Genomic DNA, 55,595 nt, shown 5'->3' with positions numbered 1-55,595 from the left:
GGGAGGCGGGAGCCGAGCGTCTGGAGCGCTCGGCCCCTTTCTTATGTGCTCTGTTTTGCGTCGCGGGGGCATGTCTGTGCTCGCCGCGGCCAGAATGCCGGCATGTTGTTTCATTGGTTACATTTGATACTTTCTGGTATCGGCCAAGATAAAGCTGATCTTACGGCAACAGTTCGCCGGTTCCGTCGCCCCTGAGTCGACTAGATCACTTGGCGATTCGGAAACTTCTCTGTAGCTGCGCTGTCGCGGAGCATTAGGCTCCGCCATCGCGAGCTTGAGGCTCGCGCAAGACAGTAAGACGAGCGCCGCTCACCGGGAGTAATAATGTCCGACCAGTACGACCGTCCTTCGACCGACCGTCGCAGCTTGATGGCCGGGGCCGCCGCTGCTGCGGCCGGCGCCCTTCTCGCGCCGGGCCTCGCCAGCGCCGCGAGCGCCGACCTCGCCGTGATCCGCAAGGCCGCCGAGGCCGACAAGGCCGACGCCATCAAACGCCTGCAGGAGTGGATCGCGCTGCCGACCGTCGCGGCCGAGGGCGTGAACGTCGTCGAAGGCCCGGCCTACATGGCCAAGATCGCCAAGGACGCCGGCTTCCAGACCGTAGAGATCATCCCGACGGACGGCGTCGCCGGCGTGTTCGCCACCCTCGACGTCGGCGCCCCGCGCTGGATCGGCGTCTACTTCATGTACGACGTGAAGCAGTACGACCCGAAGGAATGGTCGAGCCCGCCGCTCGAAGGCCGCCTGGTGGAAAAGGCCCCGTTCGGCACGGTGATGATGGGCCGCGGCGCGACCAACTCGAAGGGCGGCCAGATCGCGCTGCTCAACGCCCTGCGCGCCATGCGCGCCGCCGGCAAGAAGCCGCCGGTCAACATCGCCCTGATCTGCGAAGGCGAGGAGGAGATCGCCTCTCCGCACTTCCGCCAGATCGCCACCCACCCGAAGGTGCTGCCCGTCCTGCAGAAGTGCGAGGGCATCTACGTGCCCGGTCCGTCGCAGGACCGCACCACCGGCGAGGTCTCCTTCACCCTCGGCGCCAAGGGCCCGGTCGAGCTGCAGCTTATCGTCGACGGCTCCAAGACCGGCATTGGCCCCAAGACCGACATCCACTCCTCGGAGAAGGCCCGCATCGACAGCCCGATCTGGCGTCTGGTTCAGGCCCTGGCCACGCTGACCAGCCCGGACGGCAACACCCCGACCCTCGACGGCTTCATGGACAAGGTCCGGCCGCTGTCGGCGCGGGAAAAGGAGCTGATCGGCCAACTCGCCCAGAAGACCAACGAGGCGGCGCTCAAGCAGGCCTACGGCAACAAGGCCTGGATCGACAACCTCAGCTACGAGAAGTCGATCGAACGCCTGCTCTCGCAGCCGACCATCAACCTGCAGGGGCTGGTCGGCGGCTACACCGGGCCGGGCGGCAAGAGCATCCTGCCGAGCCGGGCCGAGGCCAAGCTCGAGATCCGCATGGTCCCGAACCAGACCTACGACGACACGGTCCGCCAGCTGCGCGAGCATCTCGACAAACGCGGCTTCCAGGACGTCCAGATCAACGTCTCGGGCGGCTATGATCCCACCGAGACCGCCGAGGACGCCCGCGTCGTCCAGGCCGCGCTCGGCGCCTACAAGAAGATGGGCATCCCGGTGACGCTGTCGCCGCGCAGCGCCGGCTCCTGGCCGGGCTCGCTGTTCACCCAGCCGCCGGTCGCCAAGCCGGCGATCCACTTCGGCGTCGGCTTCGGCTCGGGCGCGCACGCGCCGGACGAGTTCATCGTCATCGACTCCGCCAATCCGAAGGTGGCCGGCTACGTCGACGCCACCATGGCCCAGGCGCAGTTCCTCTACGCCCTGGCGGAAATGAAATAGCCGATGACCGGAGGCCGCCCTCGTCGAGGGGGCGGCCGCTTCCACACACACGAGTTTTGACGACCGCCGCCGCGCCTGCCGGCCCGGCGGCACGATCTTTGGGGGAACTTCAAAAATAATGTCAGTCCAACGTTCCGGCCTCGGCCGCTCTTTCCGCGTCGCCCTGCTTGGGGCTTCGGCGACCGTCGCCGTCGCCGGTCCGGCCCTGGCGCAGTCCACCCAGCCGCCGGCGGTCGAGGAAGTCGTCGTCACCGCGCTGAAGCGCGCGACCAACCTGCAGGACACGCCGATCTCGATCTCGGCGGTGACCTCCGAGACCATCGCCAATTCCGGCGTGCAGTCGATCGCAGACCTCGGCGCCACGGTCCCCGGCCTGACCTTCGTCAACAGCGGCCCGTCGTTCAGCCGCGTCGTGATCCGCGGCATCAACGCCGCCGGCGAGCCGACCGTCGGCGTCTACTATGACGAAACCCCGGTCACCGGTTCGATCGGCGCGGGCAACAACGCCGGCGGCTCGACCCCGGAACTGCGCCTGTTCGACGTCGAGCGCGTCGAAGTGCTGCGCGGCCCGCAAGGCACCCTCTACGGCTCCGGCTCGATGGGCGGCACGCTGCGCACCATCTACAAGAAGCCGAGCTACGTGTTCGAAAGCGCCCTCGACGGCTCGCTGTCGAAGACCGAGGGCGCTGGCGACTGGAACTACGAGGCGCAAGGGATGGTCAACATCCCGCTGGCCCAGGACAAGGCGGCGCTGCGCGTCGTCGGCTTCTACCGCGAAGCGGCCGGCTACATCGACAACACCTACCTGAACCTCAGCGACATCAACGAGATGGAGACCTGGGGCGGCCGTGCGCTGCTGCGCCTCGAGCCCACCGAGAACCTGACCATCGACCTGGCCGCCTACATCAACCGCACCGAGGCCGAGGCCCCGAGCTGGTTCCCGGCGGTCGGCGAGTACAAGTCCGACGCCCGCACCCAGCTGCCGCAGACCGACGACCTGGACCTGTACAGCGCCACCGCCAACCTCGACCTCGGCCCGGTCACCGCCGTCGGTTCGGTCGCCTACATGCGCCGCGAGCTGATGAGCACCCAGGACGTGACCCAGTTCATGCAGGGCTTCCGCACCGCCGCGCGCTGCCAGGCGCTCTACAACCGCGGCGCGGCCTGCAGCACCGACCAGCTGTCGGCCTACTACGCCTATGTCGACACCCAGTACCCCTCGGTGCTGAAGCCGCAGCAGGAGATGGACACCTACACGGCCGAGCTGCGCTTCACCTCGAACTACGAGAGCGCGCTGCAATGGACCGCGGGCGGCTTCTTCTCGGACCGCAAGACCGTCGTCTGGAACCCGCAGGTCGGCGTCGATCCGCGCACCGGCGCGCTCTACGAGCCCGAGGTCGTCATGACCGGCCGGGTGATCGACGACACCCTGAAGCAGTACGCGGTGTTCGGAGAGCTGTCCTTCGACGTCAACGAGCAGCTGAACCTCACCGCCGGCGCCCGCTACTTCAAGTACACCAAGGACATCGTCGGCGAGACGCTCGTCCCGTCGCTGCTGGTGGGCGCGGTCGTCACCCCGCCGACCCACGTCCAGTCCGAGGAAACCGGCTGGGTGTTCCGCTTCAACGGCTCCTACAAGATCACCTCCGACGTCATGCTCTACGCCGAGGCCTCGCAGGGCTATCGTCCGGGCGGCGCCAACCAGGTGCTGGGCCTGCCGGGCAACCTGACCCCGTACGCCTCGGACCAGCTGTGGAACTACGAAGTCGGCGTGAAGTCGGCCTTCTGGGATCGCCGCGCGACCCTCAACGCCGACATCTTCCAGATCGACTGGAGCGACATGCAGGTTCGGATTCTGACCCCGAACGGCGCGTTCAGCTACATCGGCAACGCCGGCAAGGCCCGCATCCGCGGCCTGGAAGTCGAAGGCGCGGTCAACCCGCTCGCCGGCCTGTCGATCACCGGCAACTTCTCGGTCATGGAAGCCGAGCTCACCCAGGACCAGCCTGGCGCGGGAACCACCATCCCCAACGCCGGCCTGAAGGGCGACCGCATCCCCTATGTGCCGAAGTTCCAGGGCGCGATCTCGGCCCAGTACGTCTGGCCGGTGACCGAGGGCCTCAACGGCTTCGCCCGCGTCGACTTCAACCACATGGGCAGCTCCTACAACGAACTGCGCACGAGCTTCGTCTATGCGCGCAAGATCGACGCCTATGAGCTGATCAACACCCGCGTCGGCGTCGAATCCGACACCGGCGGCTGGGGCGCGTACCTCTTCGTGACCAACCTGCTCGACGAGGCCGCGATCTTCTCGAAGTCGGTCGGCGCCACGTCGGCGGCCCGCACCTCGGTGTTCTCGGCCCCGCCGCGGACCATCGGGATCAACCTGCGCAAGACGTTCCAGTAACGCCTCGCCAGGACAGGGACGAAGCCGGGCGTCCGCGCCCGGCTTCGGACCCCTCTGTCGAATTTCGACGGACGTGGAACCACCGCAGCGCTAGGCCGTACGAAGAGAGCACCAACAGCGTGGTCTGAGGCGGCGCGTGGACGACGACACTGCGAACGATGACGGCATCGAGGGGCGCTATCGCGCGGTCTTCGACAACATGTCCGAGGGCTTTGTCGTCTGTGAAGCCGTCCTGGGACCGGACGGCCGGCTGGCCGACTACTGGATCCGCGAGGCCAATCCGGTGTTCCGCAGCCGCGTGGCGGGCGCGGACGACGTCGTCGGGCGGCGGCAGCTGGAGGTGCGGCCGGACACCGATCCGCGCTGGATCTCCGCCTGCGGGCGGGCCTTCGCGGGCAAGCCTGTCCATTTCGAGTTCGCCGACGTCGAGGGCGGTCGCTGGTACGACGTCCACATGATGCGGCTCTCGAACACCCAGTTCGGGCAGTTCTTCATCGACGTCACGGCGCGTCATCGCGCCGCCGAGCGGCAGGCCGAGCTGTTCGCCGACCTGAACCACCGTGTGAAGAACAATCTCGCCATCGTCGCCTCGCTGCTGATGCTGCAGGGCCGCAGCGAGGGGCCCCAGGTCGCCCAGGCCCTGGCCAAGGCGGCCGATCGGATCGGTTCGATCAGCGACCTTCACACCATGCTTTACCAGCAGCAGGCGCACGACAGCGTCGAGCTGCAGCCGTATCTCGGCGCCCTCGTCGAGCGCCTGTCGGAAAGCCTGCTTGACGGCGATCGGATCACGATCGAGATCGCCTGCGATCCGGTCGAGGTCAGCGCTGAGCAGGCCGTCAGCATCGGCCTGATCGTCAACGAGCTCGTCACCAACTCGGTCAAGCACGCCTTCAAGGGCGGCCGGCGGGGCGCGGTCCAGATCAGCGGGCGGAAAGACGCCTCCGGCTATCGGCTTCGGGTGGAGGACGACGGGCCGGGCATCGACCGTCTGGCGGACGAAGGCCTGGGCATGCGCCTGATCAAGTCGCTGGCGTCCGGACTCGGCGAGCTGCGGTGGGGCGCGGACGGCGGCGGCGTCGTCGAACTCCACTGGAAGCCGCCGCAGGGTGTGTGAGGGTTTCGAACATCGCGAAGCGATCTGATCGCTTGCCTCCACTGCTTGCCGACGGCATCCCGGCGGCGTTGGAGGAGAGACGCCATGCCCGATTTCGCCGAACGTTTCGCCGAGCTCGCCCGCGTACGCTCACCCCTCTGCCTGGGGCTGGATCCTTCCGAGGACGTCTTCGCCGCTTGGGGCCTGGCGAGCGACGCCGCCGGCCTGGATCGGTTCTGCGAGACCGTGCTCGAGGCTGTCGGCGACAGCCTGCCGGTCGTCAAACCCCAGACCGCCTTCTTCGAACGTTTCGGTCCGGCCGGCATGGTCCAGCTCGCCGCGACGACACGCGAGCTGCGCGCGCGCAACGTGCTCAGCCTCATCGACGCCAAGCGCGGCGACGTCGCCGGCACCATGCAGGGCTATGCGGCCGCCATGCTGGGGCAGGACAGCGGCTTCGGCGGCGATGCGATGACGGTGACCGCCTATCTCGGCTTCGAAGCGCTCCGTCCGACCTTCGAACGCGCCGCCGCGACGGGAACGGCGGTGTTCGTCGTGGTCCATTCGTCGAACCTGGAAGGGCGAGCCTTGCAGTCGGCGCGGATGGCCGATGGCCGCTCGGTCTCGCAGGCTCTGGCCGACGCCGTGACGCACGAAAATAGGCTCACGCCCGGCGTGGCCGGCGCGGTGGTGGGAGCGACGCTGTCGCAGGAAGACGCCGGCATCCTGGACCGGCTTCCCGGCGCGCTGCTCCTCGCGCCCGGCGTCGGCGCGCAAGGCGCGACCCTGGACGCCGTCGCATCGCGGTTCGCCGGCGCGCGGGGCAGGGTGATCCCCTCGGCGTCCCGCGACATCCTCATGAAGGGGCCCAGCGTCGCTGGCCTGCGCGCTGCGATCGATCGCTATCGGGACCAGGCATGGAGCGCTCTGGCCTAGCCGCCTGGTGCCGATCTCACTTGACGATGGTGGCCATCTGTTCGCTGGCCTGCTTCAGGCAAAGGTTCGCCTGCGCGTTCTTCTGCTCGTTGCTCAGCTTGTTCAGCGCGCCGTCCACCTCCTGCCGGGTGGCCTTGGGCTGAAGCTGACTGGCGCGGCCCATATAGAAACCGAAAGCCATCGAGAGGGCGGCGATCGCGCGCGGCTCCGGGGGTTGCGAAGCCGAGGCCCCGGCGAGGCCGGCGCCGATCAGCCCGACGCAGGTCAGTTCGCTTTCGCGGCCGGGGGCCGGCGCGGAATGGGCATGTGTCGACACCAGTAAGAGCGCCGTCGCGGTCGTCCAGGCTGCGAGTTTCATCGTGTCCTCCGCAAGTGGAACGCCCCAAAAGGGATTCAGGCGTCCAGATTTGCGGGCACGTCCACGGTCAGCCCGTACGGCCGGCCGAGTTCGATGAGCTTGCCGATGTCCGGCGCCGTCGGCGAGACCTCGCGGTCGAAGTCCTCGAACATGTGCGAGGCGCCTTCGCGCGAGGTCAGCGAGATCATCTCGCCGCCGCCCTTGCCGAACCGGAACCAGTGCGTCGTGCCTGCCGGCAGATGGACAAAGGTGCCGGCGTGGGCGACCAGCTCCTGCGCGCCGATGCCGAAGGCGATCTCGCCGGCGACGACATAGAACGCCTCGTCCCAGGGATGGCTGTGCGGCGGCGGACCGCTGCCCTCGGGACCGATCTGGTGAAACACTTCGTAGCTGCCGGTGCGCTCGCCGCCGGCGAGCACGGTGATCTGCTCGCCCACGACGTTGAACGGACGCACTCCGTCGGTCAGCTTGACGACGATTGGCTCGGCCATGTCGGCGCGCTCCTCATGTGCGCGCTTACGATAACATCGTTATTTGTTCGCCGCCATGACGTCGGCGACGCGCGGAGCTATGCAGGCGCCATGTCGCATCCGCTTAATCGCCCCGTCTGGTCGGCCCTGACCGGCCGCCAGTTCCATCTCGCGCACCAGCACGGCGCCGCTGTCCGCTTCGGTCCCGAGTTCGGGCTGTTTGCCGCGCTGCCGGACGACTCCCCGCAGAGCCTCACCGACCTCGCGGCCCTGGTCGCAGCGCACGGCGACGTGGCGGTGGTGGAGGAGGGGCCGGCGCAGCTGGTTCCGGGCCTGGCCGTCCGCAGCCAGGCGGTCTGCTGGCAGATGGTCGCCGAGACGCCCAATCCGGTCGGCGAGCCGGCCTTTCCGATCGAGGTGCTGACCGCAGCCGACGCCCCGCAGATGCTGGCCCTGGCCACGGCGACCGCGCCGGGCCCGTTCTACGCGCGCACCCATGAACTCGGCCGCTTTGTCGGGGTGAAGGAGAACGGCCGGCTGGTGGCCATGGCCGGCGAGCGGATGCAGCCGGCCGGCTATACCGAGGTCAGCGGCGTCTGCACCGATCCGGCCTATCGCGGCCGCGGGTTCGCCGCCGGCCTGATGCTCGAGGTCGCCGCCCGCATCCGCGCGCGAGGCGAGATCCCGTTCCTGCACTCCTACGCTCACAACACCGGCGCCATCGCGCTCTATCAGGCGCTAGGCTTCGATTTCCGCTGCGAACTGGTGATGACCACCCTGACGCGCGGCTAGCGCAGCGGGCGGCCGCGGGGTTAGGCTCTCCCCAAGCCGAAGGGAGAGAGACATGGCCTTGGAACTGCGCGCTCGCCGCAACCCCGTCGCCCTTGCCGATTCTGCGCCGCGCCGCGTCCGCTCACATCCGGTCTACCTCGCCCCGCGCGCCACCCCGGCCGGCGCCGTCGGCTTCGGCGCGATGGGCAGCGTGGCGCTCGGCGCGATCGCCTTCGGGGCCTTCGCGGTCGGGGCGCTGGCCATCGGCAAGCTCGCCGTGGGGCGGGTCTCGGTCGGCCGGGCCAAGATCAAGCGGCTGGAAATCGACGAACTGACCGTGCGGCGTCTCACCATCCTCGACGACGGGGAGCCCCCTCGCTAGGTTCCGGGCAAACGCCGCCGTGAAGGCGGCTTCTCGGAGCTAAATCATTCACATGCGTAGGTTCGTTGCGCCGCTGATCGCGGCCCTTTGCCTGCCCGCGGCTGCGATGGCCGCCGCACCGGTCGCCAACGACGGCTTGGCCCGCATCGAGATGCAGGTCGAGACCGACTTCCTCAGCGCCGAAGAGCGCCAGGTGGTCAACCTGCTGATCCAGGCCGCCGACGAGATGACCGCCATCTATAAGCGCCAGGCCGCAGGGGAGGGCCCTGGCCACGGCTTCTATCCCGCGGGGCTGACCAAGGCCGAGCTCGACGCCTACATCGCCGCCCATCCAGCCGAGAAGGCCGCCCTGATGGACGGCTACACCGTGGTCAAGCGCCAGGGCGGCAAGCTGATCACCGTGCCCTACAACGTCGAGTACAAGGCCGAGCTCGACCGCGCCGCCGCCTTGCTGGACAAGGCTGCGGCGATCACCACCAACCCCAGCCTCAAGACCTTTCTGACGCTGCGCGCCAAAGCCTTCCGCACCAACGACTACTTCCAGTCGGAAATGGCCTGGATGGATCTGAGCGGCACGCCGATCGAGGTCGCGATCGGGCCCTACGAGACCTATACCGACGAGCTCTACGGCCAGAAGACCGCCTTCGAAGCCTTTGTAACTCTGAAGGATCCGGCGGAAAGCAGCGCCCTGGACAAGTACAAGGGCTATCTGCGGGCCATGGAGGAAAACCTCCCGGTCGACGCCAAGTACAAGAACTTCGCCCGTGGCGGCGAGTCGCCCATCGCGGTGGCCGAACAGGTGCGCGGCGGCGGCGACAACACCATCGGCCCGCAGACCATCGCCTTCAACCTGCCCAACGACGAGCGCGTACGCGAGGCCAAGGGCGCCAAGAAGGTCGTGCTCTCCAACGTGCTCGGCGCCAAGTACGATCGCATCCTCAAGCCGATGGGCGACAGGGTGCTGGTCCCCGAGCAGGCGGCCCTGGTCAGCAAGAAGTACATGACGCTCGAGACCCTGTTCCACGAGCTCTCGCACAGCCTCGGCCCGGGCTCGATCGTCGTCGACGGTCGCCCGACCACCGTCTCGGCCGAGCTCAAGGAGATCGCTGGCACCGCCGAAGAGGCCAAGGCCGACGTCATGGGCGCCTACAACATCCTCTTTATGATGGAGAAGGGCGAACTGCCGAAAGCCGAGCGTTCGCAACTGTTTGCGAGCTACACCGCAGGCGTCTTCCGCGCCGTCCGCTTCGGCGCCGGCGAAGCTCACGGCCGCGGCGCGGCGCTGCAGTACGGCTATCTGAAGTCCAAGGGCGCCCTGGTCTGGGATCCGGCCGCAAAGCGCTTCAAGGTCAATGACGACGCCATGCAGGCCGGGCTGACCAGCCTGCTCGCCGAGCTGATCAAGCTGCAGGGCGACGGCGACTACGCCGGCATGAACGCCTTCTTCGACAAGTACGCCAAGCTGGATCCTGAGGCCGAGACCGTGATCGCCACCCTGAAGGATATCCCGGTGGACATCGCGCCGGTCTACCCGGACAAGATCTGAGCATGAACAGCGAGATCGCCGCCGACCTTCAGTCCCTGATGGCATTCGAGCTTGTCCGCCTGGGCAAGACCGTGATCACCGTCGGCGGGCTGGTGGCGGCGATCCTGATCGTGGCGGTGTCGCTGGCCGCGGCGCGGCTGGCGGCCGGCGCCATCCGCCGCATCCGCGGCCGGGTCGACACCGACGCCGCCCCCTCGATCTACATCTTCGAGAAGCTCAGCACCTACGGCCTGGTGATCTTCGGCATTATCGCCGCCTTCTCGACGCTGGGCCTCGACCTGTCGTCCTTCACCCTGTTCGCCGGGGCGCTGGGCGTCGGCCTCGGCTTCGGCATGCAGGGCATCGTCAAGGAGTTCATCTCCGGCCTGGTGCTGCTGTTCGACAAGCTGATCCGCATCGGCGACTACATCGAGCTGCAGACCGGCGAGCGCGGCGTCGTCGCCGAGATCGGCCCCCGCGCCACCCGCATCCGCAACAATGACGACCTCGACGTCCTGATCCCCAATTCGCGGCTCATCGAGCAGCCGGTCACCAACTGGACCCACCAGAACGGCGCCCGGCGGATGCACATTCCGTTCCGCGTCGCCTACGGCGTGGACAAGGAGGCGGTGCGCGAGGCGGTGCTGCGTGCGGCCCACGCCGTGCCCTTCACCTTGAAGGACACCTCGGTCCGCAAGACCCAGGTCTGGCTGGTCGGCTTCGGCGAGAGCGGCCTGTCCTTCGAGCTCGTGGTCTGGCCGGCGCTGGAGGCGGTCAAGCGGCCCAACGCCACCCACGCGGCCTACACCTGGGCGATCGAGGACGCCCTGCGCAATGGCGGCTTCGAGATCCCGCTAGCCCAGCGCGAACTGCGCGTCCGCTCGGTGTTCGGCGAGGAGGGCGAGGACGCCCTTCAGACCCTCGGCCTGGCCAGCCACGCCGGCGTGGTCCGCCCGGACCTGGCGCGGGCCAGCACCAATGACGCGGCCGAAGATCTGGCCCGCGGCGCCGAGCTGGACGCCGCGGCCGAGGTCGGCCGGCCGAAGGCGCGCTGACGATGACGCCGCTCGCCACCATCGGCTACGAGGCGAGCACCCAGGACGCAGTCATCGCGCGCCTGAAGGCCGCCGGGGTCGAGCTACTGGTCGACGTCCGGGCCATCGCCGCCTCGCGCCGCGCCGGGTTCTCCAAGACGCTGCTCGCCGCCAGCCTGGCCGACGCCGGCATCGGCTATGTCCACCTGCGTCAGCTCGGCACGCCCAAGCCGGGCCGAGAGGCTGCGCGCAAGGGCCGCATCGCCGAGATGACCGCCATCTTCGAGGACCATCTGGCCGAACCCGCCGCCCAGCTGGAACTGGCCGCCGCCAAGGAATTGGCGGGCGAGCGCAAGATTGCGCTGCTCTGCTTCGAGGCAGATCATCGCGGCTGCCATCGCAAGATCCTGGCCGATCGCATCTGCGAAGACCTTGGCTGCGCGGTCGAGCACCTTTAGAGCACGCCCATGAGCAACAACCGCATCGTCCTCGCCAGCGACCACGCCGCCATTGCGCTCCGCCAGGCGATCGCCGCCCACGTCTCGGCCCTCGGCTGGGAGGTGCTCGATCTCGGCCCGATGACCCCCGAGAGCGTGCCCTATCCGCAGCAGGGCGAGGCCGCCGCCCGCCAGGTGGCGTCGGGCGACTGCCGCTTCGGGATCATCGTCTGCGGCACCGGCCAAGGCATCATGATGGCCGCCAACAAGGTCAAGGGCGTGCGCTGCGGCGTCTGTTCCGACACCTTCTCGGCCCGCATGATCCGCCAGCACAACGACGCCAACATGCTCTCGATGGGCGCCCGCGTGATCGGCGAGGGCCTGGCCCTCGACCTCGTCGACGCCTTCCTGACCGCCGAGTTCGAAGGCGGCCGCCACGCCCCGCGCGTGGAGATGATCAAGGCGCTGGAGGGCTAGCCCCCGAAGGCGCGCCGCAGCTTGTCCAGCGCCGGGGTGATGGTGTCCCAGTAGGGGCGGGCGCATTCGCCGTGCCAGGGGCCGCTGAGGCCGCGGGCCCCGTCGGGGTCTTCCTTGAAATGCATGCGGGTGGTGGGCTCGCCGGCCTTGATCGGCAGCTTGCACTTCGGGCACCAGGGACCGCGCGGATCGCCGCCGGGGACGTCGTCGTAAGCCATGTGGGTAATCCCCCGAGGAACTTGAGGCTACAGCTTAGCCTTCAGCCCCCGGGGAACCGACGCGGCACGTGGCCGCGCTAACCTACCGCTTACGGACGAACACGGTGCCGGCCGAGTAGCCGGCGCCGAACGAGCAGATCAGCCCCGTCTCGCCGCTCTGGAAGTCGTCGCTGGCCTTGTGGAAGGCGATGATCGAGCCGGCCGACGAGGTGTTGGCGTACTCGTCCAGGATGATCACGTTCTCGCCGGGCGCCGGTTCGCGGCCCAGCACGCGTTTGCCGATCAGCTCGTTCATGTTGATGTTGGCCTGGTGCAGCCACATCCGCTTGAGGCCGGTCGGGTCGATGCCCAGGTCGCCGGCGTGGGCGACGATCATCTCCGAGACCATCGGCACCACCTCGCGGAACACCTTGCGGCCTTCCTGCACGAACAGCTTGTCGGCCTGGCCGGCGCCCTCGGGGGCGGCGCGGTTCAGGAAGCCGAAGTTGTTGCGGATGTTGTTCGAGAACTGGGTCTTCAGCCGGGTGCCCAGGATGTCCCAGCCGCCGGCCGCGTCCTCGGCGCGCTCGACGATCACCGCGGTGGCGACGTCGCCGAAGATGAAGTGGCTGTCGCGGTCGCGGAAGTTCAGGTGGCCCGAGCAGACCTCCGGATTGACCATCAGCACCGCCCGCGCCGAGCCCGAGCCCACGAAGTCCGCCGCGGTCTTGATCCCGAAGGTCGCCGACGAGCAGGCGACGTTCATGTCGAAGGCGAAGCCCTCGATGCCCAGCGCCTGCTGCACCTCGATGGCCATGGCCGGATAGGCCCGCTGCATGTTCGAGGCCGCGCAGATCACCGCGCCGATCTGGCTGACGTCCTTGCCCCAGCGCTCGATCGCCTGCTTGGCCGCCTCGACCGCGATCTCGGCCAGGACCGATAGCTGGTCGTTCGGGCGCTCCGGGATGATGGGGCGCATCAGGTCCGGGTCGACGAGGCCGCTCTTGTCGACCACGAAACGCGACTTGATGCCCGAGGCCTTCTCGATGAACTCGGCCGACGACGGGGTCAGGGCCGCGACTTCGCCGGCGGCGATCGCCTCGGCGTTGGCGGCGTTGAACCGCTCGACATAGGTGTTGAAAGTCTCGACCAGCTCGGCGTTCGAGAGGCTGTGCGGCGGGGTGTAAAGGCCCGTGGCCGCGATCACGGCTTGATGCAAAACGCTGTCTCCGACGACCGCTCCTCTCGTTGCACGGGGAGCTTCGGCGCACAGTGATAGCACGTTCGCTTACGGCGTCAGCGGTCGATGTGGCCGCAAGGCAACAGACATAATTCGTCTTCTGATTGTCCCGGCAGGGGCCATTTCTCGCCCTGTTTGAGCGCGACCAACGTCGCGTGGCTGGAGATCGCCACGACCTAGACCCTGTCCCGGTTGGCCTGTCAGGCCGGCCGGGATCAACAGGGTCGCCACCTAGAGTTCAGAGCCCTTCCTCCCGTTCGCGACGATCCATCGTGAGCGGAAAGGGCTCTAGTACGGAGTACAAGAACATGAACAAGAACATCTCTCTCATCGCCGCCGTCGCCGCTGTCGCCATGGTTCCGGTCGCCGCCAACGCCCAGGCCGTCACCGGCTACGGCTCGGTCGGCTACAGCCACCACGATCTGGAAGGCGCCGACGTCGGCGCGATCCAGGGCCGTCTCGGCGCCCGCTTCAATCAATATCTCGGCGTCGAGGGCGAACTCGGCTTCGGCGTGAAGAAGGACGACGTCTCGATCGGCGGCGTCAACGGCAAGGCCCAGCTGAAGAACCAGGCCGCCATCTACGGCGTCGGCTTCCTGCCGGTGGCCCCGAACGCCGACCTCTACGCCCGCGTCGGCTACGGCAAGAGCGAAGGCAAGGTCTCGGTCCCCGGCGCGATCGCCAAGGCCGATGGCAACAGCTGGAACTACGGCGTCGGCGGCCAGTACTTCCTCGACGACAAGAACGGCGTGCGGGCCGACTACACCCGCCACGACTTCGAGGACGACGCCGGCAAGGCCGACGTCTGGTCGGTCGGCTACGTGCGCAAGTTCTAAGCCGAGCGCCTAGCCCAAATGGAAAGGGCCGCCTCCTTGCGGGGGCGGCCCTTTTTCATGGGTTGTGCGTTGGCCGCCTGTTAGGCGGCGGCGCTATGCAGGAAACGGCCGGCCAGGTCGCCGTTGCGCAGGAAGATCTGCACCTCGGCCGCGCTTCCCGAGCGCGCATAACGGTCGGCCAGCGCGCGGGCGGCGGCTTCGGCACGGCCCCCGGCTTCAAAGATAAGTTCGTTGTCGAAGGCTTCTGAACGGACAGCCCAACCGTCGCCGGCGGGCGCAACCAAAATCTGAAGAGCCATGTGAGCTCCTTTTTACTCTACTAACTTTCGGGGTTCGCAAACGCCCCGTTCTGGAGCTTCACGATGGAGCATGCGGACGGCCATCGCATGGCGCCCGCTGGGCGAGGTCAGGCCGGCATTCGGCCCTGTTTAAGATGACATCGACACATGTGCGTCGCTCGCTGGCTCACTTCCGATAGCTGCACAGATAGGACTCCCGCGTCGTTTCGCCACCCCAGAAAGCGCGAAACTTGCGTGAAGTTTCCCTGACAGCTGCGGAGAATTGCGGGTGAGGGGCTAAGCGCCCGGTCCCGACCAGATCGGCCCGGCCAGGATCGCGCCGCTGGTGAAGTCCTGCAGATAGACCTCCAGCCCGCCCTTGGCCTCTTCCTCCTCGCGATGGGCCTTGGGCGCCAGCCGCGCCGCGCGCCAGCGCAGCACGTCGAACTGCAGCCGCGCGACCTTGACGTCGCCGTCGCGCGCTTCCGAGGCGATCGCCCAGGCTAGGTCGCCCAGCATCTCGGCCTGCATCCGCCGCGCCTGCCGGTACATGGCGGCGAAGTCGTCATGAGCGCGCAGCCATTCGTAGACGGTGCCGGTGACCGGCATGTCGGTCTCGCCGCAGATCTCCAGCAGGCTGCGGCCGCTGGCCAGCCGCCGGCAGATCTCCTCGCCGACCTCGGTCCGGTAGGCGTCGGGCCGCGCCCAGGGCCGGGCGCGCTTCCAGGCGCGGTCGGCGGCGTTGGCCCGAAAAGCGTCCCGTCGCGCCGCCTGCGCCGTCGCCTGCGCCTGACGCAGCGCGGTTCCGAACTGCGGGCGCAGCGCCGCCCAGCGATGGACAGTCGCCGCGCCCGGCATGTCGCGAGGTTTGCAGATCGCCCGCAGGCTCTCGCCGGCCGCCACGCGGGTGCAAATCTGCGCCGCGATCTCCTCGCAGAACGGCGTCGCCGCGCGGTTGCCCGGGCGGTCGGTCTCTATGGTTTCACGCATCCATCCAGCTTATCGCACATATAGAACATAGCAAGAACAAATGGCGGTTCGCCACGCGCCCTGAGACATATGCGCCACAAGCGCAAAAACTTGCCGGCCGCGGCCTTGCGCCCCCTCGCGCAGGCGCGGGCGCAGGCCCATATCGGGCTCCTCCCATGGAAGCGTTCATTCAGAGTCTCGCAGATTTCATCGCCCGGCATGCGGCCTGGGCTGGCCTTGTGCTGGGCCTCGTCACGCTCCTGGAATCGCTGGCCCTGATCGGCGCCTTCATCCCCGCCACCGCCTTGATGGTGATGGCCGGCGGGCTCATCGCCGCGGGTGTGCTCGATCCGGTCGAGGTCGTGCTCTGGTGCGTCGCCGGCGCGATCATCGGCGACGCGGTCTCGTTCGAGCTCGGCCGCCGGCTGGGTCCGCGCGCCCTGCGCCATCCGATGTTCAAGGGCCATCGCCGCAAGGTCGCCCGCACGCGCCTGTTCAACCGTCAGTACGGCGCGGCCTCGATCTTCATCGGCCGCTTCTTCGGCCCGCTGCGCGCCTTCGTGCCGCTGGTCGCCGGCCTGCTGCAGATGCGCCGCCGCACGTTCCAGGTGGCCAACGCGCTGTCGGCCGTGGTCTGGGTGCTGGCCATCCTCGCGCCCGGCTACTTCGCCGCCAAGGGCCTGGCCGAGCTCGAGGCGTTGGGCGAGGCGCATCTGACCACCATCGCCGCCATCACCCTGGGCGGGCTGGTGATCATCGGCTTGGTCGCCCGCGAGATCCTGCGCCGCCGCGCCGCGGCCGGGGCGCCGCCGGTGTTTGCAAAGCCTCGCGCCTAGATAGCTGTCACTTGACGGTCACGTTCGGCGGGCGGACCCTGCCTGCGGGGAGGACCGTAAGTGTCGCAAGCATTCTTCGTGCAGTTCGCTGCATCGGCGGGCGCGATCGCCGTGCTGGTGGGCTTGGCCGCCTGGGCCAAGATCGCCAAGCCGCTCACGCCGCTGACCGACGCCAAGGCTCTGGACCTGCTGGCGCAGGAGTTTCCAGGCCGCCGGATCGACCGCATCTGGGTGGCGGTGGACGGCCGCGGGGCCCTGGCCAAGTCCGGCGCCGCGGCCCTGGTGCTGTGCGAGGTCGGCGACGGCTATGTCGCGCGCCACATCCCCTGGACTCAGGCGGTCGCCTCGTCCTTCCGTGACGGGGTGGTGCGGCTCGACCTCTCCGACGTCGCCGCCCCGGTCGCTCGGCTGGCGCTTCCGAACTGGCCGCCGGCCCCGGGTCCTGGCGAGGACCGCGCCGCCGCATGAGCTTCGATCCCGTCACCCTCGCCACGCCGTTCTTCATCCTGGCGATCATCCTGGAGGTGGCGCTGGCGCGGCTGGGCCGCACCCGCACCAACTACGAAGCCAAGGATACCGCCGCCTCGCTGGTCATGGGCCTGGGCAGCACCGTGGCTGGGCTGCTGGTCGGCGGCGTCGTCGCCGCGGCCACGCTCTACGTCTACCAGCACCGGCTGTTCGACATTCCGGTGACCGCGGTCTGGGCCTGGATCGCGATCTTCCTGCTCGAGGACCTGACCTACTACTGGTTCCACCGGCTCAGCCACGAGCGCCGGTTCTGGTGGGCCGCGCACGTCAACCACCACTCCTCGCAGCACTACAATCTCTCGACCGCCCTGCGGCAGACCTGGACCGGCGGCGTGGCCGGTACCTGGGCGCTGTGGCTGCCGCTGGCCTTCCTCGGCTTTCCGCCGGCGATGATCGCCATCCAGAAGGGGATCAGCCTCGTCTACCAGTTCTGGATCCACACAGAGGCGATCGGCCGGATGCCGCGCTGGTTCGAGGCGGTGTTCAACACGCCCTCGCACCACCGCGTCCACCACGCCCGCAACCCGCGCTACCTCGACCGCAACTACGCCGGCATCCTGATCGTCTGGGACAAGCTGTTCGGCACCTTCCAGCCGGAGTTGGACGAGGAGCCGTGCCGCTATGGCATCGTCAAGAACCTGGGCGACTTCAACATCCTGCGGGTGGCGTTTCACGAATGGGCGGGAATGCTGGGCGACGTCGCGCGCCATCCGCGCCACACGCTTGGCTACCTTTTCGGGCCTCCGGGCTGGAGCCACGACGCCAGCCGCGACACCAGCGCCACCCTGCGCGCCCAGTGGCAGGCTGAGCAGGCGCAGGACCCGCCGCCGGTGTCCAAGGTCGCCTGAGCACCCTGGCAGAACCGTCAGGTTGTTCGCCCGTTTAGCTCCTCGCTAGGCTGCGGACGGGCAGACGCGAGGCGAGATGAGCTTGGAGACTTCGACACGGGCGGCGCCCGGCGCCGGCTTGGCGGGCGCGCTCGACCGGCGGATCTTCGGGCCGTCGCGGGTGGACTATTCGCAGCCGAAGGGCGATCCGGGCCTCTATGGCCCCGACTCGGTCGCCTGGCGGGTGCACGCCAATCCCATCGCCCTGGCGATCGGCGGCGTCGCGGCGGTGATCCTCGAACTGGCCGAACCGCGGGTACGCACCGGCGTCTGGGAGCATTCGATCTTCGCCCGCGATCCGCTGACCCGCATGCGCCGCACCGGCGAGGCGACGATGATCACCACCTACGCCCCGACCGCAGAGGCGCAGGCGCGGATCGCCATGGTCACCCGGATGCATGAGCGCGTCCGCGGCCGGACGCCGGAGGGGCAGGCCTATCACGCCCTCGATCCGGAGCTAGCCGATTGGGTCCACCTGACCGCGGCCTTCGGCTTCCTTAACGCCTACAGGCGCTACGTCGACCCGGGCCTCAGCGGGGCGGATCAGGATCGCTACTATGTCGAGGGCGGCGCGGTCGGCCGGGCGTTCGGCGCCGATGATCCGGCAAACTCGGCTGCGGACGTCGCCGAGCGCATGCAGGCCATGCGGCCGGGCCTCGTGCATCACCCGATCATCGACGAATTCGTCGGAATCGTGCGGCGAACCTCGCCGATGGGGCTGGTCGGACGGGCGTTGCAGCCGCTGGTGGTCGAAGCCAGCATCGACCTGCTGCCGCCCGGCGTCGCGAGCCAGCTCGGGCTCGTCGCCAATCCGGCCCGGCTGGCGGCCGCCAAGGTCACGCTCGCCGGGCTGGGCCGCGCCGCACGGCTGGCGCCCGGACCGATCCCGCGGCAGGCCTACGCCCGCATGGGCCGGCGGCTCTAGGGGGCGGCGAGGGCGACGCCCAGCGCCGCGAACGAGGCCATGGCCGCGGCCTCCGAGCCGTCCAGGTCGATGGCGCGGCTGGCCGCGGGGATCACCACCGCCTCGAAGCCCTCGGCCAGCGCGTCCTCGGCCGAGTAGCGGACGCAGAAGTCCAGCGCCAGGCCGACGAACACGCAGCGCTTCAGGCCGCGCTGGCGCAGATAGCCAGCGAGCCCGGTGGCCGTGGCCTTGTCGTTCTCGAAGAACGCCGAATAGCTGTCGACCTCGCGGTGATAGCCCTTGCGCAGCACGAGTTGGGCGTGGCGCACATCCAGCGCCGGGTGCAGCTGCGCGCCCGGCGTGCCCTGCACGCAGTGATCGGGCCACAGGGTCTGCGGCCCATAGGCGACCTCGACCACGCTGAACGGCTCGGCCCCCGGATGGTTGGAGGCGAACGAGATCTGCTCGCGCGGGTGCCAGTCCTGGGTGATCACCACATGCTCGAAGCGCGCGGCGATCTGGTTGATCAGCGGCATGATCTCGTCGCCGCCCGCCACCGCCAGCGCCCCGCCGGGACAGAAATCGACCTGCGGATCGATGACGACCAGCACATCGTCGGGGCGGATGGCGAGGGGAGGCAGGCTCATGCCGCGATCATAGCGCGTCAGCCGCGGCCTTTCACCGCCGCGGCGACGATCGCCGCGTTCTGGGCGCGGTAGGCCTGCTGCACCAGGCCCTTCCAGGCCGCCAGGTCGACAACCACCGCATCGCCGCCGACGCCGCGTCGGCGTCGCGCACCGCGCGAATGCGCGCACTTGTGCAGCGCGGAATCGGCTGCTAACGCGAATAACTCGCATTAGCGGGGGCAGCGAAGGTCGCAAGCTCCCCATGTCGGGGGACATCGAATGCAACGGAAACTGGGGCTGCTGACGGGCGTGGCGCTGGCGGGGATCGCCGGCGTGGCTCAAGCGCAAGACACCAACGTCGACGAGCTGGTGGTGACCGGCCGCTACACGGTCGACGAGCAGATCGACACCGCCACCGGCCTGGGCCTCACCGTGCGCGAGACGCCGCAGTCGGTGACCGTGATCACCCAGCAGCGCATGCGCGACCAGAACCTGACCACCATCGCCGACGTGGTGCGTAACACCGCCGGCGTCTCGATGGTCGAGGTCGACGACGTCCGCAACGTGTTCAACGCCCGCGGCTTCGAGATCAAGAACTACCAGATCGACGGAGTGCCGCTGTCGTGGAGCCTGGCCGGCGACTCCGGCGAGACCGTCGCCGACATGTCGATCTACGAGCGGGTCGAGATCGTCCGCGGCGCCACCGGCCTGCTGACCGGCGCGGGCGATCCGTCCGCCTCCATCAACCTGGTCCGCAAGCATGCCGACGCCCGCGAGTTCGGCGGCTCGGTGTCGGCGGCGGCCGGCAGCTGGAACAAGTTCCAGGTCGAGGCCGACGTCTCGGGCGCGAGCAGCGACGGCCGGATCCGTGGCCGCGTGGTGGCCAAGTACGAGAACCGCGACACCTACTTCGACCGTCAATCGACCGAGAAGTCGGTGTTCTACGGCGTCGTCGAGGCCGACCTGACCGCCTCCACCCTGTTGCGGGCCGGGGCCAGCCGCCAGGACACCAACCCGAACGCCGCCTTCTGGGGCGCGCTGCCGACCTTCTACACCGACGGCGGCCTGACCAGCCTGCCGGTCTCGACCAACACCGCGGCGAACTGGTCCTACTGGGACACCACCAACACCAACTATTTCGCCAACCTGGCGCACAGCTTCGACAACGGCTGGAAAGTCTCGCTGAACTACAACCGGCTGATCAACGAGCAGGATTCCCAGCTGCTCTACCTGTTCGGCGCGATCGACCGCACCACTGGCGTCGGCCTGGCGACCTGGCCCTACAAGAGCAAGGGCGAGACCACGCAGGACAGCTTCGACGTCCAGCTGCACGGCGACTATGCGCTGTTCGGCCGCCAGCACGACTTCACCTTGGGCGCGCTCTACAGCAAGCAGGATTCCGACGTGGTCTACTACCAGGCCAGCGGTCCCAACGCCTTCGCGCCGGCGACCAGCATCTACACCTGGGACGGCAATTTCCCGAAGCCGACCTTCGGCCCGGCGGCGACCCAGTACACCGACAACAAGACCGAGCAGACCGGCGTCTTCGCCGCCACGCGCCTCAACATCACCGACCAGCTGAAGGTGATCGGCGGCGCGCGGTTCTCCTCGTGGGAGCGCAGCGGGATCAACGGCGGGGCGGCCGACAACTACAAGGCCGACGACGTCGTCATCCCCTATATCGGCGCGCTCTACGATCTGACCGACCAGCACCGGCTCTACGCCAGCTACACCGAGATCTTCCAGCCGCAGAACGTGCGCGACATCAACGCCAAGACGCTCGATCCGATTACCGGCAAGGCCTACGAGCTCGGCCTGAAGAGCGCGTTCTTCGACGACGGCCTGCAGACCTCGGTCGCGGTCTTCAAGATCCAGCAGGACGGGCTGGGCCAGCCGACCGGCGTCATGGTCCCGGGCTCGAGCCCGCCGGAGGAGGCCTACGCCCCGGCCGACGGCGCCGAGAGCACCGGCTTCGAGCTGGAAGCGACCGGCCGCATCAAGCCCAACTGGAACGTCAGCGCCAGCTACGCCCAGTTCGAGGTCGAGGACGCCGCCGGCGCCAAGGTCAACACCGACCAGCCGCGCAAGAGCTTCTCGCTGTTCACGACCTATGGCTTCGAGGGGGCGTTCGGCGGCGTGCTCGACGGCCTGACCGTCGGCGGCGGCGTCTCCTGGCGCGACACCATCTACTCGCTGGCCGTCAATCCGGTGACCACCGCCCCGACGCGGATCGAGCAGGAGGCCTTCGCCCTGGTCAACCTGATGGCCCGCTACGAGATCACCGAGAACACGGTGGTGCAGGTCAATGTCGATAACCTGTTCGACGAGACCTACTACAGCCAGATCAGCTACTTCAGCCAGTATCGCTACGGCGCCCCGCGCAACTTCACGGTCAGCCTGACCCAGAAGTTCTAGGGCTCAAAGGGCGCGCGGCGGGGCGTTGATCGCCTCGCCGCGCACTAGGTCTCAGGCGCCGCCGGTGGCGCCGAACTGCAGGGTGTCCATCACCTTCTCGAGGTTGAAGCTGCCCGCCCGCTGAGCCGGCGGGAACTCCTTCATCGTCTCGAGATACTCGCCGATGATGTCCTGGCACGGCACCAGGATGAACGCCCGGTCGAGGTACCAGTCCCAGTAGGTGTTCGACGTGATGTCGGCGAACTCGTAGGGATCGGTGCGCAGGTTGTAGAGCTTGGGAATGCGGCCGGTGACGAACGGCCGGCCCCAGATCTCCAGGGTGCCCTCGGCCTTCTGCTCCATGAACACCACCTTCCAGTTGTCCATGCGCAGCCCGGCGACTTCGCCTTCGTCGGTGAAGTAGATGAACCCCTTGCGCGGGCTCTTCTCGCCCTTGGTCAGGTGTCCGACCAGGCTGTCGCCGTCGAGGTGGGTCTTGAACTTCTTGCCGTTGAGCGTCGCGCCCTTCTTCAGGTCTTCCTTGATCGTGCCCGCGCCCGCCATCTCGGCGAAGGTCGGCAGCCAGTCGAGGTGCGAGACGATGTCGTTGGAGACCGAGCGCGCCGGGATCTTGCCCGGCCAGCGGACCAGCGCCGGCACGCGATAGGCGCCTTCCCAGCTGGTGTTCTTCTCCGAGCGGAACGGCGTGGTGCCGGCGTCCGGCCACGAGTTGCAGTGCGGGCCGTTGTCGGTCGAGTACATGACGAAAGTGTCGTCGGCGACGCCCAGCTCGTCGATGAGGTCGAGCAGCACGCCGATCGCCTTGTCATGGTCGATCATCACGTCGTGATACTCGCTCTGCCAGCGTCCGGCCTGGCCCTTGCTCGAGGGCTTGGGGTGGGTGCGGAAGTGCATGTGCGTGGTGTTGAACCAGACGAAGAACGGCACGCCGGCCTTCACCTGCTCGCGAATGAAGGCGACGGTGCGTTCCGTCACCTCGTCGTCGATGGTCTCCATGCGCTTCTTGGTCAGCGGCCCGGTGTCCTCGATCGACTGCCCGCCCTTGCCGTCGGCCTTGCAGTGCAGGACCCCGCGCGGCCCGAACCGCTTGCGGAAGTTGGGGAACTCCTTGGGGTCCGGATAGTCCGGGTTCTCCGGCTCTTCCTCGGCGTTCAGGTGGTAGAGGTTGCCGAAGAACTCGTCGAAGCCGTGCATGGTCGGCAGCTGCTCGTCGCGGTCGCCGAGGTGGTTCTTGCCGAACTGGCCGGTGGCGTAGCCCTGCGCCTTGAGCACCGTGGCGATGGTGGGGATCGAGTCCTTCATGCCTTCCTTGGCGCCCGGCATCCCGACCTTGGTCAGGCCGGTGCGCAGCCCGCCCTGGCCGGTGATGAAGCTGGCGCGGCCGGCGGTGCAGCTCTGCTCGGCGTAGTAGTCGGTGAACACCATGCCTTCGTCGGCGATGCGGTCGATGTTGGGCGTGCGGTAGCCCATCATGCCCTTGGTGAAGCAGCTGAGGTTCGACTGACCGATGTCGTCGCCCCACATGATCAGGATGTTCGGTGTCTTCGCCATCGCTCCGTCCTCGCCCAACGATTTGGAGCCGGAAGTCTGGCGCTCCAGCTTGCGGGCGATATCGGGCGTTACCCGAGGACTTCGCAGTTAGATTGCCGGGGCGCGCGAGGCCCGCTTGCGCTTAGGATGCCGGGCCCGGTCGGCGGGCGAGCAATGACGGAGGCGGCGATGACGCGGGTGCGGGTAGGGGCCTTTTCGATCTCCCTCGACGGGTTCGGCGCCGGCCCCGGCCAGAGCCTGCAGCACCCGCTCGGCCGCGGCGGCGAGCAGCTGCACCAGTGGGCCTTCGCCACCCGCTTCTTCCACGAGATGAGCGGCCAGCACGGCGGCTCCGACGGCGTCGACCAGGCCTACGCCCAGCGCGCCATGAGCGGCTTCGGCGCCTTCATCCTCGGCCGCAACATGTTCGGCCCCATCCGCGGCCCTTGGCCGGACGAGGCCTGGAGAGGCTGGTGGGGCGATGATCCGCCCTACCACGCCCCCACCTTCGTCCTGACCCGTCACCCGCGCGAGCCCATCGAGATGGCCGGCGGCACCACCTTCATCTTCGTCACTGAGGGGATCGAGGCGGCGCTGCACCAGGCCAAGGCCGCGGCCGGCGGCCTCGACGTCAAGATCGGCGGCGGCGTCGACACGGTCCGGCAATACCTGCGCGCCGGCGCGATCGACGAGATGCACCTGGCCCTGGCCCCGGTCCTGCTCGGCCAGGGCGAGCCGCTGCTCGCGGGCCTAGACCTACCGGCCATGGGCTTTCGGGTGAGCGAGCACGTCGCCGGCGAGGGCGCGACCCACGTCGTGCTGGCGCGCTAGGGCGCCGTCAGGCGGCCGCCGCGGCGTCTTTCTCAGCCGGCGCAGTCTCCGCCGGCGCGTCCTGCGCCTCGACCGCCGGCGGCTGGCGAATGATCCGGTAGGTCAGCCCGAACAGCAGCCACAGCGCCGGCGCGATGAGCGAGATCCCCGCATTGCTGGCGTCCAGCGCCACCCCCGACCCGTCGTCGTGCATCGCCGTCGACCAGGCCAGGCCATAGCCGCAGGCCAGCCACGACGCTGCGAACCACGCCAGAAACTGCCGCCCGCTGCTGCGTGCGACGATCTCGGGGAAGATGAAGGCGATCCCGATCCCCAGCACCGTCAGGTCGTAGTCGTAGCCGTACGGGCTGACGCAGACGCTGGCCGCGCAGGCCAGCGCCGCCAGGCGGTTGAACGCCACGCCCTTGAGGCAGGCCGCGGCCAGGATCCCCAGCGCCGCCACGGCGCTGACCATCTGCAGCGCCATCGCCGCCGCAGGCCCCGCGCCCAGGCTGTGGGCGGCCGCATAGACCGAGTTCATCCGGAACAGGGGGTAATAGCCCGCCGCCAGGAAGCGTCCGGCCTCGCCCACGGCGTTGCGGAAGTCGCCCCAGACGCCCAGGCCGTAGACCGCGGTGGCGATCGCCAGCAGCGCCGCGCCGACCGCCCCGGCGATGAACGCCACCGACCAGCGGCCGCGCAGCAGCACCAGCAGGCCGACGGCGACGGCCAGGTGCGGCTTGATGATCAGCAGCCCCAGCGGCAGCCCGGCCATCCGCCGGTTGTCGCGAAACGCCAGCAGGAACGCGCCGATCAGCCCCGCGATCAGGAACCCGTTCTGCCCGGTGCGCAGGTTGAGCAGGATCGCCGGCGCGACCGCCATCGCCACGCCCGGCAGCCAGGGCCCGGCGATGCGCCGCAGCACCCAGAGATAGAAGCCGCAGGTCGCCCCGGCGAACAGCAGGAACGCCGCGCCGATCGGCAGCCCCGCAAGCCCCTGCATGGCCAGGGTGAACGGCGGCGGATAGGTCCAGGGCATGAAGGCGAGCGTCCCGGCCTTCTCCAGCTGGGCCGCCAGCAGCGACACCGCGTGATAGGCCTCCGACACCCGGCCCTCGCGGGCCAGATGGCCGGCGATGTAGAAGGCGTCGAAATCGGTCAGCACCTTCTCGACGCCCAGCAGCTCAGGCGCCTGGAAGCGCACCGCCGACACCCCCGCCAGCAGGACGCCGACCAGCAGCAAGGCCAACAGCAGCGGCCTGCTGCGGCCGATCGCGAACACGGTCTGATTTCGGCCCAAAGCGGCGCCCCCTCGAAGATCCATCGCCACAGAGGCGCCGCGGCGGCTGCGCGCGGCGCCGCGCGAAGTCGCCTGGCCGCGAGCGTCAGGCCGCAAACTGTCGGCGGGTTTGCTGAATATTGCTTAAATGTCGGGCGCGGACCCTGGTCTGGGAGCGTCCTACGGGACGTCTAGGGCTGGGCTTGGGCGGCGGCGGTCTGGAATGGGCTCCAAGACGACGTTGAGAAGGTCCGCTAGCCGCGGCGAGAACCGAGCGCCCAATCTCTTGCATAGAGTCGGCGCTCCTGGCCGTCACCTTGGGCCTTGGCTTGAACAGTTTCGACAGCATAGCTGCCCTCCCTGCCGCCAGCTTAGCTGGATAACCCGCGCCAACAAGCGGACCTTCCCGATGTCGCCTATGGGTCGATTTCGGTCGCGGGCTTCAGTCCCGACAACGGACGTTGGCCACTGCGCCCGAGAGCAGACGTCTCAAACATCGCCTAGGGGTGGAAAGGCGACATCGCGAGGTTAAGCTCGCCACATGGAAAAATTGAATATTACGCCGGCGTTGCAGCGGATGGAGCGCTTCATCGGCTTCACGATCCCGAGAGGCGGGAGCTTTTACGTCTGCGATCACGACGAGGTCGTGCGAGTAGCCGTCGAAGGGCCGATCTCCTCTGATGTGATCGACGAACACCCCTACAAGTTCGTTGAGAATAACCCCGACTTCCTAGGTCTCGTATTTGAGGGGTTGCAAGAAAACGCCCCCCTCCTGCGCGTGGGATCGACAACCGTCTCCTACGACTTCGATCCCACAGAAGACTTCGTTACCGTGAACTACGAGGCAAAGGGACAGCGCGGGGTCATGGAGTTTCGCACCTTTTCTGGCGATTGGTTCGTAGCCTCGCTGTCTGAAGATGGCAGGTACCTTGTGCTGGCGGAGCCCTACGAGGTCGCGCTTTATCGCTTGAGCTAGCGCGATAGGCCTTCCGCCATTCCGCTACTGCTTGAAAACGTCTGCAACGGGTCGATTTCGGTCGCGGGCTTCAGTCCCGACAACGGACATTGGCCACTGCGCCCGAGAGCAGACGTCGCAATCGTCTGCGAGGGGTGGATAGCGGACGTCGGTCTCGGTCGTGCCGGAATATGTCCTCGAGGCGGTGCGTCGTCAGCCGGACAATTATAAGACGGTCGCTCAACGCCATCGGGGACGCTTTGATGCGCTCGTTCTCTATCTCGCTGACATTGTTCATCTGCGGGAATCTGCTGTCCGGCTGTCATCGGTACGAAGAGCGTGCCTTCGACTTCACAAGTCAGACGACCCCCTGGGGGTCAATCTACGTGGGCGTGTTTGGCGAAGGGCGGTGGCAGGAGAATGGAGTCCGAGTTTCTGGAACTCCCTATTCGTTCATGGTTGCTCCGCGCGTAAGAGAAGCACCCGCTGCAGACTGTGAACTGATATTGACTTCATTCACCGTGAGAAATCCACGGAACAGTCACGCTGTCATCGTCGACAAGACCTATAGACTGCGCGCCGAACCAGCGAAGCCTTCACAACCGGATTTTCAGCGCCATAGCGCGTACTTTGAGTACCTGCCGCGGGAGAAGGCCTATTTGACGCGGGGGGTCGTGGAGGGGCTCGAACTTTCATATGAGCCGCACGAGCTATCCTTCAACCTGCTAGGCGGGCCGTCCTGTCCCGAGGGCCTTCGACGTTCATTTCCTGTGACCATGAAGCTCCAAAGGGCGCCGCTTACGGGAACCGATAGCTGGCTTCATAGACTTTTGAGCGTTTGATGCCGGACGTCGCCAACGGGTCGATTTCAGTCGCAGGCTTCAGTCCCGACAACGGACATTGGGCACTGCGCCCGAGAGCAGAGGTCGCAATCGTCTGCGAGGGGTGGCTAGCGGACTTTACCCTCTTCGATGCGGGCGGCTCGGGTCCGAAGCTCAGCCGCTTCAGCCTTGGCTGCCGGTCCGTCACGACCTTCCAGCAAAACCGCGAGATCCGTCATTGCTTCCGGGTCACCGCGATCTGCAGCGAACCTCATCCACCGCACGGCGCCATCCGCGTCATACAAGCAGGCGCCGTAATGCTGTGCGAGCCGCTTTGCCGCTCCGGGCGTGACCTGCGATCCCTCAAGCATCGCCGCAGCCTCGTGTGTGAGGCAGTTCGGGTTGCCTCCTGCTTCCCGGTCGGGACTGGCCGGAGCACGACCGCAGGCGGCCAGAGCTGCGGCAAGCAACCAGATCGATCCCAAGTCAGCCCAAGTGCGCATCTGCTGACACTGAGGGGCCAGTCTTGAAAGTCCCCTAAGGGTGGTTTGCGGACCTACTTGCCATTGCGGTGATGCACGCCGAACCTACTGAGATGAGTTGGGTAGATCGCGCGGTGAGAGAGGCCGAGGGCACTTGGTTGTATGATGGTGCGGCCGAGAGGCCAGTTGCGGTTGTCTCGCTTCCATTCGACTACTGGTATGAGCTTGGGAAGGCGGACGACCAATTAGAGCCCGGGGAGGAGCCCACCCCGCTGGGGCCACGCGGAGTTCTCTACTACGCAAGCTTCACTTCGATAGATTCGGCTGGCTACCTGACCATCAACGAGGCCAAAGAGGCGGCACAAGCAAGGCTGTCAGTCCCAATTCGTTGGCGGACCTGAAGGTCCGCAATGGGCGGAAAGCGGACTCTGCTACTGGTGGAGGCCGTAGATGCAGTCCGGGCGACCATCGGTGACTCTACCGGGTGTGCAGATGCCGAAAGGCCACGATCGCTCGCCCGGTTTCAGCAGCATGCCAGTGTACATCGGTGGAGCGCTATCGCGGGACGGCTCGTAGATTTGTTGAGGCGTGACTTGGTACGCGGCGGCACTGCCTGCATGCAGCGACCGGCGCCAATCTTCCGCTTTTTCTTCAAAGTTGGGTGAGAGGGCTCGTGCCGACGCCCGCTTCGGGCAGCCCTGGGCAAGTTTGCCCCGCTCCATGGCGACAAACGACCAACCATTGAAGTAGCGACTGTAGGGATCGTTGATGGTGAAGAGCGCGATCCGTCGGCCTGATGCCTTTTCGACGCTTCCAACAGTCACGTAAAACGGGCGCGAATCCTGCCGACCCGAGCATTCCAGCGTCACGCCAGCAACAACATGCCGTTCATTCGCAGCCGAACATGCAACGCCCACTCCCAGAAGTGGGCATAGCGTCAACAGCGCAAAGGCACCTCGTAGGAATCTGCCGTACATAGTGCGAGCTTAGCCATTGCTCCAAACGCCGGAAAGCGGACTCTCCGGAGGTCGCCTATGGGTCGCTTGCGGTCATAGGCCTCGGTCCTGACAAGAGACATTGGCCGCGACGCCTCGGAGCAGACTTCTCAGATTTCGGTTGGGGGTGGAGCGGGCCCGGAACCTACCCCCACAAGCGCTCGCGCTTGCCGCGCCAGACCTGCACAACATTGAATGCGGCCCAAGCCCACGCGATCGGCCAGCGGGGCGCCGATGCTTGGTCGAAGCGGTCCTGGAGCGCGCCGTCGGCGCAGTTCAGCGCTCACCCGCCGCCGCTTGGCGCGCCCGGATCTCGCCGCGCAAGGCAAGAAACGCGTCCTTTGGCTCCCCGCTCAACAGGAACACCGGCAGCTCTCGCTTTCCCTTCGCCAGCGCCAAGCGCAGGTACGGCCGGTCGCGTCCGAAGTTGCGCAGCTCGACCAGTTCGGCGCTCTTCACCGTCGCCATCGGGATCCGACAGAAAAACGGCGACCCGAAATGCAGGGCTTCATTCTCGATCCACATGCCGCCTCTCCCCAGAAGGCCGGGAAGCACGACTGTCGCGTATCTGACGAAGTGCCAGATCAGCAACGGGGGCAGGACGACGAGGGCGATATCGGTGAACCTGCTAAGGCCTCGATCCGTCGTGTATCCCACGTAGAACAGAAGCCCGAAGACTCCGGCCAGCACGGCCATATAGATGGCGATCTCGATGGCGGCCGCCCGAGATTGGCCGATCCGTAGGCCCGAAATCTCGCCACCGCCCCCCATCACCCCGCCACCACCAACGCCTCCATGCCCCGGAAGAACGGCAGCGCCCGCCAGGTCGGCTCGTCGCCGGCCAGGCGCAGGTCGGGGAAGCGCGTGAAGAGCCGCACCAGGGCCTGCTTGGCCTCGATGCGGGCCAGCGGGGCGCCGATGCAGATGTGGCTGCCGCCGCCGAAGGCGACGTGCGGCACGTGCTTGCGGGTGATGTCGAAGCGGTCGGGGTCTTCGAACACCTCGGGGTCGCGGTTGGCGCCGTGCAGCGAGGTGATCACCGACTGGTGGACGTGCATCGGACAGCCGCCGACCTCGCGCTCCTCCGAGATCACCCGGTTGGTGATCGCCACCGGCGATTCATAGCGCAGGATCTCCTCGACCGTGGCGGCGGCCAGGCTCGGATCGGCCTTCAGCTTGGCCAGTTCGGCCGGGTGGTTCAGCAGCAGCCAGACGCCGTTGCCGATCAGGTCGGTGGTGGTCAGGTTGCCGCCGATCAGCAGGGCCGAGAGATTGACCCGGATCTCGTCGTCCGACAGCGGCGCGCCCTCGGCTTGGAGCTGGACCATGTCGCTGATCAGGTCGTCCTGCGGCGCGGCCCGCCGCTCGACCATCAGGTGCGAGAAGTAGTCGGTCAGCTTGCCCGAGCCCCACTCCATCTTCTCGGTTTCCTCCGGCGTGCGCAGCGGGTTGAGGCCGAGGATCGAGGCCTCCGACCACTCGCGGAACTCGCGGAACCGCTCGCGCTCGACGCCGAGGATGGTGGCGATGACCAGGATCGGGATCGGGATGGCGACGTCGCCGATCAGGTCGAAGGGCTCGCCGTGCGGGACCGCGTCGATCACCTCGTCGATGATCGCCTCGATCTGCGGCTTCATGGCGTTGATGCGGGCGTAGAAGGTCTTGGCCAGCGGCAGGCGCACGCGGCTGTGGTCGGGCTCGTCGAGCGAGAGGATGCTGTCCAGCCGCGGGGCGTCCGGGTCGCGGTCCATGCGACGCAGCAGGGCGCCTTCCTCCGAGCGGCTCCAGTGGCGCCACAGGCTGCGGTCGTTGACGGTGTCGCGCACGTCGCCGTAGCGGGTCAGGAACCAGGTCTTCACGCCCTCGTCGCGGTGGACGGGGCATTGCTCGCGCAGGTCCTTCAGCCGCTCGTGCGGGCTGACCCGGGCGACGGGGTCGAAGGCGGAGGTCTCAACGATGCTCCACGCACGCTGGTCGCCATGTTGATCGGTCATCGGCGTTACTCCCCATACCTTTGTTTCGAAGCATAGTGAGCCCATCGCCGCGGGCCGCAAGGGGGCGCCGCAGGGGAAACTGAACAGTGATTACATCTATTTCGCGCTAGTCGCGCAGCAGCGGCAGGGCCAGGCCCGAGACCGGCCGCGCGCTCAGCGCCTCGCGGCGGAAGCGGAACAGCTCGGCCGGGCGCCCGCCGGTCTCGCTATCGACCCGGCCCAGGCCCTCGACCAGTTCGGCCCGCTCCAGCGCGCGGCGGAAGTTCTGCTTGTGCAGCGGCACCCCGGCGATCGCCTCGACCGCGCGCTGCAGGGCCGAGAGGGTGAAGGCCTCGGGCATCAGCTCGAACACCACGGGGCGGTACTTCAGCTTGCCGCGCAGGCGCGACAGCGCGGTGGCCAGGATCCGCCGGTGGTCGGAGGCCATCGGCTCGCCGAGCGCCGCAGCCAGCGCCTCGGAGGGCGCGCCCGGCGCCTCGGCCCGGTCGCGGGCGGCCTCGGGGGCCAGGCCCGCCTCGTAGAGCAGCTCGTAGCGCTCGAGCACCCGCTCCTCGTTCCAGGGGGCGCCGTCGAGGGCGAAGGCCAGCCGGGCGCGGGCCAGCTTCTCGATGCGCCCGCCGGCCCAGCGGCGCAGCGCCGGCTCGAGCGCGTCGAGCGCTTCGGGCCGGCCCTCGCGCCAGTCCTCGTAGGGGAAGAACCGCGACCAGTCGGCCCAGGCGGTGTCCGGCCCGGTGGTGTCGACCGGGGTCGGGGTCAGCGCCAGGTAGCCGACCGACAGGACGCGGGCCGTGCCCGAGCCTTGCCCCATGTCGGCCAGCGGCGCGTCGCGGCCGCGGTCGCCGAAGGTGTAGAGCTGCTCGACATAGCCGAGGTCGAAGCGCGTCTGGGCGGTCACGAAGGCGCGCAGGGCCAGCTCGAAGGTGCGGTGGGCGTCGGGGTCGAAGGGGCCGAAGGGCAGGCTGGCCAGCTGGCCTTCGCGGCGCACGGTCAGCACCACGGCGTCGCCGTCGCGCACGGCCACGACCACGGCCGACAGTCCGATGACGACGGCGGCCGGCTCCATCAGTGGGCGGCCGCGAAGTCGAAGGGCACGCCGTAGCCGCTGTACTCGTAGTCGCCCATCGCCTCCACCGCGTCGACCATGCGGCCGCGGCGGCCAAGGATGTCGTCGGCCAGGGCGATGATCTTGCGGTTGGGGTAGGCGTGCTTGGCGGCCCTTCGCATGCGCATGGCGATCAGGCGCTCGTCGGCGCCGGGGTTGCGGTCGCAGGCCAGGATGAAGGCGCTGGCGCTGGAGCGGCTGATCCCGGCCCAGCAGTGGACGATCATCGGGGCGCGGGCGTCCCAGGCGCGGCCGAAGGCCAGCAGCCGGTGGACGAGATCGGCGCTCGGCAGGATCAGGCCGTCCATCGGCTCGGCGATGTCGTTGACCGACAGGCGCAGGTGGCGGTCGGCGGGCAGGCCGGCCGGGGTGTCGATCATGCTGGCGGCGTCCAGCAGGGTGATCATGTGCGACGGGGCGCGGGCCGCGATGATCGCGGGCACCTCGGCCAGTCCGCAGACAATCAGGGTCATGTCGCTACTCGGTGTCGAAGGCTGCATCGGCCGAGGCTGACGCGAATCCCGCCGCCTCGGACAGCACATTGTAACGCTGAATGTAACGGCTTTGCGCCTGGGCCGGGGGCAGGGGGTCGATGGTGAGGTCGTAGCCGGCCGGCGGGGCGCCGAAGAACTCCAGCGCCTCCTTGTGGCTGAAGCCGGCCAGCTGGGTGGCCTCGAAGAACGCGCAGGCGCGGTCGGCCTGCTTGATCAGCTTCTTGATCGCGACCGGGGCCTTGGCCGGGATGCCGAAGCGGACGTGGATCGCCGTCTCCAGCCGCTCCTCGAATTTCTTATAATCCACCCCCAGCGCCGCCTTGAACGGGCTGATCATGTCCCCGATCACGTACTCCGACGCATCGTGCAGCAGGGCGGCCAATCGCCAGCGCGGATCGAGGTCCGGCTGGATGTGCGCGCAGATCTCCTCGACCACCACCGAGTGCTGGGCGACCGAGAAGGCGTGCTCGCCGGTGGTCTGGCCGTTCCAGCGCGCGACCCTGGCCAGGCCGTGGGCGATGTCCTCGACCTCGATGTCCATCGGCGAGGGGTCCAGCAGGTCGAGCCGGCGCCCTGAAAGCATCCGCTGCCAGGCGCGCGGTTCCTTGCGCGATGTACGCAGCCCTTTGCCCACCGATGCGTTCCTTCCATGGTCAAGGTCGTGAACTGACCCAGGACTTGCCAAAGATCAATGCGCGGCGTGCGATGGAGGCTCCAGATGGCCGGCAAGCCGGGTCGAGAAAGGAACTGCGATGAGCTGGGCTAGGATCATGGCGCCGTTGTCAGGAGGCGAAGGCGACAAGGCCGTGATAGCCGCTGCGGCCAAACTCGCCGAGCCGTTCGGCGCCGAGCTGGCGGGCGTCTACACCCCGGCCGACGTCGCCGACGTGATGCCCTGGATGGGGGAGGGCTTTCTCGGCGGGGTCCAGACGACCGCGCTCGAATCCCTGAAGGAGGCCGCCGTCGCCGGCGAGAAGAACGCCCGCGCCGCCATGGCTGCAACGCCATACGCCAAGGGGCAGTTCATCGCCTTGCAGACGCCGGTCTGGGCCGGCCTCTCGGCCGAGAGCCGGCTGTCGGACGTGGTGGTGTTCAACAACGATTCCGCCCGCGGCCGCGGACCGCTGGCCGAGGCGTTCCAGCAGATGGTCGCCGACGAGCAGCGGCCGGTGCTCGTGGCCCGCGACGGCTTCTCGGTCGGCGGCCCGGTGGCCGTGGCCTGGGACGGCGGCAAGGAGGCCTCGCGCGCCGCGCGCCTGGCCATGCCGCTGCTGGAGAAGTCAAAGCATGTCGTGATCTTGGCGGCCCCGAAGGCGACCTCGCGCAGCTTCGATCCGGGGCGGCTGCAGGCCTATTACGCCGCCCGTGGCGTGAAGGCTGAGGTCGATATCCTGCCCGACAGCGGCGACGCCGCGCCCCTGCTGCTGTACGCCGCCAGCAAGGCCGGGGCAGGGATCCTTGTCGCCGGCGCTTTCGGACATCCGCGGCTGCAGGAGTTCATCTTCGGCGGCACCACCCGCACCCTGCTGTCGGCCGACCACCCGTCACTCTTCCTATCCCACTAGAGCTAGAGGTTCAGGACATGACCCTGTCGCGTATCGTGATGCGGCTCGCCCGCAATCCCGGCACCGAGTTCGCCGGCGGCGACGATCACCGAGGCTACGCCCTGACCGCGCCGCTGACGCCGGACGGCCTGCTCGACGCCGACGCCTACGCCAAGGCGCGTTCGGAATGCGTGGTGCGCCGCTTCGCCCCGGACGAGGACGCCGCCGACGGCCGCCTGTCGCGCCGTGGCTCGCGCTGGTTCTTCGACTACGACGACGAGGACACCTCGGACGACGAGCCGGTGCATCGCCTGGGCGAGCATCGCTTCGCGGTCGGCGAGTACGTCACCGTCACCGACGAGGACGGCCGGCCGCTGACCTACAAGGTTGTCGAGGTGCAGGCCGCGGGCTAGACGCCGCCGTTGCGGCGGACGAGCTCCTGGACGTCGTGATAGATCTTGTCGCCGGATTCGGTGTCGAGCTTGGAGCGGACCTTGGCCACGGTCAGCGGGCCGCTCTTCGGCCCGCCGGCCTCGAAGCCGACATAGCGATAGCCGGCCGGCAGATCCTTGCCCGTGTAGATGAAGGTAGCGCGCAATCCGCGCTTCTCGCGCGAGAGCGCTTCGCCCCGCATCCGGACGTCGCGATAGATGTTGACGGTGGTGTCTTCGCCGTCGGCGTCGACACGCAGCGGGCCGATGCGGACATTGGCGCTGTCGCCTGACTCGGACACGTGAACGCCCGGCAGATCGATGCGATTGCTGCCGGCGTCGTCGAGCTTGCCGGAAGACAAGGACATGCCCGCGTCTGCGGCCGCTTCGGCGTGGACACGTGCGACCTCGGCGGCCATGGCCCCGACGTTCGCCTTCATGGCTGCGGCGGTGGCGATCTGCGCGCCGGTCTCGGCCTGGGCGGCCTCGGCCTCGGGGGTCATGGGCCCGGGCGTGCTACGCAGGTCGGCTTCGATCTTGGCGAGCGTCTGTTGTGGCGTGCCGGCGATCGGGGTGAGTTCGAGACTGACCTCTGCGCCGTCGGACGAGCGGTAGGCGCACGACTTGCCGTCGGCGGCGATGCTGATCCGGGTCAGTTCGCCCTCGGTGCTCGGGCAGTCGAGCTTGGCCACCGCGCGCGGCGGTTCGCGGTTGCAGGCCGCGAGCGCCAGCGCCGATGCGACGAGGAGAAGTGCAGCCTTCATACGAAAAACGCTCCGGTCATGTCGTGGTGACGGTGACCGGAGCGCTTTGAAACGTCGAGTGAATTCGCCGTAAGCCTATTGCTGGCCCGGGCGGCTCCCAGCGCCTTCGCGGCGAGCCAGGAAGGCCAGGCGCTCGAACAGGTGGACGTCCTGCTCGTTCTTCAGCAGCGCGCCATGGAGGGGCGGGATCAGCTTGGTCGGATCCTTTTCCTTCAGCGCGTTCTCGTCGATGTCCTCGACCATCAGCAGCTTCAGCCAGTCGAGCAGTTCCGACGTCGACGGTTTCTTCTTCAGGCCCGGCACCTTGCGCATGTCGTAGAAGATGCGCAGCGCCTCGGCGACGAGCTTCTGCTTGATGCCCGGATAGTGGACCTCGACGATCTCGTTCATCGTGTCGGCGTCGGGGAAGCGGATGTAGTGGAAGAAGCAACGGCGCAGGAACGCATCCGGCAGTTCCTTCTCGTTGTTCGAGGTGATGATCACGATCGGACGGACCACGGCCTTGATCGTCTCATTGGTCTCGTAGACGTAGAATTCCATCCGATCGAGCTCCTGCAGGAGGTCGTTCGGGAATTCGATGTCGGCCTTGTCGATCTCGTCGATCAGCAGGATCGGGCGCTTGTCGGAGGTGAAGGCCTCCCAGAGCTTGCCCTTCTTGATGTAGTTGCGGACGTCCTTGACCCGCTCGTCGCCGAGCTGGCTGTCGCGCAGGCGGCTGACCGCGTCGTACTCGTAAAGGCCCTGCTGGGCCTTGGTGGTGGACTTGATGTGCCAAGTGATCAGCTCGGCGTCGAGCGCCTTGGCGATCTCGTAGGCCAGCACGGTCTTGCCGGTGCCCGGTTCGCCCTTGATCAGCAGGGGCCGTTCCAGGGCGACAGCCGCGTTGACGGCGACCTTCAGGTCCTCGGTGGCGACGTAATTGTCGGTGCCTTCAAAACGCTGGCTCATTCGCGCTCCCTGGGACGGGCGAATATGGCGCCCGCTTTCGAACAAATGTTTCAACCTGGGTCCAAACTAAAGACCCAAGCGGGACATTCAAGCTGATTGAGCGGTGTTCCGTAGCCTTTGTCGCAAAAGGTCGCGGAGTTTCCCTAGCGTCGGGTGCGGGTGACCGAAACGGGATCAGACGCGGGAAAGCTGTCCTCAAGTCCGATTTCCAACGCTCTTTCGTCGCTGGCGTCTGATCTGCCGGCCGCTGCATAGCCCATGCGGCGCAGATCCTCGTCGCTCACGGCCTTGGATTGGAAGTTCGTGAAGTCGTCCTCGCCGCCGGCGACGAGGTCGGCGTCGGCGACTTCTTCGAGACCGTCGATCGAATCGGAATCGACTTCGTCATCGTCGAACCCGTCGTCGTCTTCTTCGTCGAAATCGTCTGCGGACGCCCGATAGTCGAGTTCATCGTCCTCCTCGAGGCTCTCGTCGTCGAACTCGTCTTCGTCGAAATCGACCGCATCCATGGAGCGGCCTTCATCGTCATCGCGATCGCCATAGGCGCGAGTGGCGTCGAACAGATCGGGCATCTCTTCGAAGGTGCGCATCTCGCCGACCTGCTCGCGATCGTCGAGGTTGGCTTCGTCGAACGTTTCGGCGTTGTCCTGGTCGTCGTAGCCGTCGTCTTCTCGCAGACCCGGCATGATCGATCTCCTGACTCCAAGCGCCCCCGGCGGACGCGCGTCGTCGGATCAACCCGCCGCGACGGCTCGCGTTCCACCGTTTGCAGCCTCGGCGAGGTCGGCCGCGATCCTGGCCATGACCGAGGTCCAGGCGCCGGGGTTCTCGGGCGAGTAGGCGCGAACCTGACTGTACCAGGGGTAGTGGTCGGTCCCGAGCCGGGTCCAGGCGGACTCCACAGCTATCAGCCAGGCCGGCGCGCCGCTGGCGGCCGCCAGGTTGAAGGTGGCGTTGGAGAAGCCGACGACCAGATCGAGCGCCGCCGAAAGCGCGGCGACGTCGTCGAGGTCGTTGCGCAGGTCGATGCCGGTCGGCTGGTGCATCTCGACCCCGAACGCCTCTCGCGCATGGGCGATGGCTTGAGACTGGTCTCCGTACTGCAGGTTGACGAAGGTCACGCCCGGCGTCTGCAACACGGCCCGCCAGTCGTCGAAGGGCGCGAAGTAGAGGTGGCGGCTGGAGTCGATGACCAGGCTGGTCCAGAGCACCCCGACTTTGAGGCCTGGGAGAGTCGCCAGATTCTCGCGCCAATGCTGCGCGCGTGCGGGATCAGGCTTCATGTAGCCCGACGGGCGGGCCGGGAATTGTGAGAGCGCGGCGCGATGCGTCTTGAGCATCGCCCCCAGCGGCGCCCAGAAGTCGATCTCGTCCCAGTCCTTGATGAACGGGGCGCCCCGGAAGGCGCGGCCATCGCTCTTCAAGGTGGCGTGCGGGCCGAAGCGGACGTTTGGGTAGGTGCGTTGGAACAGGGGTAGCAACCGGTCGGTCACGGCCACCGTCAGCCGGCCCTCGGGGCCCAGTTCGGCAAGGACGTCGTCGAGCATGTTGGCGAAGAGGACCTCGTCGCCGAGTCCTTGCTCGCCGTAGAGCATCAGATGGCGGCCCGCGATGTCCGTGCCTGGCGTCCATCGAGGCCGGTCCACGACGAAGTGGATTGGCTCGGCGTAGGTCGGCTCGAGCCGCGCATCATAGTACTGCCAGCCCTCGGTCAACTCGCTGCGCGCCAGCAACATCGTCGAGAGCGCGAACCGCATCATCGAGGTGTCCTGCGGGACGTCGGACAGTTCGATGGCCCGGCGGCAGTGGCTCAGCGCTTCCTCGTGCCGGCGCTTGGTGAAGAGGATGTTGGAGAGGTTGTAGTGGGCCTTGGCGTAGTCCGGCTCAAGGCGCAGGGCCTCGCTGTAGAAGATCTCGGCCTGATCGATATCGCCCTTGTCGCCGACGATGGTGCCGAGGGTCAGCCACAGCATGGCCGATTCCGGCTCGGCCATCAGCGCCACGCGCAGGATCTCGATGGCTTCCTCGAAGCGCATCTGGCGCCGGAGCAGGGCGCCTAGGTTGTTCGACGGCTCGCGCGCGCCCAGCTTGAAGCTGAGGCAATGACGGAACAGCACCTCGGCCTGAGGCAGCATGTCCATCTTGAAGGCGAGCCGGCCCAGGTCGTGGGCGATGTCTGGATCGGCCGGCGACAGCGCCAGGGCGCGTTCATAAGCGTCGAGCGCCGGCGCCCGCTGGTTGAGCTTGTCGCGACCGATGCCGAGCAGGTGCCAGCCGAGCACCAGGTTCGGGTCGTGGACCAACGCCTCCTCGGCGGCCGTGCACGCTTCGGCGAAGCGGTCGCGGTTCGCATGCTCCAGAGCGACCCGCAACGACTTCAGGGCCTCGCGCGTGGCCGTGGCCGAGGCGATCTCTGCGCTCAGGCGGGCGAGCTTTTCCGGGGCGGCGGCGTCGCCGACGGGACCTGCATCAATGATCGCCATGGCTAAGCTCCCGCAGGGGCGACGGGGGCGGGGGCAGAGGCTTCGAAGTGATCGGCTAGAGCCGCTGCGAGATCCCCCATGAGCGAATCCCAGTCGCAGGTGGTTTCGGGCCAGAAGGTCCGCACTTGGCTGTACCAAGGATAGTTCTCGGCCCCGAGGCGCGACCACGCGTCGCTCGAGGTCAGCAGCCATGCCGGCGCGCCGCATGCCGCCGCCAGATTGAAGGAGGCGTTGGAGAAGCCGATCGTCAGGTCCAGCGCGCAGGCCAGGGCCGCGACGTCGTCCAAGTCGTTCTTCAGGTCGATGCCTGGTGGTTGCAGAATCTCGACGCCAAAGTCGTGCTTGGCGCGGGCGATGCTTTCGCTCTGGTCGCCATACTGGAGATTGACGAAGCTGACGCCCGGCGTCCTGAGCACCGGCTCCCAGGCCTCGAAGGGGGCGAAGTAGCGATAGCGCGCCGTATCGATCAGCATGCTGGTCCAGAGCAGGCCGACGCGGGGGCCGGGCGACTCGGCCAGCACCCCACGCCAATGACGCACCCGCTCCGGATCGGCCGTCATGAAGCCGGCAGGACGATCGGGAAAGGCGTCTACGCTGCGACGGAACTGCCGGGTCGCTTCGCCCAGCGGCGCCCAGAGATCGATCTCGGCCCAGTCCTCAACGAACTGGGCGCTGCGGATGTTGCTTCCGAGGTGCTTGACCGTGACGTGTGAGCCAATGCTGGCGCGCGGATAGGATCGCTTGAACAGCGGCGCGAGGCGATCCGTGATCGCCAGGCTCAGCCGCCCGCCTGGTCCGAGGGCGGCCAGGACATCGTCGAGGGGGTTGGCGAGCAGTATCTCGTCGCCAAGGCCTTGTTCGCCGAACAGCAACAGATGGCGCCCGGCGATATCAACGCCGGGCTCCCATCGCGGCCGGGTCGTGAGGAAGCGGATCGAGTCGCGATAGGTTGGCTCAAGCCGCGCGGTGTAGGTGTCCCAGCCCTCGGCCAGTTCGCCCATCGCCAGCAGCATGGTCCCAAGCGCAAAGCGCATGCCGGTGATGTCTTCCGCCGATTGCGAATCGGCGATCGCCCGGCGGCATTCGGCGATCGCTTCATCGCGCTGTCCCAGGGCGAAGAGCGTGTTGGCGAGGTTGTAGCGGGTACGGCCGTCATCCGGATTGAGGCGCACCGCCTCAGCGTAGAACACGTTGGCCTGCTCCATCTCGCCGCGCTCTTCAAGGACCACCCCAAGGGCGTTCCAGAGCATGACCCGGTCGGGATGGGCTTGGATGGCGGGCTTCAGGACCTCGATCGCCTCGTCGTAGCGCAGTTGCTCGCGCAGGACATTGGCGAGGTTGTTGCTGCTCTCCGCCGAGAAGGGCCGGAACGACAGGTAGTGTCGGAACAACGCCTCGGCCTGGGGATACATCTCCATCTTGGAGGCGAGGCGGCCTAAGTCGTTTGTGATCGGCGGATTGGTCGGGTCCAGCGCCAGGCCGCGTTCGTAGGCCTGGAGGGCCGCGGGCCAGTCGCCCAGGTGCTCGTAGGAAATTGCGAGCAGGTGCCAAGCGTGAACGAGATTCGGATTGCGATCGACGGCCTTCTGCGCGGCGACGCGGGCCCGGGCGTAGTCCTTCGCGGCGATGAGCCCGAGGGCCTGCTTTAGATGCGTCAAAGCAGCGTGAGCGGCCTTGAGCGTACCGAGTTCGTTTTGCAGCCGGCCGACCGCCTCGCTCGATGCTGAGTCGCCAGCCAATCCGCCGTACGGTTTTGAAGCAGGGCGAGGCGTGGCGCCTGGGTCCGAAGTCACACTCATTACGCCGTCCCAGCATCCCGCATGCCGCGATCTTGAAAAATCATGCTTAACGGTCTGCTAATGTCCTGGGGCGAAAGGGGCGTCGCAAGGTCCGGTTAACCCCTCGCATCTAGCCTTGCCCAATCGGACTGCTGAGTGCAGGCGGGTTGGGCGACGTGCCTCTATTGGAGACTGAGGAATGCCGCTTAAGCTGTCCCTGAAGCCCGGCGAGAAATTCGTTCTCAACGGCGCGGTGGTGCAGAACGGCGATCGCCGTACGACCCTGGTCCTGCAGAACAAGGCGTCGGTCCTTCGCGAGAAGGACATCATGCAGCCCGAGGACGCCGCCACGCCGGCCCGTCGCATCTACTTCCCGATGATGATGATGTACCTCGATGACGGTGCAGCGAACCGCTACTACGACGAGTTCGCCCAACGCCTAACCGAGTTCATGGGGGTCATCCGCAATCCGGAAGTGCTGGCGGAATGCGTCGCCATCTCAAAACACGCCATGGCGCGCGAGTACTACAAGGCGCTCATGCTGTGCCGGAAGTTGATCGAGTACGAAGACGAGAGGTTGGGGAATGTCGCTTCGAGCTTACCAGCAGGCGGCGAGCCGGGCTGAGGCCCCTAAGGACGCCGAGTACCGGCTGTTCGGCCAGGTGACGCGGGCGCTGATCGTGGCGTCCGAGGCCCCGGTCACGGACTTCGCGGCGCGGATCGACGCCATCGACTGGAATCGTCGGCTCTGGTCGACGCTGGCGCGCGACTGCTCCGAGCCTGACAACAAGCTGCCGCCGCAGATCCGCGCGGGCATCATTTCGCTCAGTCTGTTCGTCGGGCGTCACTCCAGCGAGGTGATGCGCGGTGAGGACAACTTCGACACGCTCATCGAAATCAACAAGATGATGATGCAGGCGCTGTCCCAGCGCGCCGACGCGCCAGCCGCGGCCTGACCCCAGCCAGCAGGTTAACCTTTGACGTGTTTCCAGCGCCGGCCCTCGTGGCCGGCGCTTTGCGTTTGGCGCCCCTCGGTCTCGATGGGCGGTATCTGCCGATCGGCAAATATTGCCGGCTTGACCGGGCAATAATTGCCGGCCCGGCGCTGTTTGGAGCCCTCAGGGTGTGGTTTACCCCGGGTAAATGCAAAAAGTGCCATATTATCAATAGGTTGTGGTGGGACTGCTGTGGCCCCGCACTTGCTTCGTGTGGGGCGGGCAAAATGCCTCCGGCAGTCAAAACGACGCCGGTCTCCGAGAAAAGGAACCACGCGTATGGCCATGAATTCGGTTAATACCAACCAGGGCGCGATGATCGCCCTGCAGAACCTCAACACCACCAACAAAGAGCTCGGCGTCGTCCAAAACCGGATCAACACCGGTCAGAAGATTTCGTCGGCCAAGGACAACGGCGCCATCTGGGCCATCGCCCAGAACCAGCGCGCCGAATCTGCCTCGCTCAACTCCGTCGTCTCGTCGCTGCAACGCGGCCAGTCGGTGGCCGACGTCGCCATGTCGGCCGGCACCGCCATCTCGGACATTCTCGTCCAGATGAAGGAAAAGGTCCTGGCGGCGACTGAAGCGGGTCTGTCGACCGCCTCCAAGCAGGCGCTGAGCGACGAGTACACGGCGCTGCGCGATCAGATCGACACGATCGCGAACAACGCCACCTTCGACGGCGTCAACCTGATCTCGAGGACTTCGCTCAACAGCTCGAGCATCAAGTCGATCGCCAACGCCGACGCCACCGCGACCATCGACATCGCCCACGTGGACCTGTCGAAGTCGAACGCCAAGATCGCCGCGACGCTGTCCTCGCTGACCGGCACCGTGGGTTCGGCGGACGTGAAGGAAGTCGAAGACGCCATCCAGGACGTCTCGTCGGCCCTCTCGAAGCTCGGCACGGGCGCCAAGGCGCTCGACACCCACATGACCAACGTCATGAAGCTCCAGGACACCCTGGACGCCGGTGTCGGCAACCTGGTCGACGCCGACCTGGCGAAGGAAAGCGCGCGGCTGCAAGCGCTGCAGACCAAGCAACAGCTTGGCGTGCAGGCCCTCAGCATCGCCAACCAGTCGTCGAGCACTCTGCTCGGCCTGTTCCGATAAGGCCAAAGGGGCGTGGCTTCGGCCGCGCCCTGCGTCGGCGGCGGGGAGGGCGACCTCTCCGCCATCAGCGCTCAGATGGGGTCGTCGGACGGCGCAAGCCTCGGGCGAATGGAACCATGGAGAGCAAGCTCTCAGTCGTGGCGGCGCTTCCGGATATCGAGCCCGCCCAGATCACCGCCAAGCCGGCTGTCGCGCCGGCGCCCGTTGCGCCGCCGTCGGCGGAGCCGGATCTGCGGTTGGTGATCGAAGAAGGCCAGGCGGGCAGCTTCGTCTACAAGACCATCGATCGCCGCACCGGCGAGGTGGTGCTGCAACTGCCGCGTGAAGAGGTGCTGCGTATGCGTGACGCCGAGGCCTATGTGGCCGGAACGGTGATCGCGACTCAGGCCTGAGTTTCGCCAAGTCCGCGTCGCGGGCTCTGAGGCGCCCCATCCACAGGGCGCAACCGCAGCCCGGGCAAGGGGTCTGCGGCTATTGGCGCATCGCCGTTAATCTTTCGGAAACCATACGCTTCCTAGCGTTAACCATAGTTTCGGCGTGCGAGTCGCGCGTCATTCATGGGTTCTCTGAAGGAGATTGGCGCCATGGCGATGAGCGTGAATACGAACAAGTCGGCGCTGATCGCGCTCCAGAACCTCAACACCACCAACGAAAAGTTGGAGCAGGTTCAGAACAAGATCAACACCGGCCTGCGGGTCTCGAGCGCCAAGGACAACGCGGCGGTCTACGCGATCGCGCAGAAGCAGCGGGCCGACTTCAGCTCGCTAGGCGCGGTGAAGATGAGCCTCGACCGCGCCACCTCCATCACCGACGTCGCGCTGAGCGCCGGCCAGCAGATCAGCGACATCCTCGTCCAGATGCGAGAAAAGGTCGTCGGCGCGGCCGAAGACTCGGCCTCGCCGTCGACCCGCAAGGCGTTCGACGACGAGTACCAGACGCTGCTGCAGGCGATCAGCCAGTTCTCGTCGTCGGCCGAGTTCGACGGCGTTTCGGTGCTCAACGGCTCACTCACCGCCAACCTCAACTTCCTGGCGAACTCGGACGGCGACAGCTACATCGCCCTGACGCCGCAAGATTTCACGATCTCCGGCTCGATCATCAATCTGGACGGAACGGCGCTGACCGGCACGACCAGTTCCACCAAGTCGGTGCTCGCCTCGCTCGACCTGGCGATCGGCAAGGTCACGGCGGCGCTGGCCGAGATGGGCGCCCAGGCCAAGCAGATCGAAAAGCACGTCACCTTCGTCTCGAAGCTGCAGGACGTGCTGGAGACCGGGATCGGCAATCTGGTCGACGCCGACATCGCCAAGGAAAGCGCGCGCCTGCAGGCCTTGCAGGTCCAGCAGCAGCTCGGCGCGCAGGCGCTCTCGATCGCCAACTCGCAGCCGCAGGTCATCCTGCAGCTGTTCAAGGGCTGACGCCCCTCTGAGGAGAGCGTACCCGGCCCCGGAGCCTCTAGGTTCCGGGGCCTTTTATTTGTCCTGGCGACCGCCGCCTTAACACCTCGTCAGCCCTTGTGGCGCAATCTGCGGTTGGGAAATTGCGTGAGTCGGTGGCCTAGGTGATCAGCCTCGATACCAATCTGCTGCTGGGATACTACCAGGCCAAGAACGGCCTGAGCGCCGCTGCGGGTGGAACCTCGACCGCTGTCGCCTCGTCGGTGAAGAAGGCGCCGACCCCGCCCTGGAGCACTTTGTCTGCGGCCCCGAAGGCCGACGAGATGCTCAAGAGCGTTATGATGGGCCGCAAGTTCATCGACGAGTATCAGACCCAACTCGACGTGAAGGGGGCCAGCGAGGATTACCGCCAGCTCTTCGCGATCCACCAGGGCCTGTCGACGCTCGAGGCGCTCGCGAAGAAGGCTGACAGCAAGGACACCAGCGCCGCCGAGCTGAAGCGGATTCAGGCCGCCTTCACGCGCGGCATGTCCGAAGTGTCCGGCTACATCGACGACGCGAATTTCGAGAAGCTGCGCCTGACCTACGGCGACGTCGCCGACAAGGCCAAGACGGCGGTCGGCGTGCCGAAGACCGTGCCGAAGTACATGACCTCGCCCTTGCACCAGGGGACGGCGACCGAAGCGGTTGACGCGTTCCAGGGCGACATGAAGTTCAGCGTCAAGATCCGGCTGCCGAACAAGGTCGAGACGACGATCGATTTCGACCTCGCCGAGATGGGTTCCACGACCCGCTCGATGAACGAGGTGGTCAAGTACATCAACACCAAGCTCAGCTCCGCCGGCTTCAGTACGCGCTTTGCGGTCGAGAAGATCGCCGGCGCCGAGAAGACCACAGAGGTTAATGGCCGGACGATCAAGCTGGGCACCGAACCCGACAAGTTCGCCTTGAAGATCCAGGGCGACACCACTGAAATCCTGACGTTTTCGGCGCCGGCATCCTCGCCGGCGGTCTACATCACCCAGACGGCCGGCGACCCGAACCCCGCCAAGACGACGAAGGTCGAGAACGGCAAGGTCGTGACGGTCACGCCCGATCCAAAACTGACCGAAGAACTGATCAAGTTCGAGACGGGGACGACCTCGGACGCGGTGCGCCGCCCCGGCGATGTGAACTGGGTCGAGGGCCGCGTCTTCAACGTCGCGCTGCCGGAGGGCGTGGAAAAGGTCCACAAGACCGTCACTGGACCGGACGGCTCGCTCTATCTGCTGGCGGACGTCAACGACACCGTCGACGGTCAGACGATCAAGGGCGCCGGCGACGTCGCGCTGATGAAATTCGATTCGGCCGGCAAGCTCGTCTACACGCGCACGCTCGGCGCATCGGCGGATGCGACGGGCCTGGGGCTCGCGGTCGGTCCGGACGGCCAGATCGCGGTGTCCGGCTCGGTCACCGGCGGCTTCGCCGCCAGCGGCGTGCCGATCGGCACCGGGACGCTTGAAACTGTTCCTAAGGTCGTGAAGGCCGACAACGGCGTCGACGAGACCAAGCCCGACAGCTTCGTGGCCGTGTTCAGCGCGGCCGGCGACGAGATGTGGTCGCAGCGGATGGGCGCGCGCGATGACGACGAGGCGACGAGCGTCGCCTTCGGCGCTGATGGTTCGCTCTACGTGCTCGGCCGCACCAAGGGCGCGATGCCGGGGCAGACGTCGAGCGGCAACTGGGACAACTATCTGCGCGCCTTCGACGCCGAGGGCCGGCTGAAGTCGACGACCCAGTTCGGCACTTCTGGAGAGGACAAGCCTGCCGGCCTGGTCGTCGACGGGACCAACGTCGTCGTCGCCTCGATCGAGGGCGGCGAAGTGAAGCTGCGCCGCTACGACATGACCGATCCGAAGGTCCCGACGCTGTCGGCGACGCGCAGTCTCGGCACGCTCGGCGGCGGTTCGATCGCAGGCGTCACCATGGACGGCGGCAATATCGTGATCGCCGGCTCGACCGGAGCGACCCTCGGCGTCGCGAACACGACGCGGCCTTCGTCGGGCAGCGTAGACGCGTTTGCGGCGCGGATTTCGATGGACCTGTCAGGGGGCGCTGACGCCATCGCCTACTACGGCGGCAGCGGCGACGACCGCGCGACGGCCATGACCGTCGCCGACGGCAAGGTCTGGCTCACCGGCACGACCAAGACCGACCTGCCGGGCATGGACAACGCCGTCGGCAAGGTCGACGGCTTCGCGGTCGGGCTCGATATCGGCACCGGCGTTGTCGCCTGGTCGCAGCGCTTCACGGGGTCCGAGAAGATGACGACCCCGACGTCGATCGCCGTCGACCCGGCGGGCGCCAGCGCTCTAGACCGGCTGGGACTGCCCAGCGGCAAGGTCGCGTATTCGGATTCCCAACTGGTCACGTCTGCGACGTCGGCCCGGCCGGGCGACACGTTCCAGATCCGCCGACGCATCGGCGGTCCGGCTGTGACGATCACCATCGAGGCGAACGATACGCTCGAGACCTTGGCCAAGAAGATCCAGCGGGCCACCTCGTTCGGGGTGAAGGCCGAAGTCGTCTCCGACGGCGACGTGCGCAAGCTGCAGATCCGCCCGCAGAACAGCCGGTCCAGCGTGGAGATCCTGGGCGGGAAGGGCGGGCTCGACGCGCTTGAGGCGCTGGGCCTGCACGAGGGCTTCGTCCGCAGCACGGTGATGAAGGACGACAAGGCGGCGCCGGGCGACGGCGGTTCGGCCATGTACGGCCTGAAGATGGCGCGCGACCTGTCGCTGTCGACCAAGGAAGACATCAAGGCGGCCATCGACAAGCTGACCATGGCGATGTCGGTGCTGCGCGGAGCCTATCGCGACCTGGAACAAGGCATGAAGCCGGCCAGCGAGACGAAGAAGGCGACCGGCGAGGTGCCCGCCTATCTGAAGAACCAGCTGGCCAACTATCAGGCAGGCCTGAACCGTCTGACCGGCGGCTGACCAGACGCGCGCTTGAAACCGTCACACGCACGGTCTAGCGAGGGCGCATGGAATTCCTGAAAGATCGGCGCACGCTTCTGGCCCTCGTCGGCGGCGCGCTCGCCTTGTTGGCCGGCGTGATCATCGCGAGCGTCATGGTCAACAAGGGCAAGGGCGAGAAGCCCGCGCCGCCGCCTGCCTCGCAGGGCGGGCTGGTCGTCGAGACGGGCGCGCCGGACGACGGTCGTCTGGATCCTGCCAAGCCGCTGCGTTGCTTCGTGGCCGGGCAGTATGTCGGCGAAATGACCCTCGCCGAATGCGCCAAGCGCAACGGCGTGGCGACCGGCGCGCTCGACGTCGGTGTCGATGAGGCCGGCAATCTGGCCGCCGCCGATCAGGCCGGCACGATGCTGACGCCGTTGCCGCCACAGCCCGAGGCCGTAACCCCGCTCAATCCCGCGCCGACCGCCCCGACCCAGGCGCCGGCCGCATCCAGCGCGCCCGCTGGCAGCTGCTGGCGCTACGTCGACGGCGGCTGGCGCAAGCTGCCCAACGAGCTGACCCTCAACGCCTGCGTTCAGACGCTGTTCGCCGGCCGCTGCGAGCGGCCGGGCGGAGCGACCTATGGCCGCTGGATGCAGCAGACGCTGCGTCTGGTGCCGGGCAAGGTCGAAGTGTCGGGCGACAATCGTAGCTTCCGTCCGCTGGCCGAACAGGCGCAGAACTGCTCGATCTCTTCCATCGGCTAGGGATTCGCCCTGCCGCCGCCGTAATCGCGACCATAGGCTGATCCCATGCTGCTCCGCTTCGCCCTCGTCGCTGGCCTTTCCATCGTCGCGCTGGCCGCTTGCTCCAAGCGCACCTTGCCGCCCGGCGGAGAGGGGATCTGCTGGAACGTCACCCGCACGGCGGACGGCGAACTGAAGTATCATAAGCTGAAGACGGACGTTCCGACGCTCGAACACTGCGCCGCCGAGCTCGAGAGCATGCGGGTTCGCTTCCTGCGCATGGGCGGCTCGGTCCGTGAGATCACCGGCGCCTACAAGGGCAGCTTCATCTTCATCGACCGTCGCGGGATCTTCACCGCCCCTTCGCTGGAAGAGCACCCCTATCTGGCCCTGGTGCGCACCGGGGACGGACGCCTGGCGATCCCCGGCGCGATGCCGCAGCAGCCCGAGCAGTAGGCCGACGCCCGCGACCAAATCGCTGTGGACTAAGCGTTAACGTCGTGAACAGATAGCGAACATCGGCGTTGATCCATGCGAGCGGGTCGTCTAGCGTCGCGCGCTTGGGCGAAAGCCCGCAAGCACGGAAAGCAAGGGACAAGCTCATGGCGGGCAGCGTCAACAAGGTCATTCTGGTCGGCAATCTCGGCGCCGACCCTGAGATTCGTAGCCTGAACTCGGGCGATCGGGTCGCCAACCTGCGCATCGCGACCTCGGAAACGTGGCGCGATCGGAGCTCGGGCGAGCGCAAGGAAAAGACCGAGTGGCACCGCGTGGTGATCTTCAACGACAACCTCGTGAAGGTCGCCGAGCAGTACCTGCGCAAGGGCTCGAAGGTTTACATCGAGGGCGCGATCCAGACCCGCAAGTGGACCGACCAATCGGGCCAGGAAAAGTACTCGACGGAGATCGTCCTGCAGAAGTTCCGCGGTGAACTGACCATGCTCGACGGCCGCAACGACAACGCGGGCGGCGGCGGCGGCGATTACGGCGGCGACTATGGCGGGGGCAGCGGCGGTGGCGGCGGCTATGGCGGTGGCGGCGGCGGCTTCGGCGGCGGTTCGCGCAACCAGAGCTCGGGTCCGCGGGAAGACTTCTCGGCCGACCTCGACGACGAAATCCCGTTCTAGGCGCTGGGCCGTCAGAACAAGGGCCGGCCGTAGCGCCGGCCCTTTTTGATTCCGGCTGTGATTGGCCTTTGCGGGGCGGCCAAGCTAGACCTGCGCTCGTCCAATATTCGCGCGTCTACGGTTCTCGGGGGCTTTCCATGAAGATGCTGACTTGCGTCGCTTCGGCGGCGGTTCTCGCCCTGGCGGCTGCGCCGGCCATGGCCGCTACGCTCGACGTGCCGGCGGCCAAGGCGCAGGTGACGCAATCCCTGGATCGCGACTACGCCCAGCTCGACGCGATCTACAAGGATCTCCACGCTCACCCGGAGCTTGGCTTCCGGGAGACGCGCACCGCCGCAAAGCTGGCGGCCGAGATGCGCGCTCTCGACCTGGAGGTCACTGAAGGCGTCGGCGGCACCGGCGTCGTCGCCATCCTCAAGAACGGCCCCGGTCCGACGGTTCTGGTCCGCACTGAACTCGACGCCCTGCCGATGGAGGAGAAGAGCGGGCTGCCCTACGCCAGCCGCGCGCAGGCGACGTGGAACGGCAAGGAGACCTTCGTCGCCCATTCCTGCGGCCACGACGTGCACATGGCCGCCTGGATCGGTACGGCGCGCGCTCTGATCGCCGCCAAGGCGCGTTGGAGCGGCACGGTGATGTTCGTCGCCCAACCGTCGGAGGAGACCGTCAACGGCGCCAAGGCGATGCTGGACGACGGCTTCATCAAGCGCTTCGGCAAGGCCGACTACGGTTTTGCGCTACACGTCGGCCCGGGGCTCGCCGGGCAGGTCTACTACAAGCCCGGCGCGGTCAGCTCGACCTCCGACAGCCTGGACGTGGTGTTCGCCGGACGCGGCGGGCACGGCTCGATGCCGGCGGCCACGATCGATCCGGTGATGATGGGCGCGCGGTTCGTGGTCGACGTGCAGAGCGTGATCAGCCGCGAGAAGGATCCGGCGGCGTTCGGCGTCGTGACCATCGGCTCGTTCCAGTCCGGCAGCGCCGGCAACATCATTCCCGACAGCGCGCAGCTGCGTGGCACCATCCGCACCCAGGACGGCGCAGTGCGCGACAAGATTCTTGCCGGTGTCGAGCGGACCGCCAAGGCCGTGGCCGACATGGCCGGCGCGCCGGCTCCGACTGTGAAGATCGTCCCGGGGGGCAAGGCGGTGATCAACGACGCTGCGCTGACCGAACGGACGGCCAAGGTCTTCCAGGCGGCCTTTGGCGCCAACGCCGTGGTCCAGCCGCAGGCGGGGTCCGCCAGCGAGGACTATTCGGAGTTCATCATCGCCGGTACGCCGTCGGTCTATTTCGGCATCGGCGGCTACGACGCCAAGACGCTCGCCGACGCTCAGAAGAGCGGGGCCGCCCTGCCGGTCAACCACTCGCCGTTCTTCGCGCCGGCCGCTGAGGCGTCGATCCGCACCGGGGTCATGGCGATGAGCCTGGCGGTGATGAACGTCACGGCGAAGTAGGGGGCCTTCAGGCGACGCGGCCGCCGCTGCGCGCCCAGCCGTCGAGATGGGCGCTGAGCACCGATAGCGGCATGGCGCCATAGAGCAGGCCCGCGTCGTGGAAGGCGCGGATGTCGAAGGCGTCGCCCAGGCGCGCCTTGGCCGCGTAGCGCGCCTGTACCCAGACCTGGTGGCCGAGCATGTAGCTCGACGCCTGACCGGGCTGGACGCAGTAGCGCTCGATCTCGCGGGTTATGCTGGTCTCCTTGTCGCCGAGCGTATCGACCATGTAGGCGATCGCCTGTTCGCGGCTCCAGCGCTTGTGGTGCAGGCCGGAGTCGACCACGAGACGCGCCGCTCGGAACAGCAGCGAGGCGAGGTAGCCGAGCCGGCCCAGCGGATTGTCCTGGAAGGCGCCCATTTCGTCGGAGAGCTGCTCGGCATAGAGCGCCCAGCCTTCGGAGTAGCCTGAGAACAGCGGCATGCGCCGCATCAGCGGCAGGCCCTTGGCCTCCATGGCGAGCGCGATCTGCAAATGGTGGCCTGGCAGCACCTCGTGGTGGACGAGGGTCGGCAGGTCCAGGCGCGGCTGCTCGGCGGTATCGCGCAGGTTGATGTAGAAGATGCCGGGACGCGAGCCGTCGACCGAGCCTGGCTGGTACGAACCGCCAGGCGCTCCGGCCTCGATCGTCGTCGGGACGCGGGCGATCTCGACGGGCGCCCGGGGCAGGGCGCCGAAGTATGCCGGCAGCCGCTTGCGCATCGCCTCGGCCATCCCGTTCATGTCGGACAGCAGCTGGGCGCGGCCGGTGTCAGTGTTCGGATAGATCTGGTCGGGGCGGCGGCGCAGAGCGGAGATTCGCTGGCCGACCGAGCCCTGGCTTAGACCCTGTGCCTTGAGAATCTCGTCCGCCCTCGCGGTCAACTCGGCGACGCGTTCAAGTCCGAGGCGGTGGATCTCGTCGCCGCTCATGTCGGTCGTCGTGAACGACCGGACGGCGAAGCGATAATAGGCCTCGCCCTGAGGCAGCCGCCAGCAGCCAGCGTCGTGCGAAGCCGTGGGCAACGCCTGCTGCAACAGGTCCTGCTGTCGGCGCAGCGCCGGGTAGACGGACGTCTCGACGATCTTGGCCGCGCGTGTTTGCCAGTCTCCGTCCAGGCGTTTCTCGGTCGTGCGGCGGGTGAGGTTGGTCACGAGTTCCGACGCCGCGGCGGCTGGGGCCAGCATGGCCGCGAGCTGACCGGACGTGGAGCGCAGGATGAAGTCTGGCGGTGTCGCGCCCAGGGCGAAATCGGCGCGGACGCGCTCGGTTTCCTGATCGAGAGAAGGGCCGAAGGCGGCCAGCCGGTCGAGATAGGCCTCCCCGTCGTCCTTGGTGGCGATCGTGTGCTGCGTCCCGAGGAAGCCCGGAATGCTGCGGTAGTTCCCGCTGAGCTGTGAGACGATGTAGGGGATCGCGCCGCCGACGCCGGGGTCGCCATAGGGGAAGCCGTAGCCCTGCAACGTGACGTCGGCGAGGTAGGCGGCGGTCTGGTAGTTGAGCAGGTCGCCGCCTCGCAGCGTCGCGGGATCGAACGGCCGCAGGTCGGCCGTCATCTGCTCGAACAAGGCCTTCATCTTCGCCGGGCCGGCGTTGGAGCGATCGTCGAGCCGGTGCTTGGCGGCGGCGTTCGACCCGGTGTCGAGGCCGGTCAGCGTCATCAATTGCGGCGAGGCGGCGAGCGCGGCCTGCATCGCCTGGTCCATCAACGCCGTGAGCCGGCGGCCGTCGGCGCTCTGCGCGGCGACGGGCGAGGCGGCCAGGGAGGCGGCCCCAGCGAGCAGGAGGTCTCGACGGCTCAGCATGAGGCGGTTCCAGGGGAAAAGGGGACGTTCGCCGCCGCGGTACGGCCCGCGGCGGCGCAGTCAGGGTGCGGCGGGCGCTTAGCCGCCGGCGATGACGCCGCAGGCGATGCGTGCGCCGGCGCCGCCGATCGGCTGGGTGGCGTGGTCGTCGGCGTTGGCGTGGACAACGATGGCCGAGCCATCCTTGTCCGTCAGGTCCTGTCGGCCATCGACGCCGCCCAGCGACACGAAGGTGGTGAAGATCTCGGCGTTCGCCGTGCCGTCGGCGGCGACGAAGACGTTCGGCAGATCGCCGGCTTCGTTGGCGTCGGGGTTCAGCAGACCGTGCACCATGGTCGGGCCGCCGTGCACGTGGCCGCCGGCCGACGTGAAGTCAGACTTCGAGCAGTCGCCCTTCTCATGGAAGTGGAGTCCGTGCCAGCCCGGAGCGACCCCCTTCAGCTCGACGCGCATCAGCACGCCCTTCGGAGCATTGGTCAGGGTGGCCGAGCCCACCGCGGCGCCTGCCGAATTCTTCAGTTCGATCCGTTGGTTGGCCGGCGCATCTGCGGCGATCGCCGTCCCGGCGAAAAGGGTGGCGGCGAGGGCTGCGAGGGCATATTTCATGAGATCTAGCACCTGGGTTCGAAACTGTACGGACATTTGGCCTTACGGCCTCCGGGATGGTAACAACAGAACCTAGCTTTGTGTCCGATTCTAAACGGCTAAATCCTCTCCTTGACCGACGAAACCCATACCCCGCCGGACGGTGATCGGCGTGGGGGCATCGCCCCTATCGCGATCGAAGACGAGCTGAAGCGCTCCTATCTCGACTACGCGATGAGCGTCATCGTGTCCCGCGCCCTGCCGGACGCGCGCGACGGCCTCAAGCCTGTCCACCGCCGCATCCTGTTCTCGATGAACGAGCAGGGCCACACGCCCGACCGTTCCTACGTGAAATCGGCCCGCGTGGTCGGGGACGTGATGGGTAAGTATCACCCGCACGGCGACGCCTCGATCTACTTCACCATGGTCCGGATGGCGCAGCCGTTCTCCATGGGCCTGCTGCTGATCGACGGCCAGGGCAACTTCGGTTCGGTCGACAACGACCCGCCGGCGGCGATGCGCTACACCGAGAGCCGCATGAGCAAGGCGGCGATGTCGGTCGTCGCCGACCTCGACAAGGACACTGTCGACTTCAAAGAGAACTACGACGGCACCGAGCAGGAGCCGGTCGTCCTGCCGTCGCGGATTCCGAACCTGCTGGTCAACGGCGCCGGCGGCATCGCCGTCGGCATGGCGACCAACATCCCGCCGCACAACCTGGGCGAAGTCGTCCAAGCCTGCCTGTCCTATGTCGATGATCCCGAGGTCAGCCTCGAGACCCTGCTCGACATCGTGCCAGGGCCGGACTTCCCGACCGGCGGCGAGATCATCGGCCGTTCGGGCGCCCGCAACGCCCTGATGACCGGCCGCGGCTCGGTCATCATGCGCGGCAAGGCGGACATCCAGGAGATCCGCAAGGACCGCGAAGCCATCGTCATCACCGAGATCCCGTATCAGGTGAACAAGGCCGCGATGGTCGAGCGCATCGCCGAGCTGGTGCGCGAGAAGAAGATCGAGGGCATCGCCGACCTGCGCGACGAGAGCGACCGCGACGGCATGCGCGTCGTCATCGAGATGAAGCGCGAGGCCTCGCCCGACGTCGTCCTGAACCAGCTCTACCGCTACACGCCGCTGCAGTCGTCGTTCGCGGTCAACATGCTGGCCCTGGATCGCGGCCGTCCGCGCGAGATGAACTTGCGCGACTTGGTCGTGGCCTTCGTCGACTTCCGCGAGGAAGTGGTCGTCCGGCGCGTCAAGTTCGAGCTGGGCAAGGCGCGCGACCGCGGCCACGTCTTGGTCGGTCTGGCCATCGCGGTCGCCAACATCGACGAGTTCATCCACATCATCCGCTCGTCCAAGGACCCGGCCGAGGCGCGCGAGCGCCTGGTGGCCCGCGACTGGCCGACCGGCGACATGATGCCCTTGGTCGAGCTGATCGCCGACCCGCGCACCGTGGTGATCGAAGGCGACAAGATCCACCTCACCGAGGAACAGGCGCGCGCCATCCTGGCGCTGACCCTGTCGCGCCTGACCGGCCTCGGCCGCGACGAGATCTTCGGCGAGGCCCGCGAGCTGGCCGACACCATCCAGGGCCACCTGACCATCCTGTCGGATCGCGCCAACGTCATGGCGATCGTCCGCGAGGAACTGGTCGCGGTCCGCGACGCCTTCGCCGTGCCGCGCCGCACCGAGATCGTCGACGGTGACGCCGACGTCGAGGACGAGGACCTGATCGCCCGCGAGGACATGGTCATCACCGTGACCCACGGCGGCTATGTGAAGCGTACGCCGCTGGCGACCTATCGCACCCAGCATCGGGGCGGGAAGGGCCGCGCCGGCATGGCGACCAAGGACGAGGATGCGGTCACCCGCGTGTTCTCGGCCAACACCCACACGCCGATGCTGTTCTTCTCGTCGGGCGGCAAGGTCTACCAGCTCAAGGTCTGGCGTCTGCCGGTCGGCAATCCGAACGCGCGCGGCAAGGCCTTCGTGAACCTGCTGCCGATCGAGACGGGCGAAAGCATTACTTCGATCCTGCCGCTGCCCGAGGACGAGGCCGCCTGGGATCAGTACGACGTGATGTTCGCCACCCGCTCGGGCAACGTCCGCCGCAACAAGCTCAGCGACTTCCAGGGCATCAAGCGCAACGGCAAGATCGCGATGAAGCTCGACGACGGCGATGCGATCATCGGCGTTGGTCTCTGCAACGCGCAGCAGAACGACATCCTGCTGACCACGGCGCTCGGCCGCTGCATCCGCTTCGCGACCGAGGAGGTGCGGGTGTTCGCCGGCCGGGATTCGACCGGCGTGCGCGGCATTCGCCTGGCCGACAGCGACAGCGTCATCTCGATGGCGATCCTGCGTTCCGTCGAGGCGAGCCCGGCGGAGCGCGCCGCTTACGTGAAGCAGGCCAACGCGCTTCGTCGAGCGACCGGCGAGGACGTCGAGGACGCTGCTCCGGCCGACGACGAAGAGGCGGAGGGCGGCGACGTCGACCTGAGCCAGGATCGGTTCGTCGAACTTGGCGCGGCCGAGGAAGTGATTCTCACGGTCTCGACCGAAGGCTTCGGCAAGCGCAGCTCGGCCTATGAGTTCCGCCGCACGGGTCGGGGCGGGCAGGGGCTGCTGGCCCAGGACCTGACCAAGAAGGGCGGCCGCCTGGCGGCGTCGTTCCCGGTCGAGGAGGATGACGAGATCCTGCTTGTCACCGATCAGGGCCAGTTGATCCGCACGCCGGTGAAGCAGGTCCGCATGGTCGGCCGCAACACGTCGGGTGTCACCATCTTCCGCACCAGCAAGGACGAGCACGTGGTGTCCGTCGAGCGGCTGGCCGACCAGGGCGGCGGTGATGCGGAAGCTGAGGATTCAGACATCGAAGGTGACGTGGCGGAATAGCGCCGCCGCGTATCCTCGTTACCCGCAACCGTCGGTTCAGCTGACGGTTGCGGGTGAGATTTGGGCTTGCTTTCGCGGCCCGTGCCGGTGAAATCCTGCTGCACCGCAACAGGGGGGAGACGTCGAATGACGCGTGTGGGGCTCTATCCGGGGACCTTCGACCCGATCCACAACGGCCATACCGACATCATCGGCCGGGCCGTGAAACTGGTCGACAAGCTGGTCATCGGCGTGGCGATCAACGCCGGCAAAGGCCCCTTGTTCGAGCTTGAGGAACGCGTCGCGATCCTGCGCGAGGCCACTCAGCACCTCAATGACCGGGCGGAGATCGTCGTCCAGCCGTTCGAAGGCCTGCTGATGCACTACGCCCGCGAAATCGGCGCCCAGGTGATCGTCCGCGGTCTGCGCGCTGTCGCCGACTTCGAATACGAATTCCAGATGACGGCGATGAACCAGCAACTCGATCGCGAGGTCGAGACGGTGTTCCTGATGGCCGACCCGCGTCACCAGGCCATTTCCTCGAAGCTGGTCAAAGAAATCGCCATTCTCGGCGGCGACATCAGCAAGTTCGTCAGTCCGACCATCAAGGACGCGCTGATGGCCAAGGTCGGCCGCCGCTGACGTCGGCGGACGG

The 55,595-nt window shown here is 67.4% G+C and carries 54 protein-coding genes; 32 read left to right on the top strand and 22 right to left on the bottom strand.

All coding sequences use genetic code 11. The features are described 5' to 3' along the window. Window positions 1-324: 324 nt before the first annotated feature. The 4 genes from AC1Q87_RS05175 (at window position 325) to pyrF (ending at window position 6,302) form a co-directional block, all read left to right on the top strand. Window positions 325-1,863 carry a M20/M25/M40 family metallo-hydrolase gene (locus AC1Q87_RS05175; protein WP_492607899.1) on the top strand — a complete coding sequence of 513 codons (1,539 nt, stop codon included), beginning with the start codon at window positions 325-327 and terminating at the stop codon, window positions 1,861-1,863. A gap of 118 nt (window positions 1,864-1,981) precedes the next feature. Next, on the top strand, window positions 1,982-4,270 hold the full coding sequence (locus AC1Q87_RS05170) for a TonB-dependent receptor (protein ID WP_492607898.1): 2,289 nt from the start codon (window positions 1,982-1,984) through the stop codon (window positions 4,268-4,270). Window positions 4,271-4,406: 136 nt separating this feature from the next. Then, the gene (locus AC1Q87_RS05165) at window positions 4,407-5,387 is read left to right on the top strand and encodes a sensor histidine kinase (RefSeq protein WP_492607897.1); all 981 of its coding nucleotides are present in this window, start codon (window positions 4,407-4,409) and stop codon (window positions 5,385-5,387) included. A gap of 84 nt (window positions 5,388-5,471) precedes the next feature. Next, window positions 5,472-6,302, top strand: a complete 831-nt coding sequence (gene pyrF / locus AC1Q87_RS05160; RefSeq protein ID WP_492607896.1) for an orotidine-5'-phosphate decarboxylase — start codon at window positions 5,472-5,474, stop codon at window positions 6,300-6,302. 16 nt (window positions 6,303-6,318) lie between these two features. Here the strand turns inward: pyrF and AC1Q87_RS05155 are convergent, their stop codons facing one another. Both AC1Q87_RS05155 and AC1Q87_RS05150 read right to left on the bottom strand, forming a co-directional pair. Continuing rightward, the gene (locus AC1Q87_RS05155; RefSeq protein WP_492607895.1) at window positions 6,319-6,660 is read right to left on the bottom strand and encodes a hypothetical protein; all 342 of its coding nucleotides are present in this window, start codon (window positions 6,658-6,660) and stop codon (window positions 6,319-6,321) included. 35 nt (window positions 6,661-6,695) lie between these two features. Next, a complete protein-coding gene (locus tag AC1Q87_RS05150; protein WP_492607894.1) occupies window positions 6,696-7,151 on the bottom strand; it encodes a cupin domain-containing protein in 456 nt (151 codons plus the stop codon). A 90-nt stretch (window positions 7,152-7,241) separates the two neighbouring features. Between AC1Q87_RS05150 and AC1Q87_RS05145 the strand changes: the two genes are divergently transcribed. The 6 genes from AC1Q87_RS05145 to rpiB are packed head-to-tail and all read left to right on the top strand — an operon-like array spanning window position 7,242 to window position 11,756. After that, entirely contained in the window at window positions 7,242-7,922 is a 681-nt protein-coding gene (locus AC1Q87_RS05145) for a GNAT family N-acetyltransferase (protein ID WP_492607893.1), read from the top strand. A gap of 52 nt (window positions 7,923-7,974) precedes the next feature. After that, a complete protein-coding gene (locus tag AC1Q87_RS05140) occupies window positions 7,975-8,283 on the top strand; it encodes a hypothetical protein (RefSeq protein WP_492607892.1) in 309 nt (102 codons plus the stop codon). A gap of 52 nt (window positions 8,284-8,335) precedes the next feature. Further along, the gene (locus tag AC1Q87_RS05135; protein WP_492607891.1) at window positions 8,336-9,829 is read left to right on the top strand and encodes a DUF8614 domain-containing protein; all 1,494 of its coding nucleotides are present in this window, start codon (window positions 8,336-8,338) and stop codon (window positions 9,827-9,829) included. A 2-nt stretch (window positions 9,830-9,831) separates the two neighbouring features. Continuing rightward, complete coding sequence (locus AC1Q87_RS05130; RefSeq protein ID WP_492607890.1) at window positions 9,832-10,863, top strand: mechanosensitive ion channel family protein; 1,032 nt, start codon at window positions 9,832-9,834, stop codon at window positions 10,861-10,863. Between the two features lie 2 nt (window positions 10,864-10,865). Next, the gene (locus AC1Q87_RS05125) at window positions 10,866-11,300 is read left to right on the top strand and encodes a DUF488 domain-containing protein (protein ID WP_492607889.1); all 435 of its coding nucleotides are present in this window, start codon (window positions 10,866-10,868) and stop codon (window positions 11,298-11,300) included. A gap of 9 nt (window positions 11,301-11,309) precedes the next feature. After that, window positions 11,310-11,756, top strand: coding sequence for a ribose 5-phosphate isomerase B (gene rpiB / locus AC1Q87_RS05120; protein ID WP_492607888.1), 447 nt, complete (start codon window positions 11,310-11,312; stop codon window positions 11,754-11,756). Here the strand turns inward: rpiB and AC1Q87_RS05115 are convergent. Both AC1Q87_RS05115 and AC1Q87_RS05110 read right to left on the bottom strand, forming a co-directional pair. Next, window positions 11,753-11,974, bottom strand: coding sequence for a hypothetical protein (locus AC1Q87_RS05115; protein ID WP_492607887.1), 222 nt, complete (start codon window positions 11,972-11,974; stop codon window positions 11,753-11,755). The genes rpiB and AC1Q87_RS05115 overlap by 4 nt on opposite strands. An 82-nt stretch (window positions 11,975-12,056) precedes the next feature. Next, window positions 12,057-13,172: a beta-ketoacyl-ACP synthase III gene (locus tag AC1Q87_RS05110; RefSeq protein ID WP_492607886.1), complete on the bottom strand. Its 1,116-nt coding sequence runs from the start codon at window positions 13,170-13,172 to the stop codon at window positions 12,057-12,059. Between the two features lie 329 nt (window positions 13,173-13,501). Between AC1Q87_RS05110 and AC1Q87_RS05105 the strand changes: the two genes are divergently transcribed. After that, a complete protein-coding gene (locus tag AC1Q87_RS05105; RefSeq protein ID WP_492607885.1) occupies window positions 13,502-14,029 on the top strand; it encodes a porin family protein in 528 nt (175 codons plus the stop codon). Between the two features lie 80 nt (window positions 14,030-14,109). Here AC1Q87_RS05105 and AC1Q87_RS05100 read toward each other — a convergent pair whose 3' ends face one another. Then, complete coding sequence (locus tag AC1Q87_RS05100; protein WP_492607884.1) at window positions 14,110-14,328, bottom strand: hypothetical protein; 219 nt, start codon at window positions 14,326-14,328, stop codon at window positions 14,110-14,112. Between the two features lie 276 nt (window positions 14,329-14,604). After that, entirely contained in the window at window positions 14,605-15,297 is a 693-nt protein-coding gene (locus AC1Q87_RS05095) for a terminase small subunit-like protein (RefSeq protein WP_492607883.1), read from the bottom strand. A 155-nt stretch (window positions 15,298-15,452) separates the two neighbouring features. On the opposite strand from AC1Q87_RS05095, the gene AC1Q87_RS05090 reads away from it, so the two are divergent. The 4 genes from AC1Q87_RS05090 to AC1Q87_RS05075 all read left to right on the top strand — a co-directional run bounded on the left by AC1Q87_RS05090 (window position 15,453) and on the right by AC1Q87_RS05075 (window position 18,452). Then, a complete protein-coding gene (locus AC1Q87_RS05090) occupies window positions 15,453-16,112 on the top strand; it encodes a DedA family protein (RefSeq protein WP_492607882.1) in 660 nt (219 codons plus the stop codon). 60 nt (window positions 16,113-16,172) lie between these two features. Beyond that, entirely contained in the window at window positions 16,173-16,580 is a 408-nt protein-coding gene (locus AC1Q87_RS05085) for a hypothetical protein (protein ID WP_492607881.1), read from the top strand. Further along, window positions 16,577-17,488, top strand: coding sequence for a sterol desaturase family protein (locus tag AC1Q87_RS05080; protein ID WP_492607880.1), 912 nt, complete (start codon window positions 16,577-16,579; stop codon window positions 17,486-17,488). Before AC1Q87_RS05085 ends, AC1Q87_RS05080 begins: the two co-directional genes overlap by 4 nt. A gap of 76 nt (window positions 17,489-17,564) precedes the next feature. After that, window positions 17,565-18,452, top strand: a complete 888-nt coding sequence (locus AC1Q87_RS05075) for an oxygenase MpaB family protein (protein WP_492607879.1) — start codon at window positions 17,565-17,567, stop codon at window positions 18,450-18,452. Here the strand turns inward: AC1Q87_RS05075 and pncA are convergent. Next, window positions 18,449-19,078 carry a bifunctional nicotinamidase/pyrazinamidase gene (pncA, locus tag AC1Q87_RS05070; protein ID WP_492607878.1) on the bottom strand — a complete coding sequence of 210 codons (630 nt, stop codon included), beginning with the start codon at window positions 19,076-19,078 and terminating at the stop codon, window positions 18,449-18,451. The genes AC1Q87_RS05075 and pncA overlap by 4 nt on opposite strands. Before the next feature lie 258 nt (window positions 19,079-19,336). Here pncA and AC1Q87_RS05065 point away from each other — a divergent pair, with 258 nt between their 5' ends. Then, window positions 19,337-21,472: a TonB-dependent siderophore receptor gene (locus AC1Q87_RS05065; protein WP_492607877.1), complete on the top strand. Its 2,136-nt coding sequence runs from the start codon at window positions 19,337-19,339 to the stop codon at window positions 21,470-21,472. Between the two features lie 51 nt (window positions 21,473-21,523). Here AC1Q87_RS05065 and AC1Q87_RS05060 read toward each other — a convergent pair whose 3' ends face one another. Next, window positions 21,524-23,023: an arylsulfatase gene (locus tag AC1Q87_RS05060; RefSeq protein WP_492607876.1), complete on the bottom strand. Its 1,500-nt coding sequence runs from the start codon at window positions 23,021-23,023 to the stop codon at window positions 21,524-21,526. A gap of 168 nt (window positions 23,024-23,191) precedes the next feature. Here AC1Q87_RS05060 and AC1Q87_RS05055 point away from each other — a divergent pair, with 168 nt between their 5' ends. Further along, on the top strand, window positions 23,192-23,833 hold the full coding sequence (locus tag AC1Q87_RS05055) for a dihydrofolate reductase family protein (protein WP_492607875.1): 642 nt from the start codon (window positions 23,192-23,194) through the stop codon (window positions 23,831-23,833). Window positions 23,834-23,840: 7 nt separating this feature from the next. On the opposite strand, the gene AC1Q87_RS05050 is transcribed toward AC1Q87_RS05055, so the two are convergent. Further along, window positions 23,841-25,112, bottom strand: coding sequence for a glycosyltransferase family 87 protein (locus AC1Q87_RS05050; protein WP_492607874.1), 1,272 nt, complete (start codon window positions 25,110-25,112; stop codon window positions 23,841-23,843). A gap of 520 nt (window positions 25,113-25,632) precedes the next feature. On the opposite strand from AC1Q87_RS05050, the gene AC1Q87_RS05045 reads away from it, so the two are divergent. After that, complete coding sequence (locus AC1Q87_RS05045) at window positions 25,633-26,067, top strand: hypothetical protein (RefSeq protein ID WP_492607873.1); 435 nt, start codon at window positions 25,633-25,635, stop codon at window positions 26,065-26,067. A gap of 1,713 nt (window positions 26,068-27,780) precedes the next feature. Here the strand turns inward: AC1Q87_RS05045 and AC1Q87_RS05040 are convergent. The 6 genes from AC1Q87_RS05040 to AC1Q87_RS05015 form a co-directional block, all read right to left on the bottom strand. Beyond that, window positions 27,781-28,218, bottom strand: coding sequence for a hypothetical protein (locus tag AC1Q87_RS05040; protein ID WP_492607872.1), 438 nt, complete (start codon window positions 28,216-28,218; stop codon window positions 27,781-27,783). Between the two features lie 402 nt (window positions 28,219-28,620). Then, window positions 28,621-29,040, bottom strand: coding sequence for a hypothetical protein (locus AC1Q87_RS05035; protein ID WP_492607871.1), 420 nt, complete (start codon window positions 29,038-29,040; stop codon window positions 28,621-28,623). Window positions 29,041-29,114: 74 nt separating this feature from the next. Further along, window positions 29,115-30,338, bottom strand: a complete 1,224-nt coding sequence (locus AC1Q87_RS05030) for a cytochrome P450 (protein ID WP_492607870.1) — start codon at window positions 30,336-30,338, stop codon at window positions 29,115-29,117. Between the two features lie 106 nt (window positions 30,339-30,444). Next, entirely contained in the window at window positions 30,445-31,401 is a 957-nt protein-coding gene (locus AC1Q87_RS05025; protein WP_492607869.1) for an NUDIX hydrolase, read from the bottom strand. Further along, entirely contained in the window at window positions 31,401-31,913 is a 513-nt protein-coding gene (locus tag AC1Q87_RS05020; protein ID WP_492607868.1) for a tyrosine phosphatase family protein, read from the bottom strand. The genes AC1Q87_RS05025 and AC1Q87_RS05020 overlap by 1 nt, the downstream gene beginning before the upstream one ends. Window positions 31,914-31,917: 4 nt before the next feature. Further along, window positions 31,918-32,568 (bottom strand): YfbR-like 5'-deoxynucleotidase, encoded by a 651-nt coding sequence (locus AC1Q87_RS05015; protein WP_492607867.1) that lies wholly within the window; start codon window positions 32,566-32,568, stop codon window positions 31,918-31,920. Between the two features lie 118 nt (window positions 32,569-32,686). On the opposite strand from AC1Q87_RS05015, the gene AC1Q87_RS05010 reads away from it, so the two are divergent. Further along, window positions 32,687-33,499 (top strand): universal stress protein, encoded by an 813-nt coding sequence (locus tag AC1Q87_RS05010; RefSeq protein WP_492607866.1) that lies wholly within the window; start codon window positions 32,687-32,689, stop codon window positions 33,497-33,499. 17 nt (window positions 33,500-33,516) lie between these two features. Further along, complete coding sequence (locus tag AC1Q87_RS05005; RefSeq protein ID WP_492607865.1) at window positions 33,517-33,891, top strand: hypothetical protein; 375 nt, start codon at window positions 33,517-33,519, stop codon at window positions 33,889-33,891. Here the strand turns inward: AC1Q87_RS05005 and AC1Q87_RS05000 are convergent. The 5 genes from AC1Q87_RS05000 to AC1Q87_RS04980 all read right to left on the bottom strand — a co-directional run bounded on the left by AC1Q87_RS05000 (window position 33,888) and on the right by AC1Q87_RS04980 (window position 39,903). Beyond that, entirely contained in the window at window positions 33,888-34,673 is a 786-nt protein-coding gene (locus tag AC1Q87_RS05000; protein ID WP_492607864.1) for a hypothetical protein, read from the bottom strand. The genes AC1Q87_RS05005 and AC1Q87_RS05000 overlap by 4 nt on opposite strands. A 75-nt stretch (window positions 34,674-34,748) precedes the next feature. Then, window positions 34,749-35,621: an AAA family ATPase gene (locus AC1Q87_RS04995; protein ID WP_183769737.1), complete on the bottom strand. Its 873-nt coding sequence runs from the start codon at window positions 35,619-35,621 to the stop codon at window positions 34,749-34,751. Window positions 35,622-35,764: 143 nt separating this feature from the next. After that, a complete protein-coding gene (locus AC1Q87_RS04990; RefSeq protein ID WP_492607863.1) occupies window positions 35,765-36,307 on the bottom strand; it encodes a hypothetical protein in 543 nt (180 codons plus the stop codon). A gap of 48 nt (window positions 36,308-36,355) precedes the next feature. Next, window positions 36,356-38,104, bottom strand: a complete 1,749-nt coding sequence (locus AC1Q87_RS04985; protein ID WP_492607862.1) for a tetratricopeptide repeat protein — start codon at window positions 38,102-38,104, stop codon at window positions 36,356-36,358. A 2-nt stretch (window positions 38,105-38,106) separates the two neighbouring features. Further along, the gene (locus AC1Q87_RS04980) at window positions 38,107-39,903 is read right to left on the bottom strand and encodes a tetratricopeptide repeat protein (RefSeq protein WP_492607861.1); all 1,797 of its coding nucleotides are present in this window, start codon (window positions 39,901-39,903) and stop codon (window positions 38,107-38,109) included. Between the two features lie 178 nt (window positions 39,904-40,081). On the opposite strand from AC1Q87_RS04980, the gene flbT reads away from it, so the two are divergent. From flbT to AC1Q87_RS04930, 10 genes are all read left to right on the top strand, one after another. Continuing rightward, entirely contained in the window at window positions 40,082-40,507 is a 426-nt protein-coding gene (flbT, locus tag AC1Q87_RS04975) for a flagellar biosynthesis repressor FlbT (protein ID WP_492607860.1), read from the top strand. Beyond that, window positions 40,467-40,838, top strand: coding sequence for a flagellar biosynthesis regulator FlaF (gene flaF / locus AC1Q87_RS04970; RefSeq protein ID WP_492607859.1), 372 nt, complete (start codon window positions 40,467-40,469; stop codon window positions 40,836-40,838). Before flbT ends, flaF begins: the two co-directional genes overlap by 41 nt. Before the next feature lie 324 nt (window positions 40,839-41,162). Continuing rightward, complete coding sequence (locus AC1Q87_RS04965) at window positions 41,163-41,990, top strand: flagellin (RefSeq protein ID WP_492607858.1); 828 nt, start codon at window positions 41,163-41,165, stop codon at window positions 41,988-41,990. A 116-nt stretch (window positions 41,991-42,106) separates the two neighbouring features. After that, on the top strand, window positions 42,107-42,382 hold the full coding sequence (locus tag AC1Q87_RS04960) for a flagellar protein FlaG (RefSeq protein ID WP_492607857.1): 276 nt from the start codon (window positions 42,107-42,109) through the stop codon (window positions 42,380-42,382). A 192-nt stretch (window positions 42,383-42,574) separates the two neighbouring features. Beyond that, the gene (locus AC1Q87_RS04955) at window positions 42,575-43,408 is read left to right on the top strand and encodes a flagellin (protein ID WP_436061640.1); all 834 of its coding nucleotides are present in this window, start codon (window positions 42,575-42,577) and stop codon (window positions 43,406-43,408) included. Between the two features lie 143 nt (window positions 43,409-43,551). Next, the gene (locus AC1Q87_RS04950) at window positions 43,552-46,365 is read left to right on the top strand and encodes an NHL repeat-containing protein (RefSeq protein ID WP_492607856.1); all 2,814 of its coding nucleotides are present in this window, start codon (window positions 43,552-43,554) and stop codon (window positions 46,363-46,365) included. A gap of 47 nt (window positions 46,366-46,412) precedes the next feature. Next, window positions 46,413-47,093, top strand: coding sequence for a hypothetical protein (locus AC1Q87_RS04945; RefSeq protein ID WP_492607855.1), 681 nt, complete (start codon window positions 46,413-46,415; stop codon window positions 47,091-47,093). Between the two features lie 45 nt (window positions 47,094-47,138). Next, window positions 47,139-47,528: a hypothetical protein gene (locus AC1Q87_RS04940; RefSeq protein WP_492607854.1), complete on the top strand. Its 390-nt coding sequence runs from the start codon at window positions 47,139-47,141 to the stop codon at window positions 47,526-47,528. Between the two features lie 146 nt (window positions 47,529-47,674). Then, the gene (locus tag AC1Q87_RS04935) at window positions 47,675-48,199 is read left to right on the top strand and encodes a single-stranded DNA-binding protein (protein ID WP_492607853.1); all 525 of its coding nucleotides are present in this window, start codon (window positions 47,675-47,677) and stop codon (window positions 48,197-48,199) included. Between the two features lie 137 nt (window positions 48,200-48,336). Continuing rightward, window positions 48,337-49,656 (top strand): amidohydrolase, encoded by a 1,320-nt coding sequence (locus AC1Q87_RS04930; protein ID WP_492607852.1) that lies wholly within the window; start codon window positions 48,337-48,339, stop codon window positions 49,654-49,656. A 7-nt stretch (window positions 49,657-49,663) separates the two neighbouring features. Here the strand turns inward: AC1Q87_RS04930 and AC1Q87_RS04925 are convergent, their stop codons facing one another. Beyond that, the gene (locus AC1Q87_RS04925; protein WP_492607851.1) at window positions 49,664-51,481 is read right to left on the bottom strand and encodes a DUF885 domain-containing protein; all 1,818 of its coding nucleotides are present in this window, start codon (window positions 51,479-51,481) and stop codon (window positions 49,664-49,666) included. A gap of 78 nt (window positions 51,482-51,559) precedes the next feature. Next, window positions 51,560-52,087 carry a superoxide dismutase family protein gene (locus AC1Q87_RS04920; protein ID WP_492607850.1) on the bottom strand — a complete coding sequence of 176 codons (528 nt, stop codon included), beginning with the start codon at window positions 52,085-52,087 and terminating at the stop codon, window positions 51,560-51,562. A gap of 111 nt (window positions 52,088-52,198) precedes the next feature. Here AC1Q87_RS04920 and gyrA point away from each other — a divergent pair, with 111 nt between their 5' ends. Together gyrA and coaD are read left to right on the top strand one after the other, a co-directional pair. Continuing rightward, window positions 52,199-54,961: a DNA gyrase subunit A gene (gene gyrA / locus AC1Q87_RS04915; protein WP_492607849.1), complete on the top strand. Its 2,763-nt coding sequence runs from the start codon at window positions 52,199-52,201 to the stop codon at window positions 54,959-54,961. 126 nt (window positions 54,962-55,087) lie between these two features. Next, complete coding sequence (coaD, locus tag AC1Q87_RS04910) at window positions 55,088-55,582, top strand: pantetheine-phosphate adenylyltransferase (protein WP_492607848.1); 495 nt, start codon at window positions 55,088-55,090, stop codon at window positions 55,580-55,582. Window positions 55,583-55,595 lie beyond the last annotated feature (13 nt).

The organism is Phenylobacterium sp. GW823-FHT02A09 (genome assembly GCF_058797775.1).
The sequence above is the reverse complement of the archived record's forward strand: the minus strand, read 5'-3'. Positions and strand labels throughout refer to the sequence as shown.

Bases quoted from the DNA above. Each gene is read 5' to 3' on its own strand.
- AC1Q87_RS05175 (WP_492607899.1), top strand. From the start codon at position 325: ATGTCCGACCAGTACGACCGTCCTTCGACCGACCGTCGCAGCTTGATG.
- AC1Q87_RS05170 (WP_492607898.1), top strand. From the start codon at position 1,982: ATGTCAGTCCAACGTTCCGGCCTCGGCCGCTCTTTCCGCGTCGCCCTG.
- pyrF (WP_492607896.1), top strand. From the start codon at position 5,472: ATGCCCGATTTCGCCGAACGTTTCGCCGAGCTCGCCCGCGTACGCTCA.
- AC1Q87_RS05155 (WP_492607895.1), bottom strand. From the start codon at position 6,660: ATGAAACTCGCAGCCTGGACGACCGCGACGGCGCTCTTACTGGTGTCG.
- AC1Q87_RS05150 (WP_492607894.1), bottom strand. From the start codon at position 7,151: ATGGCCGAGCCAATCGTCGTCAAGCTGACCGACGGAGTGCGTCCGTTC.
- AC1Q87_RS05145 (WP_492607893.1), top strand. From the start codon at position 7,242: ATGTCGCATCCGCTTAATCGCCCCGTCTGGTCGGCCCTGACCGGCCGC.
- AC1Q87_RS05140 (WP_492607892.1), top strand. From the start codon at position 7,975: ATGGCCTTGGAACTGCGCGCTCGCCGCAACCCCGTCGCCCTTGCCGAT.
- AC1Q87_RS05135 (WP_492607891.1), top strand. From the start codon at position 8,336: ATGCGTAGGTTCGTTGCGCCGCTGATCGCGGCCCTTTGCCTGCCCGCG.
- AC1Q87_RS05130 (WP_492607890.1), top strand. From the start codon at position 9,832: ATGAACAGCGAGATCGCCGCCGACCTTCAGTCCCTGATGGCATTCGAG.
- AC1Q87_RS05125 (WP_492607889.1), top strand. From the start codon at position 10,866: ATGACGCCGCTCGCCACCATCGGCTACGAGGCGAGCACCCAGGACGCA.
- rpiB (WP_492607888.1), top strand. From the start codon at position 11,310: ATGAGCAACAACCGCATCGTCCTCGCCAGCGACCACGCCGCCATTGCG.
- AC1Q87_RS05115 (WP_492607887.1), bottom strand. From the start codon at position 11,974: ATGGCTTACGACGACGTCCCCGGCGGCGATCCGCGCGGTCCCTGGTGC.
- AC1Q87_RS05105 (WP_492607885.1), top strand. From the start codon at position 13,502: ATGAACAAGAACATCTCTCTCATCGCCGCCGTCGCCGCTGTCGCCATG.
- AC1Q87_RS05100 (WP_492607884.1), bottom strand. From the start codon at position 14,328: ATGGCTCTTCAGATTTTGGTTGCGCCCGCCGGCGACGGTTGGGCTGTC.
- AC1Q87_RS05095 (WP_492607883.1), bottom strand. From the start codon at position 15,297: ATGCGTGAAACCATAGAGACCGACCGCCCGGGCAACCGCGCGGCGACG.
- AC1Q87_RS05090 (WP_492607882.1), top strand. From the start codon at position 15,453: ATGGAAGCGTTCATTCAGAGTCTCGCAGATTTCATCGCCCGGCATGCG.
- AC1Q87_RS05080 (WP_492607880.1), top strand. From the start codon at position 16,577: ATGAGCTTCGATCCCGTCACCCTCGCCACGCCGTTCTTCATCCTGGCG.
- AC1Q87_RS05075 (WP_492607879.1), top strand. From the start codon at position 17,565: ATGAGCTTGGAGACTTCGACACGGGCGGCGCCCGGCGCCGGCTTGGCG.
- pncA (WP_492607878.1), bottom strand. From the start codon at position 19,078: ATGAGCCTGCCTCCCCTCGCCATCCGCCCCGACGATGTGCTGGTCGTC.
- AC1Q87_RS05065 (WP_492607877.1), top strand. From the start codon at position 19,337: ATGCAACGGAAACTGGGGCTGCTGACGGGCGTGGCGCTGGCGGGGATC.
- AC1Q87_RS05060 (WP_492607876.1), bottom strand. From the start codon at position 23,023: ATGGCGAAGACACCGAACATCCTGATCATGTGGGGCGACGACATCGGT.
- AC1Q87_RS05055 (WP_492607875.1), top strand. From the start codon at position 23,192: ATGACGCGGGTGCGGGTAGGGGCCTTTTCGATCTCCCTCGACGGGTTC.
- AC1Q87_RS05045 (WP_492607873.1), top strand. From the start codon at position 25,633: ATGGAAAAATTGAATATTACGCCGGCGTTGCAGCGGATGGAGCGCTTC.
- AC1Q87_RS05035 (WP_492607871.1), bottom strand. From the start codon at position 29,040: ATGGCCGTGCTGGCCGGAGTCTTCGGGCTTCTGTTCTACGTGGGATAC.
- AC1Q87_RS05030 (WP_492607870.1), bottom strand. From the start codon at position 30,338: ATGACCGATCAACATGGCGACCAGCGTGCGTGGAGCATCGTTGAGACC.
- AC1Q87_RS05025 (WP_492607869.1), bottom strand. From the start codon at position 31,401: ATGGAGCCGGCCGCCGTCGTCATCGGACTGTCGGCCGTGGTCGTGGCC.
- AC1Q87_RS05020 (WP_492607868.1), bottom strand. From the start codon at position 31,913: ATGACCCTGATTGTCTGCGGACTGGCCGAGGTGCCCGCGATCATCGCG.
- AC1Q87_RS05010 (WP_492607866.1), top strand. From the start codon at position 32,687: ATGAGCTGGGCTAGGATCATGGCGCCGTTGTCAGGAGGCGAAGGCGAC.
- AC1Q87_RS05005 (WP_492607865.1), top strand. From the start codon at position 33,517: ATGACCCTGTCGCGTATCGTGATGCGGCTCGCCCGCAATCCCGGCACC.
- AC1Q87_RS05000 (WP_492607864.1), bottom strand. From the start codon at position 34,673: ATGAAGGCTGCACTTCTCCTCGTCGCATCGGCGCTGGCGCTCGCGGCC.
- AC1Q87_RS04995 (WP_183769737.1), bottom strand. From the start codon at position 35,621: ATGAGCCAGCGTTTTGAAGGCACCGACAATTACGTCGCCACCGAGGAC.
- AC1Q87_RS04990 (WP_492607863.1), bottom strand. From the start codon at position 36,307: ATGCCGGGTCTGCGAGAAGACGACGGCTACGACGACCAGGACAACGCC.
- AC1Q87_RS04985 (WP_492607862.1), bottom strand. From the start codon at position 38,104: ATGGCGATCATTGATGCAGGTCCCGTCGGCGACGCCGCCGCCCCGGAA.
- AC1Q87_RS04980 (WP_492607861.1), bottom strand. From the start codon at position 39,903: ATGAGTGTGACTTCGGACCCAGGCGCCACGCCTCGCCCTGCTTCAAAA.
- flbT (WP_492607860.1), top strand. From the start codon at position 40,082: ATGCCGCTTAAGCTGTCCCTGAAGCCCGGCGAGAAATTCGTTCTCAAC.
- flaF (WP_492607859.1), top strand. From the start codon at position 40,467: ATGTCGCTTCGAGCTTACCAGCAGGCGGCGAGCCGGGCTGAGGCCCCT.
- AC1Q87_RS04965 (WP_492607858.1), top strand. From the start codon at position 41,163: ATGAATTCGGTTAATACCAACCAGGGCGCGATGATCGCCCTGCAGAAC.
- AC1Q87_RS04960 (WP_492607857.1), top strand. From the start codon at position 42,107: ATGGAGAGCAAGCTCTCAGTCGTGGCGGCGCTTCCGGATATCGAGCCC.
- AC1Q87_RS04955 (WP_436061640.1), top strand. From the start codon at position 42,575: ATGGCGATGAGCGTGAATACGAACAAGTCGGCGCTGATCGCGCTCCAG.
- AC1Q87_RS04945 (WP_492607855.1), top strand. From the start codon at position 46,413: ATGGAATTCCTGAAAGATCGGCGCACGCTTCTGGCCCTCGTCGGCGGC.
- AC1Q87_RS04940 (WP_492607854.1), top strand. From the start codon at position 47,139: ATGCTGCTCCGCTTCGCCCTCGTCGCTGGCCTTTCCATCGTCGCGCTG.
- AC1Q87_RS04935 (WP_492607853.1), top strand. From the start codon at position 47,675: ATGGCGGGCAGCGTCAACAAGGTCATTCTGGTCGGCAATCTCGGCGCC.
- AC1Q87_RS04930 (WP_492607852.1), top strand. From the start codon at position 48,337: ATGAAGATGCTGACTTGCGTCGCTTCGGCGGCGGTTCTCGCCCTGGCG.
- AC1Q87_RS04925 (WP_492607851.1), bottom strand. From the start codon at position 51,481: ATGCTGAGCCGTCGAGACCTCCTGCTCGCTGGGGCCGCCTCCCTGGCC.
- AC1Q87_RS04920 (WP_492607850.1), bottom strand. From the start codon at position 52,087: ATGAAATATGCCCTCGCAGCCCTCGCCGCCACCCTTTTCGCCGGGACG.
- coaD (WP_492607848.1), top strand. From the start codon at position 55,088: ATGACGCGTGTGGGGCTCTATCCGGGGACCTTCGACCCGATCCACAAC.